Source organism: Rhodanobacter thiooxydans LCS2, from assembly GCF_000264375.1.
GTDB lineage: Bacteria > Pseudomonadota > Gammaproteobacteria > Xanthomonadales > Rhodanobacteraceae > Rhodanobacter > Rhodanobacter thiooxydans.
In genome coordinates, this window is the sequence record NZ_AJXW01000070.1 from 1 (window position 1) to 56,211 (window position 56,211).

Sequence of the window (56,211 nt, forward strand, 5' to 3'; positions counted from 1 at the left end):
CACCTTCGCCGGGTAGTTGCGATGGATCGGCGGCGGTACGTGCGGCGGGCTGGTCAGCACCGCCTTGATCGGCTCGCCCTGCGGCGGACCGAAGTCACCGCGGATGGTGTGCTCGGCCGGGGCGTTGGCGATCGGGGTGGCATCCGTCTTGGCCGCGGCCTGCGGCTTGCCGGAGCAGGCCGCCAGCGTCAGGAACGCGGCGGCAGCGACGACGAGGAGCGGTGAACGTGACATGGGCGGCCTCCGTGGATTCCTGCACATCCTAGCCTAGGCAAGCGCCCGATTGTGCTACTGACCTGAGTCAATCCGGAGTCCGCTGGAACCGCACTGCGTCACCCTGCCGCGGCCCGCACCACGCCCCTCAACCCGGCTTGCCGTCTGCCCGCGGGGTCAGGTAGATCCATGCCGAGCGCAACACCCACGGCAGGAACGCCAGCAGCCAGCCGTAGGCGGCGATCACCAGCCACAGGTAGACGTCGCCGCCCAGCTCGGCACGGATGCGCAGCAGCGCCACCACCTGCAGCAGGGCGAAGCACAGCCAGGCCACGGCGCCCATCTGCAGCGGCCGGCCGGAATGGCCCTGGGTCACCCGGGTCACCATGGCCACCAGCATCGAGCCGAAGAAGCCGATGCCCAGCGCATGCAGCGGCGCGCGGCCGAGGATCAGATGCCCGCTGGTCGCGTACGCCACGTCCTGCACCGCGTAGAGCACGAACGCCACCGGCAGCCATGCGAACGCCAGGTGCAGCACAGCCAGGATGCCCGGGTGCATGGCTTTCCACGGCTGCCAGGTCAGCGAGTGCCACGCAAACACCAGCGCCAGCGGCACATCGACCAGCCACAGCCAACCCAGCGCGCCGCGCCATTCCAGCAGCAGGTGCGCCAGCAGCAGCACCCACACCACCGGCATGCTCCAGTCCGGGCGGATCACCTTGTAGCCCTTCACCATGTTACCGGTGAAGAACGGAAGCATGCGGTGCATCACCGTGAAATAGATTGGCAGCAGCAGGCCGTAAGTGCCCAGCTTGATCGCCAGCAGCGCGCACTCCGCCGGTGCGCCGAACAGGTAGGCCAGGAACACCGCCAGCCCCAGGCAGCCCAGGCTCAACGCCATCAGGCAGGAACGCGCATGGCCCTTGCGCTCGGCCACCGACGCACGCAGCACCCCGCCCAGCGTCCACACGCCAATCAGGTAGCCGGCCAGCATCATGGCGACGCCGAGCTTCAACAGCCACGGCAGGTCGAGCAGGCCGACGTTCGCCAGCACGTAGCCGCCGAACACGCCGCCGGCCACCGGCAGGTAACGCGTCTTCGGCAGGTCCGGCCGCCCCAGCCAGCGCGGGAACGTGGTCATCAGGAAGCCGAACATGAACAGCGGGAACAGGCCGTACTGGATCAGCATGGCGTGCGCCCAACCGGGCGGTATCGACGGCTGCGGCCAGCCGGCCAGGCCGAAGCGCATCCAGGTCAGCTCCACCGCCCACCAGGTCATGCTGAGCAACACCGCGACGGTGCCGGCCAGAAACAGCGGCCGATGCGGCGCGGAAGCCAGCAGCGCCGTCAGCTGCGCCGGTGCGACCGCTTCCGCCGCGGGAGATCGTGATTCAGCCATGCCGATGCCAACTCGAACGAGAATGATTCACCATGGTGGCAGGTTAACACCCGCGCGGACACTGATCTGGGTCAGCCACGCGGAGCGCCTCGCGGCGCTCACTCCGGCAGCAGCGCCTGCCCGATCTCGCGCAGCTTCTTCGGATTCAGCAGCTCCAGCTCGCGCCCCTCGATCTCGATCAACCGCTGGCTGCGGAAGCGGCTGAGCACCCGGCTGACGGTTTCCGCGGCCAGGCGCAGGTAGTTGGCGATGTCGCCGCGCGACATGCTGAGGTGGAAGCGGGTGGCGGAGAAGCCGCGCACGGCATAGCGGCCGGCCAGGTCCATCAGGAACGCGGCAACGCGCTCGTCGGCGCTGTGGTCGCCGGCGAGCAGGCTGGCGGTACCCAGCTCCTTGCTCAGCATGCGGAACAGGTGCTGCTGCACGGCAGGAATGCGCGAGGCCAGCGCGCTCATCGCGGGGAACGAGAAGCGGCAGAAGTAGGCGGTATCCAGTGCCACCGCGTCGCAGGGGAAATGCTCGGGGTAGATCGCGTTGAGGCCGATCACCTCGCCGGGCAGGTAGAAGCCCAGCACCTGCTCGCGGCCTTCCTTGTCGACCATGCGGGTCTTCACCGTACCCGCCCGCACGGCGAAGATCGCGCGGAACGGATCGCCGGTGCGGAAGATGTGCTCGCCGGCGCGGAACGGACCGACGTGCTCGACCAGGCACTGCAGCTCGGCCAGTTCCGGCTTGTCGTAGCCGGCCGCAATGCACGCGCTGGAGAACGCGCAGGTGCCGCAGAAGCGCGTCTCGTCGCCGTCGTCGGCAATCGGGCTGGGCGGCTCGGGCAGACGACCTGCCAGGGACTTGGATTGCATGATGGTGATGGGCTGCCGGGTTGGGGCTGCGTGGATCAGATCACGCGCGAGTAGCGTGGGGCCTGTGCCGCGTCGTCCAGGTAGGCGTCGAAGCACATGGCGATGATACGCAACAGCAGCCGTCCCCGCGAGGTGACCCGGATCTCGCGTGGATTTTCCGTGACCAGCCCGTCCTCGACCAGCGGCACCAGGCGCTGCCGCTCGCGTGCGAAGTATTCGTCGAACAGCAGCCGGTGGCGCGCGCCGAACGCCTGCTTGTCCACGCTACCGTGGCACATCAGTTCGTTGATCAGTTCACGCCGGATCAGGTCGTCCTCGTCCAGCTGCAGCCCGCGCATCAGCGGCAGGCGGCCGGCGTCCAGCGCCGCGTAGTAGCCGATCAGGTCGCGCGCGTTCTGGCTGTAGCTGTCGCCGATGCGGCCGATCGCGCTGACGCCGAGACCCACGATGTCGCAGTCGCCGTGCGTCGAATAGCCCTGGAAGTTGCGTTGCAGCGTGCCGGCACGCTGCGCCAGCACCAGCTCGTCGCTGGCCTTGGCGAAATGGTCCATGCCGATGTAGACGTAGCCGGCCGCCGACAGGTGCTCCAGCGCGCGGCCGAACAGCGCCAGCCGGGTGGCCGCGTCGGGCAGATCGGCGGCGTCGATCTGCCGCTGCGCCTTGAACATCTCCGGCAGGTGCGCATAGCCGTACACCGCCACCCGGTCCGGGTTCAGCGCTACCACCTGGTCCAGCGTGCGGCTGAACCCGTCCACGCTCTGGAACGGCAGGCCGTAGATCAGGTCGACGCTGGCCGAGCGGAAACCCGAGGTCCGCGCCGCCTCGATCACCTCACGGGTCTGCTCGAAGCTCTGGATCCGGTTCACCGCCTTCTGCACCACTGGATCGAAATCCTGGATGCCCACCGAGATGCGATTGAAGCCCAGCTCGCCCATGGCGCGGATGTAGGCGGCGTCGGCGAAGCGTGGGTCGATCTCGATGCCGTACTCGCGATCCGCCGTGTGGCTGAAGCTGAAATGCCGCGCCAGCGACTCCAGCAGCTCACCCATGTGCGCGGTGTCGAGGAAGTTCGGCGTGCCACCGCCGAAATGCAGCTGGCGCACCGGGCGGTCGCGGTCGAACAGCGGCGCGATCAGCTCGATCTCGCGGTACAGCCGTTCCAGGTAACGGTCGGCCTGGGTTACGTCGCGGGTAATCACCCGGTTGCAGCCGCAATAGAAGCACGGGCTCATGCAGAACGGCACGTGCACGTACACCGACAGCGGGCGCGGAATCGGCTCCTCGTTGGAAGCGCGGATCACCGCGCGCAGGGCCGCCTCGTCGAACTCGGCCTTGAACTGCGGCGCGGTCGGGTAGCTGGTATAGCGCGGCCCCGCCACGTCGTAGCGGGCAATCAGCGCCGGATCGAATTCGGGAGGAACGATGGGAATGGCCATGCTGGCGAGTCTGTCGGTGGGCCAGCCAGCATGCCTTGATCCGGGTCAATTCGCACGCCGGTCGCGGCGACCTGCCGCAGCGCCGGCGGCGTGCCTCAGCGCCGGTACGCTTCGATCCGCTGCTCGATGGCACCGAAGACCGAGGCGCCGGCGGCGTCGGTGACGTCGATCTTCAGGCGGTCGCCGAAGTTCAGGAACGGCGTGCTCGGCTGGCCGTCGCGCAGGGTTTCCACCGTGCGCTGCTCGGCCAGGCAGGAAGCGCCCTTGCCGGTGTCCTGGTTGGCGATGGTGCCGGAACCGACGATGGTGCCGGCGGTGAGCGGGCGGGTTTTCGCCACGTGTGCCACCAGTTCGGCGAACGAGAACTGCATGTCCACGCCGCATTCGGCCTCGCCGAACCAGGCGCCGTTCAGCCAGGTGCGCATCGGCAGGTGCAGCTTGTCGCCGGCCCACGCCTCGCCCAGCTCGTCCGGTGTCGCCAGCACCGGCGACAGCGCCGAGCGCGGCTTGCTCTGCAGGAAGCCGAAGCCTTTGGCCAGCTCACCCGGGATCAGCCCGCGCAAGCTGACGTCGTTGACCAGCCCGACCAGCTGGATGTGTTCGGACGCCTGCACCGGCGTGACCGCCATCGGCACGTCGTCGGTGACCACCACCACCTCGGCCTCCAGGTCGATGCCGTAGTCCTCGCTGGGCACCACCACCGGGTCGCGCGGGCCGAGGAAGCCGGCGCTGGTGGCCTGGTACATCAGCGGGTCGGTGTAGAACGAGGCCGGCACCTCGGCGCCGCGCGCCTTGCGCACGCGCTCCACGTGCGGCAGGTAGGCCGAACCGTCGACGAACTCGTAGGCGCGCGGCAGTGGCGCGGCCAGCGCGGCGAGGTCCAGCGCGAACGCGCCAGGCGCGGCGCCGGCGTTCAGAGCGTCGGACAGCGCGTTCAGGCGCGGCGCCGCATTCGACCAGTCTTCCAGTGCCGCCTGCAGCGTCGACGCGATGCCATCCGCCTTCGCCGCGCGGGAAAGGTCGCGGCTGACCACCACCAGCGTGCCGTCGCGGCCGCCTTCCTTGAGAGATCCGAGTTTCATCGTGCTGCCTTGTGTCAGATGCGTGGATGAGTCGCCGTCACGGCGCGAAGTGCTTGCCGATATCCTGCCAGCATCGGTAGTAGTCGCGCTGCAGCTGCGGCGCGTCCAGCGCCTGCCGGGTGGGGCGGATCACCTTGCGCGTCTCGAACATGAAGGCCATGGTGCCGCCGATCACGTCGGGCTTCGAGAGGTCCGCGGCCGAGGCCTTCTCGAAGGTGGCCGCGTCCGGGCCGTGACCGATCATGCAGTTGTGCAGCGAGCCGCCACCCGGCACGAAACCCTCGGCCTTGGCGTCGTACACGCCGGTGATCAGGCCCATGAACTCGCTGGCCACGTTGCGGTGGAACCACGGCGGCCGGAACGTATGCTCCGCCACCAGCCAGCGCGGCGGGAAGATCGCGAAATCCACGTTCGCCGTGCCGGGCGTGTCGCTGGCCGAGGTCAGCACGGTGAAGATCGACGGATCGGGATGGTCGACGCTGATCGAACCGATCGCGTTGAAGCGGCGCAGGTCGTACTTGTACGGCGCGTAGTTGCCGTGCCAGGCCACCACGTCCAGCGGCGAGTGGCCGATCGCGGCCGTCCACAGCGCGCCCTGGAATTTCGCCACCAGCTCGAACGTGCCTTCGACGTCCTCGAACACCGCCACCGGGGTGAGGAAGTCGCGTGCGTTGGCCAGGCAATTCGAGCCGATCGGGCCCAGCTCCGGCAGGCGCAGCAGCGCGCCAAAGTTCTCGCAGACATAGCCGCGCGCCTCGCCGTCGGGCAGCTCCACGCGGAAGCGCACGCCACGCGGAATCACCGCGATCTCCTGCGGCTCCAGCTCGATCACGCCCAGCTCGGTGGCCAAATGCAGCCGGCCCTGCTGCGGCACGATCAGCAGCTCGCCGTCGGCGTCGTAGAAGAAGCGCCGCTGCATCGAGCGGTTGGCCGCATACAAGTGGATGCCGATGCCGGCCTGCTCGGCCGGGCCGCCGTTGCCGGCAATCGTCACCAGGCCGTCGAGGAAGTCGGTGGGCGCCGCGGGCAGCGCCAGCGGATCCCAGCGCAGCGGGTTCGGCGTGGCCGGCGCCTCGTCGAAGCGGTTGTGGAAGCTGGTGTGCGCCAGCGGCGCGAAGGGCTCGTGCACCGCCGCCGGACGGATGCGGTACAGCCAGCTGCGCCGGTTCTGGTGCCGCGGCGCGGTGAACGCAGTGCCGGACAACTGCTCGGCGTACAGGCCGTGCGCCACGCGCTGCGGCGAGTTCTGGCCCTGCGGCAAGGTGCCGGGAATGGCCTCGCTGGCGAATTCGTTGGCGAAACCGGATTGGTAGTGCGGTGACAGATTCACTGCGGATGCTCCGAATTTTCGATACGGTTTGCCCTTCGACTCCGACCCTTCGGGCCTACGCTCAGGGAGATCGGTTCAGGAAACCCATCCCACCACACCGTTCACGCTGAGCGTAGCTTGCGCAGCAAGCGGAGTCGAAGCGCCTCAAGACGAGCGTTGATGCTGATGTCTGCCCTTGGACAAGTCGCCGATCGCCTTCCAATCACCCGCCATGTACGCCAGTTTCTTCGCTCGACTGCAGCCTTTCAGCTTGCGCTCCATGGTCAGGGCTTCGTAACGCGTTTCAAAACCTTCCGTGTGAAGCAATTTCAACGGGCGACGGGTCGAGGTGTAGACGCAGCCCCTGCCTTCGTCATGCTGCGCCAGCCGCTTGCCCAGATCGTCGGTATGGCCGATGTAGAAGCTGCCGTCGGCGCATTCGAGGATGTAGAGGGTGAATTCCATTTTGCCGGCTTCCCTGCCGGAGACTTGATCGACGGCCCTTCGACTTCGGCCCTTCGGGCCTACGCTCAGGGTGAACGGATTTCACCTGAACCGTTCACCCTGAGCGTAGCTGCGGAGTCGAAGGGCGCGCAGATCTTCGGATTTACAGCACCCCGCGCTTGATCTGGTCGCGCTCGATGCTCTCGAACAACGCCTGGAAGTTACCCTCGCCGAAGCCTTCGTTGCCCTTGCGCTGGATGATCTCGAAGAAGATCGGGCCGATCGCGTTCTGGGTGAAGATCTGCAGCAGCAGGCGCTTCTTCGTCTCCTGGTCGGCGTCGATCAGGATCTTGTTCCTGGCCAGACGCGGCACGTCCTCGCCATGGTTCGGGATGCGCAGGTCCACCACCTCGAAATAGGTGTCCGGCGTGTCGAGGAATTCCACGCCGGCCGCGCGCATCGCCTCCACCGTGGCGTAGATGTCGTCGGTGAAGCAGGCGATGTGCTGGATGCCCTCGCCGTGGTAGGCGTCGAGGTACTCGTTGATCTGGCTCTTCGGGTCGTTCGACTCGTTCAGCGGGATGCGCACGATGCCGTCCGGTGCGGTCATCGCCTTGGACACCAGGCCGGTCTTGGCGCCCTTGATGTCGAAGTAGCGGATCTCGCGGAAGTTGAACAGCTTCTCGTAGTAGTCCGACCACTGCTGCATGTTGCCGAAATGCAGGTTGTGGGTGAGGTGGTCGATGAAGGTGAGACCGTAGCCCTTCGGGTTCGGGTCAGCACCGGGGATCGGCGCGTAGTCGGCGGCGTAGGCGTCGCCCGCTCGCGGCACCAGGTACAGCATGCAGTCGCCGATGCCCTTGACCACCGGCACCTCGAGCGCGCGACTGTCCGGCTTGTGCGTGACCGCCTCGCCGCCGTTGGCCAGCACCGCCGCCTCGACGTCGGCCACTGGCCTGCTGAAACGGATCGCGAAGCCGCAGGCGCTGGGGCCGTGTTTCGCGGCGAAATCGGCAGCGAACGAATCGGGATCCTCGTTGACCAGCAGGTTCACTCCGTTCTGCCGGTAGACGGTGATCGCGCGGGTCTTGTGCTTCAGCACGGCACTGAAACCCATCCGCTTGAACAGCGCGTGCAACTCGGGGGCGCGGCCGGCCGGGGCGGCGAACTCGACGAACTCGAAGCCGTCGATACCCATCGGATTCTCGAACGTGGTGACCTGCATGCCGGGGTTGGGCTGGGCGTTCATGGCGCTCTCCTCTGAGTCGGTGCACGATGGCTGCACGCAAGCGTGCCACCCGCAAGATTGGCCTTGCGTTATAGTTTCATTTGAAACCATTTGCAAGGATCACTGCCGCAATGCCCGCCAAGCACAAGCCCGCCCCTGCCACGGCCGAGCATGCCCCGCTGCAACTGGAACACTTCCTGCCGTACCGGCTGTCGATCCTGTCCAACACGGTCAGCCAGGCGATCGCCGACGACTACCAGAGCCGTTTCGACCTCCCGGTGACCGAATGGCGGGTGATGGCGGTGCTGGGGCGCTACGCGGGCCTGTCCGCGCGCGAGGTGGCCGAGCGCACCGCGATGGACAAGGTGGCGGTGAGCCGCGCGCTGGCGCGGCTGGTCGAGGCCGGCCGGGTCGATCGCGCGGTACACGACAACGACAAGCGTCGCTCGGTACTCAGCCTCACCGACGCTGGCTGGGCCGTGCACAACGAAGTGGCGCCGATGGCGCGCGCGCGCGAGCGCGAGGTGCTGGCGAAACTCGACGCGGAGGAGCGGGCCTGGCTGACCCGGATTCTGGACAAGCTGCTGGCCAATGGCGGCTGACAACCGACGCTGGCGTCGCCCGGGGCGCCCTGCAGACAACCCGGTCAGCCGCCGCCCGGCCAGCCTGCCGGGCGAGGGCATGGGCGGCTCACGTCGTGGCGGAAGCCGGCGCGGCATCCAGCAGCTGACGCAGCATGTACGGCAGGATACCGCCGTGACGGTAATAGGCCGCCTCGGCAGGCGTGTCGATGCGCACGATGGTGTCGAACACGTGTTCCTTGCCCTGCGCGTCGGTGGCTTTCACGCGCACACTGTGCGGCAGCGCCTCGCGGCCGGCCAGGCCGGCGATCTCGAAGGTCTCCTCGCCGGACAGGCCCAGCGTGTCCGCATTCTGGCCCTCCTGGAACTGCAGCGGCAGCACGCCCATGCCGATCAGGTTGGAGCGGTGGATACGTTCGTAAGACTGCGCGATCACCGCCCGCACACCGAGCAGCGCGGTGCCTTTCGCCGCCCAGTCGCGCGACGAACCGGAGCCGTATTCCTTGCCGGCCAGGATCACCAGCGGCGTGCCGGCGGCAAGGTAGTTGACCGAGGCGTCGAAGATCGTGCTCACCGGGGCGCCCGGCCGGGTGAAGTCGCGGGTGAAGCCACCTTCGGTGCCCGGCGCCAGCTGATTGCGCAGGCGGATATTGGCGAAGGTGCCGCGGATCATCACCTCGTGGTTGCCGCGGCGCGAGCCGTAGGAATTGAAATACTTGCGCTCCACGCCGTGCTCGGTGAGGTACTTGCCCGCCGGTGAATCGAGTTTGATCGCACCGGCCGGACTGATGTGGTCGGTGGTCACCGAATCACCTAGCCGGGCCAGCACGCGCGCGCCGCGGATGTCGGTCAACGGCGCCGGCTCGCGCCCCACGCCGTCGAAATACGGCGGCTGGCGCACATAGGTGGAATCGGCATCCCACTGGAAGGCGTTCCCCCCGGGCACCTTGAGGCTGCGCCAGTTGTCGTCGCCGGCGAATACGTCGGCATAGCCCTTGGCGAACATGTCGGCCTTCACGCAGGCGTCGATGACATCCTGGATCTCGCGGTTCGAGGGCCAGATGTCGCGCAGGTACACCGGCTTGCCGTCACTGCCGGTGCCCAGCGGGTCCTTGAGCAGGTTGGTGTGCATCGTGCCCACCAGCGCATAGGCCACCACCAGCAGCGGCGAGGCCAGGAAGTTCATCTGCGACTGCGGGTGGATGCGCCCTTCGAAATTGCGGTTGCCCGAGAGTACCGAGCACACGTTGAGGTCGTGCTCGGCCACCGCCGCGGCGACTTCGGGAATCAACGGGCCGGAGTTGCCGATGCAGGTGGTGCAGCCGTAGCCGACCAGGTTGAAGCCAAGCCGGTCCAGGTACGGCGTGAGTCCGGCCCGGTCGTAGTAATCCGTGACCACGCGCGAACCCGGCGCCAGCGAGGTCTTGACCCAGGGTTTGCGGCTCAGGCCCTTCTCGACCGCGCGTTTGGCCAGCAGGCCGGCACCGATCATCACTAGCGGATTGGAGGTGTTGGTGCACGAGGTGATGGCGGCGATGACCACGTGTCCGTTGTCCAGTCGGGCGCTGCCGCCGCTGGCCATGGCGATCTCCACCGGCGCGTGCGGCCAGTCGTGACCGATGTCGCAATGGCCGGGGGCATGCGGCGCATCGCTGGCGCTGCCACGTACGATCGACACCGGGTCGCTGGCGGGAAACGATTCGTCGATGGCCTCGTCCAGACGGCCAAGGATCGCCTTCTCGTAGGGCTGCCCGCCGAGCAGCGCGCCGACGGCACCGGGCGCAATCCGTACCGGGATGCGGTCCTGCGGCCGCTTGGGCCCGGCAATGGAAGGCTCCAGCGTGCCCAGATCCAGCTCAAGGGTCTGCGAGTATTCGGCTTCGTGATCGGGGTCATGCCACAGGCCTTGCGCCTTGGCGTAAGCCTCGACCAGGCGCACCTGATGTTCGGGGCGACCGGTCAGGCGCAGGTAGGCGAGGGTTTCGTCGTCGATCGGGAAGATCGCGCAGGTGGCGCCGTATTCCGGGCTCATGTTGCCCAGCGTGGCGCGGTTGGCCAGCGGGATGCGGGCCACGCCCGGCCCGTAGAAATCGACAAATTTGCCGACCACGCCGGTCTTGCGCAGCAACTCGGCGACGGTCAGCACCAGGTCGGTGGCGGTGGTGCCGGGCGGGAACTCGCCGGTCAGCTTGATGCCGACCACCTGCGGAATCAGCATGCTCATCGGCTGTCCCAGCATGGCCGCCTCGGCCTCGATGCCGCCCACGCCCCAGCCCAGCACGCCCAGTCCGTTGACCATCGGCGTGTGTGAGTCGGTACCGACCAGCGTATCGGGGTAGGCCAGCATGCCGTCCGGTCCCTCGCGGGTGAACACCACGCGCGACAGGTACTCCAGGTTGACCTGGTGGCAGATGCCGGTATCCGGCGGCACCACCTTGAAATTGTCGAACGCGTGCTGCGCCCAGCGCAGCATCTGGTAGCGCTCCACGTTGCGCTCGAACTCAAGCTGCGCATTGATGGAAAAGGCGTCGCTCTGGCCGAACGCATCGACGATGACGGAGTGATCGATCACCAGCTCGCTGGGTACCAGCGGGTTGATCTGCTGCGGATCGCCACCCAGCGCGATGATCGCGTCGCGCATCGCCACCAGGTCCACCACGCACGGCACGCCGGTGAAATCCTGCATCAGCACGCGCGCCGGCGTGTACTGCACTTCCTGCTGCCCGGTGGCCCGGGGCTGCCAGTCCGCCAGCGACTGGATCTGTTCGCGGGTGACCAGGTGGCCATCCTCGTTGCGCAACAGGTTTTCCAGCAGCACCTTGAGGCTGTAGGGCAGCCGGTGCGCGGTCTTGATCCGATCGAGCCGGTAAATCTGATAACGGGTCCCGTCGACCGTCAACGTGTCGCGCGTGCCGAAGCTGTCGCTGCTCATGAAAATCTCCTCGTCGAGTCTGGAACATGCCGCCCGTCCGTTCGCCTGTCCGGCGATCAACGGTGGCGCGGGGGCGGTTATCGAAACGCCAGGTACAAGCTGGTGAACACGCCGATCGCCATCAGCGCCACGCAGACCAGATCGACCGCGGCCAGGGCCGCGAATTTCACGCGGTCGGCGTGCACGTAATCCTCCACGATCACGCGCAGGCCCAGCTTCATGTGCCAGAACAGCGCCACCAGCAGCACGGCCATAGTCACGGCTACCGCAGGCCGGCCCAGCCAGAGCGCCACCGCCTGATGACCACCGCGGGCATGGGCAAGCAACGACACCACCAACCACAACAACAGCGGCACCAGCGCCACCGCGGTCATCCGCTGCAGCCACCAGTGGTGTGCGCCGGACTTGGCCGAACCCAGGCCGATGGCGCGATACAGCGCCGAGGCCCGGGCAGAAGCCGGGTTGCGGTTGAGCGGGTCACGTCGGTGCCATTCGGACATTTGCCTATTCCCCACCCGCCAGACCGAGCGTCCAGGTAAGCAGGGTCAGAATCACGCTGACCGCCACCACCGTCCAGCCGGAGCGATAGATGCTGCCCAGCTCGAAGCCGAAATCCAGGTCCCAGGCCAGGTGCCGGATGCCGTTGCACAGGTGGTAGAACAACGCGAAGATCCAGCCCAGCAGCAACAGCATGCCGACCCACGAATGCAGCCAGCGATCGGCCATGGCATAGGCGTCGCCACCATCCGCCACCGCGACCAGCCACGCCACCAGCAACACGCTGCCCACGCTGAGCAGCACGCCGGTGATGCGGTGCAGGATCGACAGCACCGAGGTCAACTGCGGCCTGTAGATCTGGATGTCCGGGGAGCGCGGACGAAGTCTGGTCGTGGCCATCGCTCAACTGCGCCGCTGCTGGATCATCAGCTTGACCTCGGCAATTTTCTTGCCGGGGTTGAGCCCCTTGGGGCAGGTGCGCGTGCAATTGAGGATGGTGTGGCAGCGGTACAGCTTGAACGGATCTTCCAGCTCGTCCAGCCGTTCGCCGGTGGCTTCGTCTCGGCTGTCCACCAGCCAGCGGTGGGCCTGCAGCAGCACCGCCGGCCCAAGGAAGCGATCGCCGTTCCACCAGTGGCTGGGGCAACCGGAGGTACAGCAGAAACACAGGATGCACTCGTAATCCCCGTCCAGCCGCTTGCGCTCCTCCGGCGACTGCAGACGCTCGCGCGTCGGGGCCGGCGTCTTGCTGCGCAACCACGGCTTGATCGAGGTGTACTGGGCCAGGGCGTGGGTCTGGTCGCCGACCAGGTCCTTGACCACGTCCATGTTGTTGAGCGGGTACACCGTGGCCGGCTCGTTGATTTCGTCGAGCGAGCGGATGCACGCCAGCCAGTTGCTGCCATCGATGTTCATCGCACACGAGCCGCACACGCCCTCGCGACACGAACGGCGAAACGTCAGCGTGGGATCTATCTCGTTCTTGATCTTGATCAGCGCGTCCAGCAGCATCGGCCCGCACTTGTCGCGGTCGATGGCATAGGTATCGATGCGTGGATTGCGCCCCGAATCAGGGTCGTAGCGGTACACCTGCAGGTGCTGCACCCGGGTGGCGCCTTCCGGTTCGGGCCAGGTCACGCCCGCTTCGATGCGCGAGGCGGGGGATGCGCCCGAGTTGCGGGATACCGGGAACCGTTTGGGGTTGCGCCAGCGTGAGACCTGCTTCGAGCTCTTGATCAACACCGGCACCCCCACTGCAATAAAGTGGCCCGGCGGGTTGTGCCAGAAGCGTCTCCCGCGCGGGAATCGACCTGATCAATGACGACTCGCCGCTGACACAAACCAGCCCGGGCGACGATGCCTTCGCGAGGATACTGGTAGAGAAAGTGTGAAACGCTGGTAAAGGTACGCTGCAGCGCGCCCGCCTCCCGGCACGGATGCGATACGGTCGCGGCCCGCGCCGTGATCACGATTCGAACCGTCTCGCACCGGCAGCAGCAGGGCACGACCAGATTCCCTCGCCCAAAGTTTCATGCAACCGAGCCGCACTGGCGGCGGACGGGCTCCGTTCCCGCGCGGCTCAGCGCACCCCGTGCATCAGCCGGTTGATCAGCGGCGAGATCGCCAGCAGCAGTGCGCCTGAGCCGAGCAGCACCCAGAGACAGAAACTGAAGCCGGACAGCGCCGAGGCCACCGTCATGCCGTGCGTGCCGCTGATCGAACGCGCCACCAGGCCGGAGAAGTCGCCGCCCGCGGCCAGCGAGAGGAACCAGCCGCCCATCGCCAGGCCCACGAAGCGCGGCGGCGCCAGCTTGGTCACCATCGACAGCCCGATCGGCGACAGGCACAGCTCGCCCAGCGTCTGCATCACGTAGCACAGCACCAGCGGCCAGAACGGGATCAGTCCGGTCGGGCCGAGCAACTCCTTCAGCGCATACACCAGCACCACGAAACCCAGCCCGTTGAAAATCAGGCCGAAGCCGAACTTGCGCGGGATCGACGGCTCGGCATGGCGTCGCGCGAACATGCCCCACACCAGCGTCAACAGCGGCGCGAACACCAGGATCGCCAGCGGCGTCACCGACTGGAACCAGCCGACCGGGAAGATCCAGCCGCCGAACATCTCGCGATCCACCCAGTTCTCGGCCAGGAAGTTCAGCGAGGTGCCGAACTGGAAATAGAAGGTCCAGAACACCACGCTGAAGCCGAACACGATCAGCATGGCGATCACGCGGTGCAGCTGCACGCGATCGTGGCGCCGCGCCTCGATGATCAGCGCCGCCGCCACACCGATGAACAGCGCGCCGAGCAACCACTGCAGGCCGTCGGCGCCGACATAGGCGAGCAGCGCGTAGATCAGCGGCACCGCCAGCGCCGCGCCAATCAGCACCCACAGCACGCGCAGGCGGTTTTCCATGCCCGGCAGCGGACGGCCCACGCCCTTGAGCCCACGGCGGCCGAACCAGAACCACAGGAAGCTCAGCAGCATGCCCACGCCGGCGGCGGCGAACACCACGCGGTAGTTCTGCTGCATCGGCGTGTCGGTAAAGGTGGCGGCCAGCCAGCCGGTGAGCAGCGGCGCCACAAACGCGCCGGCGTTGATGCCCATGTAGAACAGGGTGAAGCCGCGGTCGCGGCGCGGATCGTCGCGACCGTAGAGCTGGCCGACCATGGTGGAGATGTTCGGCTTGAACAGGCCGTCGCCGGCGATCACCAGCGCCAGCCCCAGCATCATCAGCGGCTTGCTCGGCAGCAGCAGGGTGAACAGGCCGGCCGCCATCACTGCCGCGCCGAGCAGGATCGAGCGCTGGTAGCCGATCACCCGGTCGGCCACGTAGCCGCCGAAGATCGAGGCGGCGTAGATCAGCGCGGTGTAGGCGCCGTAGATGCCGGCCGCCCAGCCCTGCCCGGCCGGATCGCCATGGAAGAACTGCGCCACGATGTACAGCACCAGCGCCCAGCTCACGCTGTAGTAGGCAAAGCGCTCCCAGAACTCCGTCATGAACAGCATCCACAGCGGGCGCGGATGGCCGAGCAGCTGCGGGTAGTCGGGCGTGGTCACGCTATCGCCGGCGGTGCTGGTCTGGCTCATGCAATCCCCTCGTCGGCATGCGTCAGGCAGCCGCAAGCGCCCAGATGTAACCGGGCGCTTGGCATGGCGTCAATGTTTGTGAGGCGGGGAATAGGGAGTAGGGAATCGGGAATAGATAAGAAGCGAAGCGTCGCGCTGCTCTTCCGATTCCCTGTTCCCTACTCCCGGCCCTCAGCGCACCCCATGCATCAGCTTGTTGATCAGCGGCGCAACCAGGAACAGCACGATGCCGCCGCCGAGCAGGATCCAGAAGCCCATGGTGTAGCCGGACAATGCCGAATCCACGGTCATGCCGGTCTCGCCGCTGACGTGGCCGGCGAACAGGCCGGCGAGGTTGTTGCCGATCGCGGTGGACAGGAACCAGCCGCCCATGCCCAGTCCGACCAGCCGCACCGGCGCCAGCTTGGTCACCATCGACAGGCCGATCGGCGACAGGCACAGCTCGCCGGCGGTCTGCAGCACGTAGCACAGCACCAGCGTCCACAGCGGGATCATGCCGTCCTGGCCAACCAGCGCCGACAGCGCATACATCAGCACCGCGAAGCCCAGCGCGTTGCCGATCAGGCCCAGGCCGAACTTGCGCGGGATCGAAGGCTCGGCGCCGCGCTTGTCCAGCCAGCCCCAGGCCAGCGAGATCAGCGGCGCCAGCAGCACGATCGCCACCGGGTTGACCGACTGGAACCAGCCGATCGGGAATTCCCAGCCGCCGAGGTTGCGGTCGACGATATGTTGCGCCAGGAAGTTGAACGAGCTGCCAGCCTGCTCGAAGAACATCCAGAACAGCACGTTGAAGGTGAAGATGATCAGCATCGCGATCACCCGCTGGATCTGCACGCGGCCGGTACGGATCGCCTCGACCACCAGCATCACGCCCACGCCCAGGAACAGCACGCTCAGCAGCCACTGGATCGCCACCGCGCCGGCCTTGTCCATCAGCAGGTAGACCAGCGGGATCGCCGCCAGCACGCCGAGCACCACGTACACCACGCGCATGCGGCTGGCCTGCTCCGGCGCCGGGCGGCCGACCGGGCCGAGCTGGCGGCGGCCGAACCAGAACCACACCAGGCTGATCAGCATGCCCACGCCGGAGGCGGCGAACACCACGTGGTAGTTGTGGTGGCCGGGCGTGCCGAACACCTTGTTGGCGAGGATGCTGGTCAGCACCGGCGCGATCAGCGCGCCGGCGTTGATGCCCATGTAGAACAGGGTGAAGCCGCGGTCGCGGCGCGAGTCGCCCTGCGCGTAAAGCTGGCCCACCATCGAGGAGATGTTCGGCTTGAACAGGCCGTTGCCCACGATGATGGTGGCCAGGCCGAGCATGAACACCGCGTGGTGCGGCACCATCACCATGAACAGGCCGGCCGCCATCACCACCGCGCCGAGCAGGATCGAGCGCTGGTAGCCGAGGATCTTGTCGGCCACGTAGCCGCCGAATACCGCGGTGGCGTAGACCAGCGCCAGGTACGCGCCGTAGGTGCGGCTGGCGTCCGCCTGGCCGGCGTCGTTGCCCTCGTAGAACTGCGCCACGATGTACAGCGTGAGCGCCCAGCGCATGCCGTAGAACGCAAAGCGCTCCCAGAACTCCGACATGAACAGCATCCACAGCGGGCGCGGGTGGCCCAGCAGCTGCGGATAGTCGGGTACCGGCCTGGCGTCGCCGGGAAGTGTGGTGTTGCCCATGCCTGTCCCCTGGGGTCTGTCGATCGAAAAATCTTGCGAACGGGCAGATGTAACCGCAGGCCGCGCATCCGTCAAATGCGCTGCAGCACGCGTCGCTAGCTGCCCAGCACCGTGCGCACCTCGATCAGCTCGGGGAAGAAGGTGAGGTCCAGCGCCTTCTTCAGGAAGCCCACGCCGGAGGAGCCGCCGGTGCCGCGGCGGAAGCCGATGATGCGCTCCACCGCCTTCATGTGGCGGAAGCGCCACAGCTGGAAGCTCTCCTCGATGTCCACCAGCGTCTCGCACAGATGGAACTCGGCCCAGTGCTGCTCCGGCGCCTCGTAGATCGCGCGCAGCACCGGCAGCAGCGCCTCGCTGTGCTGCCACGGCTGGCTGACGTCGCGCGCAAGCAGCTCCTGCGGCACCGCATGGCCGCGCCGCGCCAGCCAGCGCAGCGTCTCGTCGTAGACGCCCGGCGCGTGCAGCGTGTCGCGCAGGCCTTGCTGGATCGCCGGATCGTGCTCGAACACCGTCAGCATGTCGGCGTTCTTGTTGCCCAGCAGGAACTCCACCGTGCGGTATTGCGCGCTCTGGAAACCCGACGACGGTCCCAGCGCATCGCGGAAGGCCAGGTACTCATGCGGCGTCATTGTCTCCAGCACCGCCCACTGCTCGAACAGCTGGCGCTGGATCTGCTTCACCCGCGCCAGCACCTTCAGCGCCTGGTCGGCATGGTCCTCGCGCAGCAGCGCCAGCGCGGCGCGCAATTCGTGGATCAACAGCTTCAGCCACAGCTCGGCCACGTGGTGCTGCACGATGAACAGCATCTCGTCGTGGTAAGGCGGGTCGGATACCGGCCGCTGCGCGGACAGCAGCGTCTCCAGCTGCAGATAGCTCGCATAGGTCATGCGCCCGGAAAGGTCGCGCTCGATGCCTGCCTCGAGCTCGCGCTGGTTGTCCGTCATGGTGCTCCCCGCACGGTGGAAACGTGCATGGTAGCGGCTGCGCACCCAGCGGGTCCTGATCCGGGGCAAGCACCCGCGATCCGGGCCGCCCGCAGGCGTGCGCCGGATTGCTGATCCAGGGCAGGGCCGATGCGTCCGATCGTCGCTACCTTGCCCCGGCCGGAAAGGTCGGCGTGGCGCGGACCGACGGCGCTGCGCCGGCCCGCGACAGCCCGCCCGTACGCCCACGCATGCTGCGCTGTGCCTTGCAGTGCAACATCCCTGCCTGCTATCAAGCGCGGTCTTGTGCGGTCGTTTGTGCCTCGTGCGTCGGAGCCATGCCACCGCCAGCCATCTTCTTCTCCCACCCCCGGAGCGAGTCGTGACCATCGCCGCCAAGTTTGAAATCGAATACCTGCAATACCTCGATGCCGAGGGCAAGCAGGTCCGTGATGATCTGCCCGAGTTCGCGAAAGACCTCGGCCACATGGTCGAGCTGTACAAGCTGATGCTGTCCACCCGCGTGTTCGACGCCAAGTCGATCGCGCTGCAGCGCACCGGCAAGCTGGGCACCTATGCCAGCTGCCTCGGCCACGAGGCCGCGCATGTGGGCATCGGCAGCGCGATGCGGCCGGAAGACGTGTACGCACCGAGCTATCGCGAATACGGCGCCCAGCTCTATCGCGGCGTGCAGCCGCGCGAGGTGTACATGTACTGGGGCGGCGACGAGCGCGGCAACGACTACCAGAAGGAACCGGCACGCCACGACTTCGCCTGGAGCGTGCCGATCGCCACGCAGTGCCTGCACGCGGCCGGCTCGGCGCTGGCGTTCAAGATCCGCGGCGAGAAGCGCGTGGCGGTGGCCACCATCGGCGACGGCGGCTCGTCCAAGGGCGACTTCTACGGCGCCATCAACATGGCCGGCGCGCGCGAGCTGCCGCTGGTGATCGCCATCGTCAACAACCAGTGGGCGATCTCGGTACCGCGCAAGATCCAGTCCGGCGCGCAGACGCTGGCCCAGAAAGGCATCGCGGCGGGCCTCTACTCGATCCAGGTGGACGGCAACGACATCATCGCCGTGCGCAAGGCGATGGAAGACGCGCTGGAGCGCGCGCGCAACGGCCAGGGCGGCAGCGTGCTGGAACTGGTCACCTATCGTCTCGGCGACCACACCACCGCCGACGACGCGCGCCGCTACCGCGGCAAGGACGAAGTCGACGAAGCCTGGGCCAAGGAACCGATGAAGCGCCTGAAGCACTGGCTGGTGGCCAAGGGCGTGTGGGACGACGCCAAGGAAGAAGCCTGGAAGGCCGAGTGCGACGACTGGATGGACAACGAGGTGAACGCCTACCTCGAAACGAAGACTCAGCCGGTCACGGCGATGTTCGACTACATCTTCGCCGAAGTCCCCGCCGATCTCGCGAAACAGCGCGACTACGTCCTCTCGCTTGAAAACAAGGCCCACTGAGTCATGGCACAGATCACTCTCATCGAAGCGGTTACCCAGGCGCTCGCCTACGAAATGGCGCACGACCCGAGCGTCGTGGTGCTGGGCGAGGACGTGGGCGTCAACGGCGGCGTGTTCCGCGCCACGCAAGGTTTGCAGGAAAAATTCGGCGAATGGCGCGTGATCGACACGCCGCTGGACGAAATGACCATCGCCGGCGTCACCGTGGGCATGGCCGTGCAGGGCATGAAGCCGGTGGCCGAGGCGCAGTTCGAAGGCTTCATCTACCCGATGATGGAGCACATCGCCTGCCACGCCGCGCGCATGCGCAACCGCACCCGCGGCCGCCTCACCGTGCCGGCCGTGTGGCGCGCGCCGTGGGGCGGCGGCATCCGCGCGCCGGAACATCATTCGGAAGCGAACGAGCACCTGTTCACCAACATCCCCGGCCTGCGCGTGGTGCTGCCGTCCTCGCCGGCGCGCGCCTACGGCCTGCTGCTGGCCGCGATCCGCGATCCCGACCCGGTGATCTTCTTCGAGCCCAAGCGCATCTACCGACAGTACAAGGAAGAGGTGCCGGACGACGGCGAGGCGCTGCCGCTGGACGTGTGCTTCGTGCTGCGCGACGGCACCGACGTCACCATCGTCAGCTGGGGCGCACAGGTGAAGGAAGCGCTGGAAGCGGCCGATGCGCTGGCCGCCGAAGGCATCAGCGCCGAGGTGATCGACGTGGCCACGCTGACCCCGCTGGACTTCGACACCATCGCCGAGTCGGTACAGAAGACCGGCCGCTGCGTGATCGTGCACGAAGCGCCGAAGACCGCCGGCTTCGGCGCCGAGATCGCCGCGCGCGTCGCCGAGGAATGCCTGTACGACCTGCTCGCCCCGGTCGAGCGTGTCACCGGCTTCGACACGCACATCCCGCTGTTCCGCCTGGAAATGAAGTACCTGCCGAGCGTGGAACGCGTCGTCGACGCGGCCAAGCGCACGCTGGCAGCGTCATAATCGGCGCAGAAACGCCGCGTAGGGCGGGCACTGCCCGCCGCACTACCGCACGTGGCCACGCAAGACCTGAGCAAAAGCCGGCGGGCAGTGCCCGCCCTACCATACGGATCCGACCTCATGGCTGATATCAAGACGTTCTACCTCCCCGACCTCGGCGAAGGCCTGCCCGATGCGACCGTGGTCGAGTGGCACGTGAAGGTGGGCGACAACATCAAGCTCGATGCCCCACTGTGTTCGATGGAAACCGCCAAGGCGGTGGTCGACGTGCCCTCGCCGTACACCGGCAAGGTCATCAAGCTGTACGGCGCGCCCGGCGACATCATCGAGACCGGCGCCGCGCTGGCCGATTTCGAGCCCGATCCGAACGCGAAGCAGCGCGCCGAGGCCGAAGCCACCGGCCACCACCACGGCCCGAAGAAAAGTGTCGGCAGCCCCGCACCGGAGGATGGCCAGAAGGTGGTCGCCTCCGACGAGGGTGGTGAAGTCGAGACCGGCGGCAAGGACCGCGAGGACGAAGGCACCGTGGTCGGCGCCATGGTCAGCGGCAATACCGTGCACGTCGAGCAGGCCGCCAGCATCGGCGGCGTGAAGGCGGTACCGGCGGTGCGCGCGCTGGCGAAGAAGCTCAAGGTCGACCTGGCTCGCGTGCGCCCCAGTGGCGCCGACGGCGTGGTGACGATGAAGGACGTGAAGGACGCCGCCGCGAACGGCTCCGCGGCACTCGGCGCCGCCCCGGCGCGCGCTGTGCCCGCGTCCGCCGGTCGCCACCTGGCGCCCGAGCTGCCGCAGCCAGAGCCGCAGCGCGGCCCGGTCTCGCTCGCCGGCAAGCCGGTGCGCACCGCGTCGCCAGGCGTCAGCGCCAGCGGCCAGCCGGAACAGTTGAAGGGCGTGCGCCGCAATATGGCCCGCGTGATGGCCGACGCCCACGCTCAGGTGGTGCCGACCACGCTGGTGGACGACGCCGACCTGCACGCCTGGATCGGCAAGCAGGACATCACCGCGCGGCTGATCCGCGCCATCGTGTTCGCCTGCAAGACGGTGCCGGCGCTGAACGCCTGGTTCGACGGCAAGAACCTCACCCGCACGCTGCACCCGCAGGTGGACATTGGCATCGCGGTGGACACCGACGACGGCCTGTTCGTGCCGGCGCTGCGCAACGCCGACGTGCTCGACGCTGCCGGTATCCGCGCCGCGATCAAGCGTCTGCGCACGCAGGTGGAGGACCGCACGATTCCCGCCTCGGAACTGTCCGGCTACACCATCAGCCTCAGCAATTTCGGCATGTTCGCCGGCCGCTACGCGACGCCGGTGGTGGTGCCGCCGACCGTCGCCATCGTCGGCGCCGGCAAGCTCAGCCACGACGTGGTGGCGGTGATGGGCGGCATCGAAGTGCACCGGCGCATGCCGATCAGCCTGACCTTCGACCACCGCGCCGCCACCGGCGGTGAAGCCGCCCGCTTCCTGAAGGCGCTGCTGGACGATCTGTCGCTGCCGAACTGATCATCCACGATCCTGCGTTGAGCGAACGGGCGCCCATGCGCCCGTTCGCTTTTTCCAGCTTCGTAGGAGCCCGCTGGCGGGCGATGCTTTGAAAGCCGGGATTCGGGATTCGCAAGAGCAAAAGCATCGCCCGCCAGCGGGCCCCTATCCGACGGGATCAATAGTCACGCACATCCAGCAGCAGGAAACGGCGCGCGACGTAATCGCCGTCGTGCGGCCACGGCACGGCGGTCAGCGCCAGCGTCCCGGCCGTCCACGGTTCGTTGTCGAGCAGCGCTTCGCAGCGTGAATCGCCGTCCGCGGCATGGCGGTACACCAGCCGCAGCCAGTGCAACTCGGGCGTCAACGCCTCGCGCTTCAAGGCGGCCTCGACCGACGCCAGCGCCTCGGCCGGCATGCGCGCCGCCTCCGCGCCGCGTGCGCTGCTCGGGCCGATGAACACGTCCCAGGTGCGCACGCCGATCTCCCACGCGGCGATCCGCATGCGGCGTTCGTCGGTGACGTACCAGCACGCCGCCAGCAGCACGTGGAATACGTCGCGCTCGAACGTGCGCAACGCATCACGGCAACCGGCGTCGCCGCCATCGCCGGCGAAGCTCTCCTCGATGTAGCGCTCCTCGCTCAGCACCACGTCGACGTCGAGCCGGCCAGGCTCGCCGGCCGCGCCCTCGTGCCAGGCGGCGCGGATCGCGGGGAAATCGCCATCGGTGATCAGCCAGCCATCCTCATCCGCTTCCAGTTCGACGTCGTGGCGCTCGAACAACCGCAACAGGTATTTCTGCAACGCCGCGCTGTCCATCGTCATTCCCGCTGGTTCACGTTGATCGTCGGCGGCAATTCGCGCCAGGTCAGGTAGACGCGCAGGTCGAACTCCAGCTGGTGGTAGTCCGGCAACATGTGCGTGCACAGCTGGTAGAACGCCTTGTTGTGGTCCATCTCTTTCAGGTGCGCCAGTTCGTGCACCACGATCATCTGCAGGAACTCCGGCGCGGCGGCCTTGAACAGGCTGGCCACGCGGATCTCCTTTTTTGCCTTGAGCCGGCCGCCCTGCACGCGCGAAACCGCGGTGTGCAGGCCCAGCGCGTTGCGCAGCACGTCGAGCCTGGCGTCGTACAGCACCTTGTCGATGCCTGGCGCATTCCTCAGGTGCTGCTGCTTCAACGCGGCCACGTATGCGTACAGCGCCTTGTCGCTCTGCACGTCATGGCGCGCCGGATAACGCCTGGCCAGGTGCTCGCCCAGGCGCTCCTGCGCGATCAGCGCGCGCACCTTGTCCTGCAGCGTGGCGGGGTAAGCCTGGAGATACTTGAGCGGAACCATGCGGCTATTCTCGCACTGCGTCGCCGCAGGCGTGGCGTCATCCGACGGAGACACTCCCATGCACCACAGCCGACTCAGCACCATCGTCATCGACTGCCAGGTCGACGAGCTCGCACCGGCCGCCGATTTCTGGAGCCAGGCGCTGGGCAAGCCGATCGCCAGCGTCGACCAGGACGGCGACGGCAGGTACGCGGAGCTGCAGACCGCCGCGGACGAACCGATCATCCTGCTGCAGAAGGTGGACCACACCAGCCGCGTGCACCTGGACATCGAGACCGACGACCTCGACGCCGAGGTGGCACGGCTGGAGCAGCTCGGGGCACGCCGCATCGCGTTCGTGCGCGAGCGCTGGTGGGTGCTGGAGGCGCCCAGCGGGCATCGTTTCTGCGTGGTGCAACCGCAGCGCAAGGCCTTCGGGCCACACCTCAACCGCTGGGATTGACGCCTTGCCGCCGCGTGCGCGTGGCCCTCAAGATTCGCGGATAAAATCCACCGCTCCTCAGCCCAGCCACCAGCCCAGCCAAGTGGCTGCCAGCACCAGCGCCAGGCCCAGCAACACCGGTCGCGCGAAGTTGCGGCCGCCGTTCGCGCGGGCTATCACCGCCTTGGACACGCTGTTGCTGCTCAGCGCGATCAGGATCGGCAGCGCCGTGGCTGCTGGCTCGATCCTGCCCGTGGCGGCCAGCGCCGCCACGGATACCGCCGCCGCATGGGTGTCGGCGAAGCCGGCGACAGCCGTGGCGATAGCCAGCCCCCCGTCACCAAGCCAGGCGCGCATAGCGGCGGACACCACCAGTACCACGGCGATCATCAAGCCCAATCCGAGCGACGCCTTGACACTGAACACCACGCTGCCCTGCACCGGGTCCGGCGTGCTCAGGCGCAGGCCCCTCCATGTCCACAACGCACCGTAGAGCGCCGCAGTCACGCCGCCGCAGGCCAGCGGCACGGCGAGCACGCGCAGCGTCGCCAGGTCCGTGGCCGCGAGTACCGCCGCCATCTGCACGAAGGTGGCCACGGTCGACAGCACCGCCGCCGCGATCGCCGAGCGCCGCCGCGCCGGCTGGTCGCGCGCCTGCACCCCCATCACGCCGATGGTGGCCACGCTGGACACGAAGCCGGAGAGCAAGCCGGCCAGCGGCAGGCCGACGCGGCTGCCCACCAGCCGCAGCAGCGCATGGGCGGCGGCACCGATCGACATGATCAGGATCACGATCAGCCACAACGCACGCGGGTTGATCGCGTCGAACGGTCCGAGCGGGCGATCCGGCAGCAGCGGAAGCACCAGCAGCGTGGCGGCTGCCAGCATCAGCAGGTTGTTGAGCTCCTCCGCGGTCAGCACGCCGCGTACGAAGTGATGCATGGGCTCGCGCGCCGCCAGCAGGATGGTCAGCGCCACCGCCAGCCCGGCCGCCAGCGGCGGCTGATGGATGGCCATGGCGCCCAGCAGCAGGCAGAGCAGCAGGCTGACCTCGGTGGTCAGGCCGCGGTCGCCGCCGGCATCGCGCGCATAGGCAATCGCCAGCAGCCCCGCCACCGCCGCCAACGCCAGCAGCAGCGTCGCGGTACCGAAGCTCGCGCCGACCGCGCCCAGCAGCGCCACCACGGCGAAGGTGCGGATACCGGCGACCGCATCGCCATCGCCGCTCTTGCGCCGTTCGCGCTCGGCGCCGATCAACAGGCCGATACCCAACGCTACCGCAAAACCGGTCCAGGAAAAGTCGACACCCATGAAGCCATACCCGTGACGAGCCGCGGCCGCATTCCGGCCTCGACACGATCATGCCGGAGCACCCGCGGAAAGTCGCGCGGGCGCGACAACATGTGCAAGCGCGCCGGCCATCCCGTCGAGAGGCGCGACGGCTTGCGCGGTGACGCCGGCGGCGGCCTGCCGCCGGAACCGGCTAGATGTCGAATCGGTAGCTCAGTTTCACCAGCCACTGCTCGTCGTCGCGCAGCGCGAGGCTGCGGCCGAACAGGTCGCCGGCGTCGCGCGTCTGTTCGTCCATGGCGTAGCCGCCGCGGCCGTAGACCACGTACAGGTACGACAGCGGCGCCAGCTCGTAGCGGTAACGGATCTGCAGGCCGAGGTTGCGCACGGCGAAGTCGTCGACCTGATCGTTGCTGGCGGCGGCGCGGCCGTTGGCCTGCACCCGGTAGCCGCCGCGCACCTGCGCGGCCAGCCCGAGCGCCTGCAGCCGCACGCGCAGTTCCTGGCGGCTGTCGATGCTCCAGTCGAAGCCGGCGTCCAGCTGCAGCGTGTGTTCGTCGTAGCGGCCGACGAGGTTGTCGTGCTGCCACACCAGCCAGTCCGGCGCGTGCTCGTAGTACGGACCGGCGTAGACGCTGAAAGCGTCGTTGACGAAATAGGTCGGGATGAACTTGACGTTGTAGCCGAGCTGCCGGTTGCCGCCGAGCCCGCCGCTGAGGACTTCGGCGTCCAGCTTGAAGGCCCAGTCGCCGTGGCGCGGGCTGATGCGCTCGTAGGCCAGGTCCAGCGACGGCGGCAGGAACAGCGCGCCGTTGCCGCGCGTGAGCAGGTCGTCCCAGCCGGCGCTGTTGATGTTGAGCTGCACCACCTCGGTGGCGCCGTTGCGCAGGTTGCTGTTGCGGCGCAGGCGCAGCTGGCGGCGCAGACGCAGGCCATGGTCGTTGTCGAGCGCGTCGATGCGGAAGCGCCACTCGTGCGAGCTGTAAGCGGAGTCGGCGGGCAGCGCGGTGTTCCGCTTGCGCACTTCCCAGTGGCCGTAGTTGAAGTTGTTGCGCTCCAGGTAGCCGAAGTCGTTGACCTGCAGCTGGTCGCCGAAGTGCATGCCCAGCCACTGCTGGCGCCAGCCATCGCCCATCTCCAGGTCGGCGATCAGCGTGCCGCCGGTATCGCGCGTGTGCGTGCCCGACTGCAGGATGTCGCTGCCGATCACGTTGGTGGCGATGGTCAGCTGCGGCGTCGGCCGCCAGTGGTGGTCCACGCCGAGCACGCTGGCCTCGCGGTCCAGGAACGGTCGGTCCACCCGGGTCAGCAGCATGCCCACGCTCTGCTCGCCGAAGTCGTGGGTCACCCGCGCGGCGCCGAAGAAGCGCCCTGCCTCGCCGCCCTCGTCGGCGGCCAGCACGCCGTAGCTGGTGGTGCCGAAGCTGCCGTTGAGCTTCACCGCCGCGTCGATGCCGGCCGCGCCGCGGCCATCGTCCGACGGGCCGCCGACACGCCGCGTGTAGACCAGCTGGCTGTAATCGTCGAGCAGGCTGAAGTCGAAGATGCCCTGGTTCTCGGTGAAGAACGGTCGCTTGTCGCGCACGTAGGTCTCGGTGGCGCTGAAGTTGACCACCAGGTCGTCGCTCTCGACCTGGCCGAAGTCCGGGTTCAGCGCGGCGGTCAGCTGGAACTGGCCGTTCGGCTTCCACAGCAGGTCGGCGCCTTGCTGGAAGTGGCTGCGGCCGCGCACGTTGTCGTACAGGCCGGACATGTACGGCGTCACCGCCAGCAGCGACTGGCCGTACTGTGGCACTTCGACCCGGCTGAACTCGGACAGGAAGCGCGGCAGCGTGAAGCTGGCCGCCGGCCACGCATCGCGCTCGCCGCTCGAGCCGGTCACGCGGTCGAGATAGACGCCGAGGGTGCGTTTGCCATCGCGCGCCGTGTGCATCGGCGCGATGTACCACGGGATCAGGATCTCCACCGTCCAGCCTTCGGCATCCTCGCTCACCGCGTGGCGCCAGTTGCCGTCCCAGTCCTTGTTGAACTGGTTCTCGTTGGTGAGCACGGCATCGTTGACGCCGCCGGTCGAGCTGACCACGAAGTCGTAGCCGGTGCGCCCGTCGCCGTTGAAATCGACCATCACGTTGACGCGGTCGACCTGGTCCTCGAAGTCGCGCTGCACGCGCTGATGGGTGCGCGGCACGCCGGGCGGCTGCACGCAGCGGAACGCCACCGCCAGGCCCTGCGGCGTGGCCAGGATCCAGGCTTCGGTCGGCAGCGAGCCCGGCTTGCGGGTGAGCGGCTGGGTCTGGCGGAAGTCGCTGACGTGTTGCGCGCCCTTCCACTCATCGGCGCCAAGGTGGCCGTCGATCTCGACGGCCACCACCGGTGCCGACAGCGCGGCCATGGTAACGAACAGCAGGCATGCCAGGCGCATGTTGAAAAATTTCCGCGGGGAGGCGGCGCGGGGTGGCGCCGTGGAGGCGATGGATGGCCACGCCGGGTAACGCACAGCTTGCCGCCTGCGCGCGTCCGCTTCGACCGCCACAAGTCACGCCATGAGCGGTGACCGGCGCTCCGCCCCGAACATGCAGGCCCGCTCAGCTGCGCCGACGGCGTCCCCACAGCACATGGCGCAGCAGCATCGCCAGCACGACGACGGCGGCGAATGCGCCGTAGCCGTACAACGCCGGCAGCACCTGCTGCCAGATCGCGCCGCTGGCGCGACCGAAGCCGTCGACCGCGGGCAGCTCGACGGTGTCAAAGCCGAGCACCGCGCACTGCACCGCCGCGATCAGCGCCAGCAGCAGCGCGGCGGCATCGAAGATGCGCCGGCCGGACGTGCGCGGCAGGCTCTTCGGGTACGCCCAGTAGCCCCAGCACAGGATCAGCAGCAGCGGCGCAAGCAGCAGGATGGCGAGGTAACGCATCGGTCGATCACCCGGAAAGTGTGGCGCCGCGCCTCATGCCTGCGCGGCGAGTTGGTCCAGCGCCACGCGCAGCTGCGCCAGCGCTGCGTCGCGCGCCTGCTCGTCGCGGTAGTCGGGCGTGCTGGCGACCGCCTCGCCGTCCAGCTCCAGGCTCATGCCCTGCGCCTGGAGCTGCAGCACGGCCGCCGCTGCGCCCAGGCTCCTGAGCCGCTTCTGCAGCGCGCCGGCGGCCTTAGGATCGGCGAACGGCTTCGACAGCAGCAGCTCCTCGCCATCGGCGGAGAACAGCCGGAAGCGGAAGCGGCCGTCGTCATCGCGGAAGCTGGCGAAGCGCGGAGCCCGCTCCGCCTTCGCCGCGGCCTGGGCGTGCCCGCCATGCACCGGCGCGGTGGTCATCGCGCGCAGGCCCAGCACTTCGCGCAGCGCGGCCAGCTTCGGCGTGGCGATCGCGCGCGCCTTCTGCGCGCCCTGGTGCAGGGTCGCCTCGATCGCGGCGGGGTCGGCCATCAGCGCCTCGTAGCGCTCGCGCATCGGCGCCACGTCGGCCTCGATGCGCTCGTACAACGCCTGCTTCGCCTCGCCCCAGCCGATGCCGCCCAGCAGCGCCTGGCGAAACGCTGCGGTCTCGGCCTCGCCGGCGAACGCGCGGAAGATGGTGAACAGCGCCGAGCTGTCCGGATCCTTCGGCTCGCCGGGCGCGCGCGAGTCGGTGACGATGCGCATGATCGCCTCGCGCAGCTGCTTCGTGCCGCCGGCGAACAGCGGAATGGTGTTGTCGTAGCTCTTCGACATCTTGCGGCCGTCGAGCCCCGGCAGGGTGGCCACCTGTTCCTCGATCAGCGCCTCCGGCAGCACGAAGAACTCGTGCCCGTGCAGATGGTTGAAGCGCTGGCCGAGGTCGCGCGCCATCTCGATGTGCTGGATCTGGTCGCGCCCCACCGGCACCTGGTTGGCGTCGAATGCCAGGATGTCGGCGGCCATCAGCACCGGGTACATGTACAGCCCGGCGGTGATGCCGGCGTCGGCGTCCTCGCCCGCCGCGGCGTTCTTGTCCACCGCCGCCTTGTACGCGTGCGCGCGGTTGAGCATGCCCTTCGACGCAATGCAGGTGAGGAACCAGGTCAACTCGGGGATTTCCGGGATGTCCGACTGGCGGTAGAACGTGACCCGCTGCGGATCGAGTCCGGCGGCCAGCCACGTCGCGGCGATCTCCAGCCGCGAACGTTCGATGCGTGCGGCGTCGTCGCTCTTGATCAGCGCGTGGTAGTCGGCAAGAAAGAAGAACGCCTCCACGTCATCGCGCCGGCTGGCCTCGACCGCCGGACGGATCGCGCCCACGTAGTTGCCCAGGTGCGGGGTGCCGGTGGTGGTGATGCCGGTGAGGACTCGGGTGTTCATGCTGCGCCGCGCAAGGAAAAGCGCAGTCTACGACATCCCGCCAAACAGCTCGACCGGCCGGGCTGCGGCCCTTGCCAAAAAAATCACATGCGCCAGTACAGATTCCGTCGACCCCAGCCACGGCAAGGAGACCGAAGCTCATGAGCGGCAAATTCACCGTGTTTACCGGCAAGAACGGCGAGACCTATTTCAACCTCAAGGCGGCCAACGGCGAAATCATCCTCAAGAGCGAGGGCTACAGGGACAAGGCCAGCGCGCACAACGGCATCGAGTCGGTACGCAAGAACGCGCCGGACGCGGCTCGCTACGAGAAGAAGACCTCGGTCAACGGCAAGTTCCACTTCAACCTGAAGGCCGCCAACCATCAGGTCATCGGCAGCAGCGAGATGTACGAGAGCGAGCACTCGCGCGACGCCGGCATCGCTTCGGTCAGGGCGAACGCGCCGGACGCAAAGCTCATCGAGGGGTAAGCGAACCCGCCAGCGCGCGCCGAACGGCCGCGCCGGCGTCGCCAGGCCGCCTCAGCGGATCAGCGTGGACTTGCCGAACAGCGATTCGACCAGGTCCACTGCCAGCTTCGCGGTCTGGTTACGCTTGTCGAACGCCGGGTTCAGCTCGACGATGTCGAGCGACGCCATGCGGCCGGTGTCGGCGATCATCTCCATGCACAGCTGCGCCTCGCGGTAATTCGGGCCCCCGCGAACGGTGGTGCCCACGCCCGGCGCGATGCTGGGGTCGAGGAAGTCGACGTCGAAGCTGACATGCAGGTGGGTGTTCTCGTCGACGCCCGCCAGCGCCTCTTCCATCACGCGCTTCATGCCGATCTCGTCGATGTGGCGCATGTCGTGCACGCGCATGTTCGCCTCGCGCACGAGCTGCTTCTCGCCCTCATCCACCGAGCGGATGCCGATGTAGCGGAACACCTCCGGCGAGGTCGCCGGCACGTTGCCGCCCAGATCGATGAGCCCGGCCGGGCCGATCCCGCACAGGCAGGCCACCGGCATGCCGTGGATGTTGCCGGAAGGGGTGGCCTGCGCGGTGTTGAAATCGGTATGCGCATCCAGCCACAGCACACGCAGGCGCTTGCCCTCGTCGTGGCAGTGGCGCGCCACCGCCGAGATCGAGCCGATCGCCAGGCAGTGGTCGCCGCCGAGCATGATCGGCAGGCGACCGGCCTGCAGCTCCTGGTGAATGGCCGTATAGACGGCCGTATTCCAGGCCACCACCTCGTCCAGATGACGATAGCCGTACTCGGGCGGCAGCCACGGATTGAGCGGCCCCTGCAGGTTGCCGCGGTCCATCACCTTCAGCCCGCGCCGCCCCAGCTTCTCTGCCAGGTTGGCCACCCGCAGCGCCTCCGGCCCCATCGCCGCGCCGCGATGGCCGGCGCCGATGTCGGTCGGCACGCCGATCAATGAAACGGTCTGTTTGCCCATGATGCGTGGTTACCCGCCATGTGTCGCGGCGGCCGCACGGCCTGGGCCATCGCTCGCCGCCGAGGTCGGGACGGCCGCCGGCGAAGGGGACCATCTGCCACTGTCCCGAACGAGTCACCGCCGTCCCTGTGAGAAGATGCCCGCGGCATGAAGCGCCGCGAACGAGCCGAAGTTTACCGGAACGCAAGCAGCGACGTTGGCGGATCGCCGCGCACGATCACGGCGGCCGCATTCACGACCAGTGCGTCAGCTCCTGCGAAACGGCGCGCCAGTCCGGCCGGCGCAGCCCGTCAGTTGCATTCCGTCTGGCGACTTCGCGCCAGTTCGTCCTCGCGACGCGAATGCGCCCCCGGATTCCATGACACCAGTTCCCTTGCACTCCGGGACGGTGAAATGGCAGGCCTGGTAGCCCGGACGACTTTCCCCAACAGCGTCCCTGCAAACAACAACACTCCACGCCAGAAGGCGGAATGCGTAATAAGCGTTTGCATGTCAATCACCCTGGACTGCCCCTGCGCAGCCACGGCGTCGATCCTAGCAAGCTTTTACGCCACGCGCATGTTCACACGCAGCAACCGCCAGTCACCGCCGGCAGCACATCGCGAGCAGAAGCGACGCCTCGCGCGCTGGCGATATCCTGCAACAGCCCCATCCGCCACGCCGTTGGCGGTACACGGCGCGACGGTAGCCGGTATGGCAACGCAACGGATCGGCGCCGTCAGGCCGCGGCGCGGCGCGGGCTGACACCGCCCGCATAGTGCGCCAGGGCGATGGTGAATTCCGAACAGGCCAGTTCGACACTGGCCACGCAGCCGGAGCTGGCGTGTTCCTCGCGAGCCAGCCCGCGCGCCAGCCGGATCGCGCGTGCGAAGGGCAGCTTGTCATACAGCACTGCCTCCCCGCTGCAGATGCACCACATGCCGTGGCGGCTTTCCTTGATCGTCAGAACCATGCGCATCGCCGCACTCCCAGGGCCAGCGGTGCCGGAGTCCCACCCGTGCGCCCCCTGGCCGATGGATGATCGGTGACTCCGGTATTTGCCCAGTCTGCATGGGGCGGCACGCCGTGTATGTCGGCGCACACCTACGACCGATGTACGCACCCGGCCCCGCGAGGGGAAACTCGGCCGACGGCTGTTGCCGTTTGGTTGTGCCTTGGCTCAGCCCGCCTGGCAAAGGCTCTGTTGCTCGGGATGCGGCACCCAGCCATAACGGGCGAGAATGACTGGCTCCGAATACTCGCCGCGGTCAACGTCCGCCGCCTGCGCATAAACCAGCACGCCGTCAAGTTGCCCGGCCAACATCTTGCCGCGCTTGCGCGCCAGCTGTTCCATGCCGTGAAGGATGGGTTTGTCCGCGACGATATCGCCGTCCACCTCGTGAAAGCCCTGCACCACGTAAAGCGTACCCATGATGTGCCCTCGCGCGTATCCCCCCGGCGATGCCGAGCGTGGACAGGCAAAAGTAGACAGACCGCGACGATCTCGTTAAGGCCGGCGTGAAGCGTTCAGCCTGGAGCACGCGGTGACGCGATCACCACGAGGCTGCCGGCACGGCAAAGGCCCACTCAAGTGGCATGCGGATGCTTGCGAAGTGGTGCCGGCAGCAGGAATCGAACCCGCGACCTACTGATTACAAATCAGTTGCTCTACCAACTGAGCTATGCCGGCGAGGCCGGGGGATTCTAGCAGGCCGCATCGCGGGGCGGTTCAGAAGCAGCCGGTGCCGTGCGCATCGACGCCGGTGGTACGCACGCGGCTACGCCAGTCGAGGTTGCCGCCGTCGGCGACCACCAGGTCCAGCCAGTACTCGGGCACGCTCTCGCTGCGCTCGCTCATGCGCGCGGGGAAGCCGGCCGCGGTGACCTCGTCGCGGCGTTTGCGCGCATTGGCCGGGTCCTTGAACAGGCCCAGCGAGATGGTGTTGGGCTGGTCGCCGGCGCTGACCACGAAGTAGTCGTCGATGTTGCGTGCCGCCAGCTGGCGCGCCACCGCCAGCGCCTGCGCGCGGCTGCCGGCGGACGGCAGGTAGACCCACCAGCCACTGGTCTGGCTGGCCTGTTCCTGGCGTGAGCGCATGCGCACGGTCTGCGCGGACAGCGCCTGGCGCGCGCTGCGCAGATCCTGCGGAGTGGCGAACGGGCCGAGCGCAAGGCAGCTGTAGCTGAGATTGCGCGGCGGGGTCGCCGCGGCCGGGACGGCTGCCGTTGCCGCCGCCGGGATCGCCGCCGTTGCCGCGGCTGCCGGACCGGGAACCGGCAGTTCCGACAGCAGGCGCAGTTCCGTCACGCCAGGATCGCTGGGCATGCCGCCGCGGGCATACGGTTGCCCCAGCAGCAGCCAGGCGCCCACCGCGATATTCAGTGCAGTCAACAACACGAACAGCAGGCGCAGGAACATCGAACCCCCATCAAGCGGCAGCGGCCATCATTCTAGACGGACGGCGTCATGGCGCATCGGCCCACACGGCAAGGCCGCGCAGCACGCCGTCCGGACCCAGCCGTGCCGGCAGCGACAGCAGCGGCAGCAGCGACGCGGCATCGCCGCCGCCGAGGATCAGCGTCGGCGTGTCGCCCAGCCGCGCCGCCGCATGCGTGGCGAAGCGCTCGACCAGCGCGGCCGTCGCGTGCCAGCAGCCCGAGGCCACCGCATCGGCGGTATTGTCGGCCAGATCCACGATCGCGCCCGGCCGCTCCGGTCGCACCTGTGCCGTGGCGCCCAGCAGCGACTGCTGCATCAGCAGCGGCCCCGGCGCGATCAGGCCACCCAGATGCTGGCCATCCGCCGCCAGCGCGTCCAGCGTGAGCGCGGTACCGACGCCGGCCAGCACGCACGGTGCGTGGCCGTCGGCATGTGCCGCCACCATCGCCAGGAACCGATCCACGCCGAGCCGCTGCGGCTCGGCGTAGGCGTTGCGCACACCGCAGGCCTGCGCCGGAGTGCGCAGCCAGGTCGGCGCGCAGACGAACAGCTGCTGCGTCACCGCGGCCACCCGGGTTTCGCGCGCGGCATCGACCACCGATGCCGCAAGCACCCGCGTCGGCCGCGGCAGACCGGCCCAGGCCGATGCCAGCGCGGCCATCGGGTCGGCTTCCAGCCAATCCACCGCGCCACGCGCCAGCCAGCCCTCCGGCGGCGCCTGCAGCGCCCACTTCAGCCGCGTGTTCCCGAGGTCGAGCAGCAGCCTCATGCGCGGCGTACCGTGACGTCCGCGCTGTCGATCCGGCGCACGCTGCCGTCGGCCATGCGCACCTGCAGCGCGCCGCGCCCGTCCACGCCGGCGCCCACGCCGTCGATCGCGCCCAGCGCGCCGCTCAGCTGCAGCGGCTGGCCGCGCAGCAGGTCGCGGCGCGCGTAGTCGGCGCTGAACGTGGCGAAGCCGTCGCGCTCGAACTGCCGCAAGCCCTCGACCAGGGCGGCGATCAACGCCGCCGCCGCATGATTGCGATCCGGCGGCGTGCCGCCGGCGAGAGTCGCCAGGTCGCAGGCCGGCTGGCCCGCCTGTTCGCGCAGCGCCGGGGTCAGCCGCAGGTTGAGGCCGATGCCGATGACCGCCGCGCAGGGGCCCTGGTATTCGCCGCTCAGCTCGACCAGGATGCCGCCCAGCTTGCCGCCGGCGTGGCGCTCGCCTGCGACCAGCACGTCGTTCGGCCATTTCAGCCCGGCCCCGGCGATGCCCAGATGCTCCAGCGCACGCAGCACGATCACGCCGACCGCCAGCGACAACCCCGTCAACGCGGCAAAACCGGATTCGAAACGCTTGAGGCAGGACAGGTAGAGATTCAGCCCGGGCGGCGACAGCCAGCTGCGCCCGCGCCGGCCGCGACCGGCCTGCTGGGTCTCGGCCAGCACGATGCTGAAGTCCTTCGCCGCGTGGCCGCGACGCTGCAGTTCGCTGGAGGTGGAATCGAGCTCCCAATGCACCTCCAGCGCTCCCAGCGAACGCGCCAGCGGTGCCGGCAGGGCGGCACGGATCTGCCCCGCATCCAGCATCTGCAGCGGCCACGGCAGCCGATAGCCGGCCGTGCCGCGTGCCTCGACCGGCACGCCGCGGGCGCGCAGGGCCTCGACCTGCTTCCAGATCGCCGCGCGGGTCACCCCGGCCTGTGCGGCAAGGCCGGCGCCGGACAACGGCTCGCCTTCGGCCAGCAGGGCCAGCAATTGCGCCGGCTGCATCAGTCGGCCCCGCCAGCGGCAGCGGGCGAGGGACAACGTGGCGGATGGTGGGGCAGCTCGGACATCGGCGGATTCTAGCCCGCCGACCGGCCCTGCGGCACCCGCGGGCAGCTCGGCAGCACTGGTACGGCCTCGGTGTTTCTGCGACGATCGGGATCTTCGCTTGAGGGTCAGGGAGTTCGATCGCCATGCGTGCCACCCATTGGCTTATCGGTTGCGCCTTGTGCGTTGCGGGGCTGGGTGGTGCCGCGGCCACCAGCCTGGACGCCAGCCAGGACCTGGACAGCTCCTCGCACGCCACGCTCGACAACGCCAGCTCGCATGACGCCAGCAGCAGCAACAGCGGCGGCGACGTGCTGGGGCTCAACCGCGACTGCCCGCCGGCCGGCAGCAACGACAGTACCGGCAGCAGCTCCGGCAACGGCAGCACCCGTTCCGGCGGCGGCTCCTCCACGCCAACGCCGGCGCGCCGGCCGCACCTGGGCTGGCAATCGCTGCTGCCAGGCTCGATCCAGTAACGCTCGGCGTCATGCCGGGTCCATGGTGGCAATCGCTGCGGGCGCGTTTTGAGCCGGCGCCGATCGCCGATCCACTGTGGCGGCGCGCGCTGGCCGGCTGCCCGCTGGCGCGCCGGCTCGACCCCGAACGGCAGCTGCAGCTGCGTCAGCTGTCCGCCCTGTTCCTGGCGCGCAAGCACTTCCATGCCCTGGCCGGCGCCGTGCTGGATGACTACTGGCGCCTGCTGATCGCCATGCAGGCCTGTCTGCCGGCCTTGCGGCAAGGTGGCGCCAGCCTGCGCGGCTGGCGCGAGGTGCTGATCTACCCCGGCGAGTTCAAGGTGCGCCGCAGCCACCACGACGACCGCACCGGAGTGGTCACCGAGGGCGACGAAATCCGCGTCGGCGAGGCGTGGGAACGTGGCCCGCTGGTGCTGTCGCTGGCCGACGTGCAGCTGGACCTGGAGCAGCCGTGGGACGGCTACAACGTGGTCGTGCACGAGATGGCGCACAAGCTGGACATGCTCGACGGCCCGCCCGATGGCGTGCCGCCGCTGGTGGACATCCCGCGGCGGCGCTGGATCGGGCAATTCCAGCAGGCCTACGACCGCCTGGCCGCCATGCCGGCGGAGCACTGCAACAGCCCGATCGACCACTACGCCACCGAAAGCGCCGCCGAGTACTTCGCCGTGGTCAGCGAGATGCATTACTCGCAGCCGGAGCTGCTGCGCGAGGCCGAACCGGCGGTGGCCGAATTGCTGGAAATATTCTATGGCCGCTCGCCGGCCGAGGGCTGCGAGCCGGCTGGCTACTGCCGCGCGCGTTGAACGCCGCGACGGAGCATCCGCAACCGTTCCGCTGTCGCCTCAGCTCGCCGCCAGCTTCACGCTGAAGCGCGCGCCGCCGAGTTCCGGCGAACGGTCGACCACCAGCTCGCCCTGGTAGGCATGCACGATGTCCTGCACGATCGACAGGCCGATGCCGTGGCCCTGCACCCGCTCGTCGCCGCGCACGCCGCGCTGCAGCACCTTCTCGATCTGGTCCTCGGCGATGCCCGGGCCATCGTCCTCCACGCCCAGCCATAGGCCGGGCCGCTGGCGCCCGGGCTGCGGCAGCATCTTCACCACCAGCAGCACGCGGTGGCCGGCCCACTTGAACGCGTTCTCCAGCAGGTTGCCCATCAGCTCCAGCAGGTCGCCCTGCTCGCCGTAGAACACCGCGCCGTCCTCGATGTCGAATTCGCAGAGAACATTTTTGGCCGCGTAGACCTTCTCCAGGCCCTGCACCAGATCCTCGGCATGGCCGGCGATCGGCACCGCGCTGGCGAAGGTCTGCCGCCCGGAGGTGGCCGCGCGCGACAGCTGGTAGGCGACCAGCTCGTTCATCCGCCGCACCTGGTCGAGCACGCTGGCGCGGCGCGCCGCCTCGTCGCCCGCCGCTGGCGATTCCAGCTGCGAGCGGATCACCGCCAGCGGCGTCTTCAGGCTGTGCGCGAGGTCGGCCAGGGTGTGCCGGTAGCGCGTGCGCTGCTCGCGTTCGTTGGTGATGAAGGCGTTGATGCGCTCGGTCAGGCCGGTCAGCTCCAGCGGGTACTGGCTGTCCAGCTGCTCGCTGTCACCGCGCTCGACCCGGCTCATGTCGCTGGCCACCTTGCGCAGCGGAGTAAGGCTCCAGCGCAGCAGCAGCAACTGCAGCGCGATCAGCATCACGCCGAGGATCGACAGCCAGATCACCAGGGTATGGCGGAACACCGCGTTCTCTCCCTCGAGCTGGTCCTCGGTCTGCGCCACCATCACGGTGAGCCGCACCGATTTTTTTTCCACGGTGTCCAGCGCCACGCCGTAGCTGTAGTAGTAGAGCCGGCCCATGCGGGTGTCGACCGGCCCCACGAACTGGCTCTGGCCCGGTTCCAGCGGTTTCAGGAAGGTGAAGTCGCGGCCGATCGCCGAGGACGATTCCCAGTGGAAGCCATGGTCGCCCAGCGCCACCGCATACAGGCCCGAGCCCGGCCGCGAGAAGTTGGGGTTCGGCGAGGTTTCCGGCGGCAGCAGCCGGCCGTACCGGTTCACGTCGGTGCCGGTGATGTACGCGATGGTGAAATTCTCGAGCCGGTCGTGCAGCGTGCGCAGCGCGCGCGCCTTGTTGGTCTGAGTCAGGGTCAGCCCGACCAGACCGAGGAACCCGGCCAGCACGAAGGTAGTGGCGATCGCCGCGCGTGCCGCCAGCGACAGCGGGCGGCGCGGCGATCCACGCTCATTCGTCGTCGCCGTCGGTGCGCGGGATGGCAAAGCGGTATCCGCGTCCACGTACCGTCTCGATGGGTTTGAGGGTGCCGTCCGGGTCCAGCTTGCGCCGCAGGCGGCCGATGAAGACTTCCAGCACGTTGGAGTCGCGGTCGAAATCCTGCTGATAGATGTGCTCGGTGAGGTCGGCCTTGGACACCAGTTCGCCGGCATGCAGCATCAGGTATTCGAGCACCTTGTACTCGTAGCTGGTCAGGTCGACCGGCTTGCCTTCCACCGTCACCGTCTGCGCGGTGGTGTCCAGCTTGATCATGCCGCAGGCCAGGATCGGCTTCGACCAGCCGCTGGCGCGGCGCACCAGCGCGTTGATGCGCGCCAGCAGTTCCTCGACGTGGAACGGCTTCACCAGGTAGTCGTCGGCGCCGTACTTCAGCCCCTCGACCTTGTCCTGCCAGCTGCCGCGCGCGGTCAGGATCAGGATCGGGTAGCGCTGGCCGTGCTCGCGCAGCGCCCTGACCAGCTCCATGCCGGACATCTTGGGCAGGCCCAGGTCGATGATCGCCAGATCGAACGGCACCTCGCGGCCGAGGTAGATGCCCTCCTCGCCATCCTGCGCCGCGTCGACGGCGAAGCCGTCGCGTTTCAGGCGCGCCGCCAGCGTCTCGCGCAACGGCGCCTCGTCCTCCACCAACAGGATGCGCATCAGCGTTTCTCCTTGCGGCCCGCGCTCTTGGCGGGCGGGTTCTTGGTTGACTGGGCGGATGACGGATTCTTGCCCGATTCGGAGGAGACCACCATCACCCTGACGTGGCCGTCGGCGGTGAGCACCTTGATGCGGTACTCCTGCCGGCGCCCGACCCCCCGCTGCTCGGCCGACAATACCTTGCCGCCGGTCTCCTGCTGCACCTGGAGCACCGCCTGGTCCAGCGTCACCGTCGACTCGGCCGACTGCGCCACGGCCAGTCCGGCAGCGCCGGCAAACAGCGATATCAGCAGAGCATGGATGAAGTTTTTGTGCGTCGTCATGGGTAAAGTCACCGCCCCGGCAACTGCCGGTGCGGCCAGCCTAGACAATCAGGCCTGAATACTGACCGGACGGGCGGCGGCTGTCACGCCGCCGCCGCGCACGGCGCCATCGCCTGCTCCAGCAGCGCCCAGCCGGCGCCAGGCAGGTGCGCGCCCTCGCTGAGCGTGCGGCGGAACGCCCGCGCGCCCGGCTCGCCCTGGTACAGGCCCAGCAGGTGCCGGCTGATGTGCTTCAGCGCGGTGCCACGCGCCAGCTCGGCCTCCACGTACGGCCGCAGGCGCTGCAGCACGCTGTCGCGATCAGGCAGCGGCTCGCCATGCAGCGCATGCTCGAGCTGGGCCAGCAGGTACGGGTCGTGGTACGCCGCGCGGCCCAGCATCACCCCGTCCAGCCGCGTCAGGTGCGCACGCACCTGCGCCACCGTGGTGATGCCGCCGTTGATCACCACCACCAGCTGCGGAAACTCGCGCTTGAGCCGGTACACCCGCTCGTAGTCCAGCGGCGGCACCTCGCGGTTCTCCTTCGGGCTGAGGCCCTTCAGCCACGCTTTGCGCGCGTGCACCACCAGCACCCCGACACCGGCTTCCAGCATCAGCCCGGTGAATTGCTGCAGATCGGCGTAGGCGTCCTGGTCGTCCACGCCGATGCGGCACTTCACCGTCACCGGCACGCTGACCGCGTCGCGCATCGCCTTCACGCAATCGGCCACCAGCGCCGGCTCGCGCATCAGGCAGGCGCCGAAGCGGCCCGACTGCACGCGGTCGGACGGGCAGCCCACGTTGAGGTTGATCTCGTCGTAGCCGGCCTCGGCGCCGAAGCGCGCCGCCTGCGCCAGCTCGTGCGGCTCGCTGCCGCCCAGCTGCAGCGCCAGCGGGTGTTCCTGCTGGCTGTGCTCGAGCAGGCGCAGCTGTTTTCCGCGCACCAGCGCCGCACTGGTCACCATCTCGGTGTACAGCCGCGCGCGCGGCGACAGCAACCGGTGGAAGTAGCGGCAGTGGCGGTCGGTCCAGTCCATCATCGGGGCGACGCTGAGGTTCCACGGCGAGGCGGCGGCGAGATCGTTCATGCGCGTAGTGTAAGGGCAGCTTCCGCCGCGTCGACACGGACCGCCCGTCCGGCCCCGCCGATCAGCCGCCGGCCGAGCTGGCCTGCCCGGCCAGCTCGGCCGCCACCGCCAGGCGCGTCACCGCCAGGCGCAGCTGGCCCTTGAAGCCCTTCGGCGAGGACAGCGGGATCAGGTAATCGTCACCATCGCGCGCGGCCAGCGTACCGAGCGACTCGCTGGAGCGCTCGTCGGCGAATACGTAGCGCAGGTTCCAGTCATCGGCGCTCTGCGTGGCGCGGATCACCACGGTGTCGCGGAACAGGTACTCGCCTTCGACGTGCTGGTCGAGCCACAGCTTGTTGTCGATGGTGTAGCCGGTGGTCGACACCGCCAGGTCCACGCTGAAGACCATGGTGCGGCCCACGGTGATCTTGCTGGTGTCGAGGAAGGCCGAGAACAGCACCGGCGAGCGCGGCGCGGCGCGGCCGATGTTGTCCGGTCGCAGCAGCTCGTCGAAGCTGCGCAGCACCGCGCTGCAGGTGTCGCGGCGCCGTTCGGTGAGCTTGTAGTTGGCCGCGCCACGCGGCGCCACGGTGGCCTCGAAATAGTACGAGGCGCGCACCTGCTTGCCGCTGTCCTTGGCCTTCTGGATCGAGGCCGGCAACGGCAGCGCGTCGACGTCCAGCGCACCGTCCGCGCGCACGTCGCCGAACAGGAAGCGCACCAGGTTCTGGTAGCCGTCCTCGGAATTGACCACGCCGTAGGTGCCGCTGTGGCTGCGATAGGAGAACGCACGCGGCGCCTCCTGCACGGTGGCGTTTTCGATTCGCACCAGGCCGTCGCTCATCTCGCCGGCGAGCTTGCGGGTGAGGCCAAGCGCCACCTCGTAGTCGCGCTGGTTGGTGCCGACGAAACAGAAGAAGCGCCGCGGGTCGAACTTGCCGTCCAGCGTGTCCACGCGCTCCGGCGCGCCCTTCAGGCCGAGGTAACCGGCCATGGTCCTGCGGTTGAAGTTGTTCATGTCCCACAGGCCCAGCGCCGCGGGCACGTTGATGCCGGCCACCTCGATGCCGTTGTGCGGCGTGGCGTAGGTGAACACCTTGTCGACCATGGCGCGATCCTCGGGCGTACTGATCGCATCGTTCTGCAGGAAGCTGCGGCATACCAGGCCGCCCATCGAATGCGCCACCAGGTGCACGCGGAAGGCCTGCCGGCGCGCGGCGTCGTCGCCGCAGATCTGGTCGCGCACCTGGTGCAGCAGTTCCTTCAACCCCTGCGCCGCCTCGACGATGGACAACGCCTTGCCGTTGCCCAGGTCGCTGTCGGCCGGGTCGTAGTAGCGGTAGATCACCACGCTGCGCGCCTGGATCTCGCCGCTGATCTCGATGCCGTTGGTGTAGGTGTCGCGGTAGCCGTAATCCTTCATCAGCCGCACCAGCGGCGACTCGAACACGTGCCGCAGCACGGTGCCGTCCCAGGCCTGGCGCACCTTGGTGGCGCCGAGGTTGAAGCCCATGTAGGGCGTGGCGACAGTGGCCGCGATCTCGCTCGGCGTCATCGCGTAGCCGCGGACGTAGATGATCGGGAAGTACGGGGCGGTCAGCGGATCCATGGGGCCGTTTCCTCGGCAATGGGTTCATCTCGGCGGCGATGATGCTCAGGCCGGACCCGCGGGTTTCCCCGGCTTGCGGGTCTGCTTGCGCCTGGCGCTGCCCGCCGCCGTCGACTTGACCGCGTTGGCCGCAGGCGCGGCGAACAGCTTGTGGTTGGGCGTGCCCGGTACGGTCGTGGACGCGGCCCGCAGCAACTCGCACAGGCTGTCGAAGCGGCAGCAGCATTCGTCGTAGTTGCCGTCGCCGCTGGCGCCGAGCACCGCGTAGTGGTGCAGGCCGCGCGGCGGCAGTGCAGCGGGCGCGCCGTTGAGCGACGGCCAGTCGAGCTGGCCGTCGCCGGCCACGCGCGCGGGGATCAGCCAGTAGTCGCCGGTGGCGTAGACACCGCCGGGCTCGAAGGTGATCTGGATGCCGCTCTCCAGCGCGATCGCGGCGCCTTCGGCGACGACCAGCACGCCCTGCGCGTTCACCGCTTCGCGCTGGTCCCACCGGCGCAACAACGGGTGCTCGTGCGGGTCGTCGGACAGCGGCCACGGCGTGGTGTTCTTCGGCACGTTCAAGGTGACGCTGGCGTTTGCCGGGTCGATCGCGATTACCTGCAGCAGCGGGTACGCGCGCTGCCCCAGCGTGTAGCGGTCATCGACCAGTTCGACCCAGTCGTTCGCCGCCAGGCTGAGGCGGGCGTCGCGGCCGAACCGGGCCAGGGTCACCGTCAGCGTTGCGCTACCGTCGTCCGCCGTGGCGCCGGGATCGTGGCCGGTGACCGGGAACACCACCGAGCCGTTCTCGCGCGACCACCTGAAGCTCGCCGCGCCGACCGGCCCGCCCTGGTGGATCTCGACCCGGTACAGCTGGTTCTCCATGCCGCGGTAGCGCGCATCGGCAGCAATCACGCAGGGATCGTTGTCGGATTCCTGCGGCCCCAGTTCCGCGCGCAGCCGCGGCAAGGCGTACGCCGCGCGCGCGCCGAGCAGCTGGCGGAGCATCACGCAGGGCGAGGCGTTGGCCTGGCCGCCGGCGACATCCTGGCGCAACTGCGCCACCTCGGCGAGTTGCTGCTTGATCGCCGCGACGTCGGCCGGGTTGCCGGCAGTACCCTGGCGCGTCGTCAGCGCCGTGGTGATGTCGTCGAGCTGCTGCTGCGCCCGCGGCTGGTCGAGCAGGCGCAGCTGCCATACCACTTGCGCGCGCGTGGCAGTGTCGATGCCGTCCAGCGCCACGTCGGCGATGCCCGGCGCCTCCACCGCGCACAGGTGGCGCTCCCACACGTCCAGCCATAGCACGACACCGGCCGGCGGGTTCTCGAAGCCGCTCTTGCCGTCGGCTACGCCGTAGTCCGGCGTAGGCGCATTCGGTTGCTGCGCCAGCGTGCATACGGCTTCGTTCACGCACAGGATGCCGTCGACGTAGAAGTGCCCCGGCGCCAGCTGCCAGTCGGTCAACGGCAGCGGCTTGCTGCTGCCGTCCGCGTTGGTGGTGCGGGCGGTGATGGCGAAGCCCGTGCCGGCCGCCCAGCACGGGCCGACCAGGTCGCGCACCAGGGTGCGCAGCAGGTGCAGCTGGATCTGCGCCTGTTCGTTCCAGTCGGCCTCCAGCAACACGCGGCCCTGCTGTTGCAAAACCTGGCTGTAATGCAGCGCCGGGTCGAAGCTGACGCGTGCGAAGTCGCCTTTCATGGTCGATCTCCTAACTCGCTAAGAGGATGCCGGCGTCCGTGCCCGCCGGAACGTATTCGGCCAGCCGCGCCGCGAGGTTCGCCTCGCGCTGCGGCTCGTACAGGTCGTGCCAGACGCCCATCGCCGAACGGTCGGACGCGCCGCGGCGAATCTCGTCGCAACAATCGTCGGTCAGGCGCAGGTAGTGCGGCGAGCCGTAGCGCCGGCTGCGGAACTGCGGCACCACGCGCAGCGATTCATGCGCGCGTTGCGTCGCATCGACCGCGGCCAGCGCGAGATCCGGTTGGCAATGGAAGCGCCGCGGCGTGCGCGAACCCTCGGCCACGTAGCAGAAGCGCACGCAGCCCTGCTGCCGGCGCAGCACGCGCAGGGGGCTGGCGAAGATCGAGTCCTCGGCCAGCGCGATGCCGTGCGCCTGCACTTCGCCGATCACCGTGCAGCGGCGGAAACTGGCCTCGACGTAGGCCACCGCCTCGTCCGGCGCGCCCAGCGCCACACGTTCGGCGCCGGTGGCGTCGAGGATGCTGTCGCACAATTCCAGCGTCGGCGGCTCGCCGCGCCGTTCGGGGCTGATCACGGCGATCGCGCCGAGGATGCTGTGCTCGATGCGCAGCGCGGCGCGGGTGCCATCGAGGGTGACGCTGGGCTCGCCCGGGCGCTTCGGATCGCAGTCGCATTGCAATGCCCAGCCCGGCACCAGAGTGCAGTGGCGGATCAGCAGCTCGCACAGGTCGCCGTCCGCGGCGGTCTCGTCGTCCGGCCCGTGCACCTCGATGCCGCGCCCCACCACCAGCAGGCCGTCCAGCAGCACGCGGCTGCCGGCACGGCCGCCGATGCCGAGCGCGTCCGGCTGGCTGGCGCGCACGTCGAGCAGGCGCAGCACCGGCCGGGTGCGTTCGGCCGCGCGCAGCTGGATCGCCTCGCCCGCGTCGAGCTGCAGCTCGATGCTGCCCTCGTACACGCCGCTCTCGGCCAGCTCGATCACCAGCGCGCGCAATGTCGGCGTGGCCACCTTGGCTTCGACCCACGCCGCCAGCGCGTCGGCGATGCTGCCGAAGTGGCCGGCCGGCCAGGTGGCGTTCGCCGCGCGATCCGGCAGCGCGGCGTGCACCACGTAGCGCGTAGCGCCTTCCAGCTCCGGCGTGACCCGCGCGTATTCGCCGCCGCCGAGGTCGGCAGCGAAGCCGTACCGGTAGCTCACCCACACGCCGCGCTTCGGCCGCTGGTTGGCCGGGAACAGCAGGCGGCCTCGTTCGGGATCGACCGCCACGCGCCCGCGCTTCGCCTGGCCGCGCCAGCCGGCCAGGTCAGCGGGGATCAGCGCCTCGCGCGGTACCGGCACGCCCTGACCTTTCGCCGGCCAGTCCGGCGCCCACACCTGCACGCTGCGGCCGTCGCCGTAGAGTTCGGCCGACACGCTGGCGTAGTCGGCCAGCGGGCCGCGCTCGGCGAAACGCCAGCGGCGCAGCGGCAGTGGCAGGTTGCGCTCGTCGGCAATGTGGGTGGGCTCGGTTTCCGCGACCGGGCGCTGGAACAGCGGCGTGTCGTTGCCCAGCACGCTGAAGCTGAAGCACTGCGGGCCGCGCTCCTCGATGCAATACGCCGGCGTGCAGCTCACCGGGTAGCTGCGCAGGCGGCAGGCGAACACGCCCACCGCGGGGATGTTGTGGCGGCCGCGCGAATACCGGCTGCCCATGCGCCGCAGGTCGACACTGTGCTCGAACGGATCGAACACGCCGTTGGCCCAGCGGATGCGTTGCAGCCGCCCCGGATCGCGCAGGTCGGCGGTGCCGCCGCGATGCGGATGCTGGTGATCGAGATGCTGCATCCAGCCGAGCCGGCGGTAGAACTCCACCGCGCGCGCCGGCCAGCCGGCCGCGTCGCGGGAAAGATCCTCCAGCAGCGACAGCGTGCCCTTGCGCCGGCGCGCGTCGATCGTGTTGGCCACGTCGGCGCGTGGCGCCAGCACGCGGCCGAGGCCGGCGCCGCAGCGGCCGCCGTCATCCAGTGTGGCGGCCTCCGGCAGCAACGTGTAACCGAGCAGGTCGCCGATGTACGGCACCACCCAGTCGTCGCAGGTCTCGATGAACCAGTTGTCGTACAGCTGCGCAATGTTCTGCTCCAGCACGTCGGCCTGGCTCGAAAGCACGCGCAGGAAATCGCGCAGCGCATAGCCCTGCTCCGCATCGCGCATGCGGTAGACCACCGGCAGCAGGTCGTACAGACGATCCGGTTGCGCGCTCATGGCGTGGCCTCCTGCAGCAGCAACGTGTCGGGGACGTTCGGCGGCAGGTAGGCGAGCTGCGCGGGGCGTAGCGTGCCGTCGTCGTAGCGGGCGGGCAGCACTGGCACGCGTGGCGACACCGTCGCAACGTTCGTGGCGGTGGCGCGGCTCATCAACGAAGCGCCTTCATTCTGCTGGTCGCCGCCCACGCCGAAACCGGCCAGCAGGGTCGCCTCGTCGAGGCTGCCGAACGCGTCCACGTCGACCCAGGCCACGCCGCGCACTGCCTGCATGCAGGCGACCAGTTCGCTGAGGTAGACACTCTGCGCCAGCGCGCGCTGCTCGAAGCCGAACGCATCCAGCAGCGCCGCGCGCACCGTCGGCTCGACCGACTCCCACGCGAAATCCGGCAGCAGACCCACCTTCGCACTCACGGTCAGCGCCAGCAGCTCGCGCACGTCCAGTCGCACCGGCAGCGACGGATCGCCGTAGCGCCGCAGCGCCTGCAGCAGGTTGCGGTAGAGGTCGGACGACGGGTCGATCGGCGCATCGGCCGCGCCGGCGATGGTCACCTGCACCAGGCTGCCCAGCTTGATCGCCGCCGCCTTGCCGACGCCGCCGAATGTGCACGCAAAGTCAGCGTAGTCCGGCACCGATACCAGCCGGTCCAGCGCCAGCACCGCCAGCGGCACGTTGCGGCGCGCCTGGTCGCGCGTCTCCGCGTCGGCGCCGCCGGAAGCACGCAGCGGGTTGATCACCTCCTTGATGCCGAGCGGCCGGGTCGCCAGCAGGCTGACCTGCTGCGCACGCACGTTGCCCGGCGTGCCGATGCCGTTGCGATACGTCGCCACCACGTTCTCCACACCGGTAGGCGGGCGCGCACCGTGCACACCGTCGCCGAATCTCACGGTGGTCTTGCCGTCGTCGTCGGTGGCGGTGACGTAGTTGCGGTCGTTCGCGCCGACGAAGGCGAGGTTGCGCGTCTCGTGCCACTGCAGCTCGTTGACGCGCACGCTGAGCGTGCTTTGCACGCCGTCCACCGTGGACGCGGACACGTACGTCAGCGGCGGTTGCTTCAGCACGAACGCCTGCATCGGCAGGGCGCCGTTGCCGCTGCCCAGCACCTCGCGGCGGCTCTCGCCGTGGGTGGCGCGCACCACGTTGGCGCGGACCGCCACCGTGTCGCGCTGGTAGCGATAGGCAAGGCCCGCGTTGGCGAACACCAGGGTGCTGTGCACGGTGTCGCCGGGCAGCTTCACATCGGCACCCTGCTCCACCGCGGACAGCATCACCAGCTCGGCAGCGGTCACCGCGTCGGTGCCCGGCACGTCGCTGCGCTGCCCTTCCACGATCACCCAGCGCCCGGCCTTGAGGCCGTCGACGGCGGTGTCGAGGGTGAGACGGGTGGCGCTGTCGCCGGTGCTGCGCGGCAACGAGGCGTCCGTCGCCCCGACGGGGTCAGCGATCGCCAGGTCGGCCAGCGTCAGCCGTTCGCTCTGCGCGTAGACCTGAGTCGTGCGCAGTTTGCCGATATTCGAATCCCCCTTGATGCTCCAGATCGGCGTTGCGGGATCAGGATTGACCAAGGCGACCTCGGTCGTCTTGCCGCTGATGCCGTAATCGGTGCGCGGATGAATCCGTACGGCGCGTGCCTTCACCACCGTGACCGGCTCGGAAAGGTCGTCCGGCTTGACGAGTAGCAGGTAACCACCGGCCGATACGCCATCGTACGCACTGTCGAGCGACAACACGTCGTTCGTCTCGTGCTGCGGTGCCTGCTCCTCGGCGACGGAAGTCGTCGTGACATTCCCGTTGTCGCCCGGCTTCGTCTGCACCAGGCTGATCGTTTTCGGCGCGTTGTAGCCGAACAGCGACGCTGCCACGCGCAACGCGTACACGCCCTTCAGCATCGACGACGGCTTACCCTGTGGAACGCTGCTCCAGGCGCGATAGAAGGTGTCGGTCAGGCGTGGTGCAAATTTCAGCAATAGTTGCGGGCGCGTATCGCTGGCCGTATTCAACGCTGTAGCAACGCTGCGCGACAGACGGAGGCTGTTGGCCGGCTGCAGAGTCGGCGCGGCCCGCAGAGCGTCGAAGAGCGCGACAAAACCGAAACTGCTCTCGCCCGACGAAGGCGTTGTACCGAACGCCTTATCCACAGCGCTCTTGAACGCCTCGGCGGCTGGCGGCCCGTCAGGAAGCCTGTCACGCAAGCGGTACGGCTTCATGAGACCGTCGAAACTGCCACCATTGTCGGCACCCAGCAGCAGGTTCTTTCGCACCATTTTTATCAGCATCAGCCATTCGTCGGAGTTCGTTCCTGCACCGGATGAACTCCAGTTGGCGATCGCCACGTTCGCCGCCACCACGATCTGCACCGTCGCCGCATCCATCGGCTGCAGTACGACCTTGCTGTGCTGCACGGGCTGCTGCAACTCGACCGACTGCACCAGACGAACCACCTGTGTCCCGCTGGTCAGGTCGTCGCCAAACAGGAACAGCAGGCGATCGTTCGGCTTCAGGTTGTTCGCCGTGCCGGCGATCCACAGCTCGCTCAGTGCCGCGACGTTGTCCGGCGTGATGTCCGGCGGTCGCGTCAGCCGCGGCTTGAGCGCGTTCCACTCGAAGCGCGCATCCAGCGGCTCAGCGGTCTCGAAGCCCTGCATCTGCTCGCCCGGCGCGGGCACGGACTGCGCGCGCGCGCCGGCGGGAATCGTTACCGGCGGCGAATCCTTCTCCACCGTGTAGGCGAGGTAGACGCTGGCAGCCACGCCAGGGCGCAGGCGGTAGTCGACCAGCCGCGCCAGTTCCAGCACCGAGCGGCGCTCGGTGGCGGCGCGCAGGTAGCCTTCGTTGGCGATGCGCTCGGTGTAGAAGCTCAGCACGTCGGCGCCGACCGCCCAGGCGTCGATCAGCGCCATCGCCGGATCGTCGGCCTCGCGCGTGCGCAGCCCGGCCAGCGCCGGCAGCGCGGCGTCGCTCAAATCGGCCTGCATGGTGGCGTGGAAGTCGGCGTACGTACCGACGCGATAACTTAGACTGTCCAGTCCTGGCCGGTTGTACAGCGGCAACGGCGTGCCGGCGATCGCGCCGCAACCGCAGGCGCAGGCATGTTTGCCACAGGCGCTGCAGCAGCTCATCGGCCACCTCCCAGCGTGAACGCGATGCTTCCGTGGTCGGGATGGTCCGGATCGTTGTCGACCTGCGCGATCTCGCGCGCGGCCAGGTGCAGCACGCCATTCTCGGGCACGCTGGCTGTCTTGTCTTCGGCGCGAACCAGACACAACACCTCGACGTGGCCCACGCCGACAATCGACTGTGCCTCGGCCAGCAGCGCGCTGGCGTAGACCGGCGCCCCCAGCTTCAGCCGATCCGGATGAAAGAAGCCGGGCGTGCCGTCGTGGCGCAGGCCGGTACCGAAGCGGTCGCGCAGCGCGGCCTCGACGTGGGCGACGAGAAAGTCCGGCCGCACGCAGACAAACAGCGCGATCCTGAGCGGCACGTAGCAGGCGGCATGCACCTCGACGTCGTGGCCGATGCGACGGTAATGCTCCAGTTGCGCCCTGATCCGCCGCGCCAGCCCTGCCGGCAACGACTCGCGGCCCAACGGGTCGACCACCACGTCGGCCGCGTACCAGCTACCACTCCACTCCAGCGCGGCGGCGGCACCCTGCAGCTCCGGCGCGCGTGCGGCGAACATCGCGTAGTCGTCGGCAACGATCGCGCGCAGCGGGTTCGCGCGGAACGCGCCCGGCGCGTACAGCTTCACCTCGGCCAGGCTCTCCGGCACCGTGCCGCCGCTGGCCGGCAGCGGATTGCGCGGCACCAGGTCAGCCGACAACGCGCCCGACTTCAGCGCCAGCCACACGATGCTGTCGCGCCCCACGTTGCCGGCCGGGCCGTTGCCGATGCGCGGGGCGGCGCAGAAGAAATCGCCGGCCTGCGGCTGCGCGCCAAGCACGCCGTCGCCGAAGCGCAGGTGCGCGGCACCGTCGTCGTCGATCTCGACCACGACGTGGCGGTCGTCCGGGCCGCTTTCCAGCAGGTCATACTGCGGCAACCACCGCCAGCGCGGATCGGGCGTGCCGGCAACCAGCACGTCGGCCAGCGCGCCGCCGTAGACGGCGAGCTGCGGCAGCGCGCGCCGTGGATCGCGCGCCTGCAGCTGGCACACCGGCGCGTGCGGCGGCAGCGGTTCGGCCCAGGTCAACGGCGTATCCGGCAGCATGTGGCCGGTATCGGACGGCGGACGGCGCACGTCCGCCACCGCGTCGTCGCAGTGGCAGCAGCCATAGTGCGTGCTGCCCGGCACCAGCCAGCAGTCCTCGGCCAGCGTGGCGCAGCGCGTGCAGGCATCCGGCATCGCGACGAGTGCGGCGGCGAGGCCGGGGTAGTCGCCGTCGCTGCCGGTCGGCTTGCAGACGGCGGTGGACGCGCACTGGCCGCGCACCTGTTCGCCGTGGTCGACCAAGAGCACGTTGCCGCGCGCGAGGCTGACGTCGTGCAGCCACGCGCAGTCCGGCGACGGCGTGCGCACCGACAGGCACAGGTCGAACGGCAACGCATCGCAGGAATCCCATGCCACTTCCAGCAGCAGGGTGTCGTCCAGCGGATCGACGGACGTCTGGACGGCCGTGAGGCGCACCGCATGTCGGTGCGCGGGATCAGCATCGGCGGGGTTGCCGGTCTGCACGCCCAGCACTTCCTCGAAGACCAGCAGGTCGCCGGCGGCCAGCTTCAGCGCGCGCGTCGGCACGCGCGCGGCATCCATTGTCGCCAGCAACACGACGGGCGGCGTGTCCAGCGCGGGCGGCGGTGTGTCGACCAGGGTGGCGCGGGTGCTGCCGCGCGGCAGACAGCACAGCTCGTCGCCCCACGTGTGCAGACGGATTGCGCTGTGCGCGGCGACCACGTCGAACGTGGTCATGCCATCCAGCGGCATCGGCTCGTAGATCAGGGCGCCCTGCACTCGCGCCGCCGCGAGTTGGCCCGCGTCGATGATACCCGGCGGTGGATTCGCCGGCCCCGGTGGCGGCACCAGCAGCAGCAGGTTGCCCAGCTCCAGACTCAGATTGTTGCTGGAGGCCAGCGTGACGAAGGCGCGCGCGTTGCAGCCCTCGTGCATGCGGTAATCCACCAGTCGCGCATGCCGGCGCACCGAGATGCGCTTGCGCGCTGTGCCCAGATAGGCCTCGGTGGCGACGGCGTCCTGGTAGTAGCTGAGGTGGTCGGCGGTATACGCCAGCGTCTCCACCAGCGCGATGCCGAGGTCCGGCACGTGGCGTTCCTGCCATGCCGGCATGTCCAGCGCGAGGCGGTCGAGGAACAGCTGGCGGAAGCTGGCGTAATCCTTCGCCAGGTAGTTGATCTCCGGCGCAGGCGACGGCGCTTGCACGCATGGCACCTCATCGGCGCAATCCAGCGTCTTCGCACAGTCCAGCCGGAAATGCAGCGTGGCGCAGGCGTAGCGCGGATCGAAGCCGGGGTACGCCTGCCAGCTTGCCGGGTCGTTGCCGGAGGCCGCGTCCACCAGGCACAGGCAGTACGCGGTGTGGTCGCCTTCGCGGTCGAGCACCACGCGCAGGCAGGCGTCGTCGTGCAGCTCCGGTTCCAGCTCGGGATGCACGCTCAGCGCGTGCAGGCCGGTAATGCGGTCGCCGCCGCTGATGCGCACGTTCGCCACACTCAATCCCTGCGGGATGTCGCCGAACAGGTGCACGCACAGGCTGGTGCCGTCGTCGCCCACCTCGACGTAGTCGATGCCGTTGAGCGTGCCGGTCTGGCGCAGCTTGTCGCGCCGTGCCGGCATGCTGCAGGCCGGCAGCGGCGCGCAGCCGATCGTGCCGAGGCTCGCGGTTTCATGTGCGGCATTCATGGCAGGCTCCTTACGAAGCTGTCGCTGCGCATGTCGCCGCTGGCACGCACGGTGTAGCTGAGCTCGACGCGCAAGGTGGCATCCTCGCTGCTCACCGCCAGCGCGCCGACGTCGATCACGTCGCCCAGCCAGCGCTGCAGCGCCGCCTGCAACGTGAACTGCAGCGCGGCGGCCAGCTCCGGGCTGTTCGGCGCGAACACCAGCTGCAGCAGGCCGCTGCCGAAGTCGGGCCGGTTCACCCGTTCGCCCGGGCTGGTGAACAGCAGCTGCTCGATCATGCCGCGCACGTGCTCGTCGTCGCCGGTTTCCGCGACGCGGCCGCGCGGGTCGAAACGAAATGGATAGTCGATGTTCATTGGCGTCCTCACATCGCGGTGACGCGCGTCTGGCTGGCGACGATCAGCAGCGGCGTACCGGTCGGCGCGCAGATCGCCTGGCTGTCGAAGAGCAGCAGCGGCTGGCCGTTGGAAGTCACCCGGGTCGCGGCGGTGACGAACTGCGCGCTGACGCACGGCCCGTTCGCGCCCGGAGGCGGCGGCAGCACGCAGCCGGCGACCAGCCATGGCGCCGGCATCGTCACGCTGGGCTGGCCGCTCACCGCGACGCGCGGATTCGGTGCGGTGGCCTGCGCCTGGCCGCCGTGCGAGCAGAGCACGCTGGCGCCGACATGGATGACGAATCCCGGCATCGTGTTTCTCCTAGGTCACCACCAGTGCACCGTTGTTGATCGTCACCGTCGGCCCGGCGAGCACGACGGTGGCGCCCTGGCCGTTGGAAAGGGTGATGCCGATCTCGTTGATCATGATCACCGCGCCGCTGATGCTCTTCAGCAGGATTCCGCCGGTGGGCCCCGGCAGGTCGCTGATCGAGATGGCGTTCTGCAGGCCCGACTGCAGCACCACGCTGGGGCTCGCCGGATTGCCGGCCAGCGCCAGCGTCGGCACCTCCGCCACGCTGCCCCAGAAGCCGCCGACCCAGATCGGATAATCCGGATCGCCCTGCTCGAACTCGATCCACACGCCGGCACCGATCTGCGGCACCACGTAGACGCCGCTCTGCTTGCCGGCGATCGGCACGCACGGCATCGCCCAGCTCGACGGGATCAGCCCGGACACATCGGGCACCATCACCTGGATGCGGCCGCGCTGTTCCGGGTCCACGTTCTGGACCACGGTGCCGCGGTATTTGCCGAAGAACTTGTTCACGGCAGCACCAGCGGCACGGTGGAAACCAGCCCCTTGCGCGACAGCTGGAAGCTCTGCTTGTACTCGCCGCGCCTGATCGTGTGACGCACCTGGCTGACGTAGTGCAGACCGTCGAACGCAGGGCCGACGCCGCGTACGCCGACCAGCTGGCGCGGTTTCAGCACACGGCCATAGCGCACCACGTCGAGGCTGCCGCGGCCGGTGACGGTATCGGCCGATTTCGCCGCCTCGGCCATGCCCAGCAGCAGCGCGCGCTGCGGCGAATACTTTGCGGTCTCGGGCAAGGGACGGAATTGTTGCGGCGGCGGATCGATCAGGCCCAGCGGTGGATTCAGCGGGCCGACGTCCGGGATCGGCAGCGGCAGCGGCACCTTGGTCTGTTCGTTCTGGATGTAGACGACCGGCAACTGGCGCGCGTTGCCGTCGTAGCTGAAGCTGAGTTCGTCGACGTTGCTGGCCGCATCCATGTCCGCGTTCAGGGCCGGCTGCGGCACGCCCACCTTCACCTTCGGCCCCCAGTAGGCGACGCTCATGCCCGGCGCCGGGCCGGGATCGAGATAGAACACGTAGCCGACGCGCTCGGCCAGCAGGCAGATGTATTCCAGGTCGCTGCCCTGCTGGGTCGGAATGCGGTTGGTCGGGATCGGCACGTCGATCGCGATGCTGGGGATCACCAGCGGCACGATGCCGAGGAACGCGTACTTCGCCAGCAGCAGCGCCACGATCGCCTCGGCTGGCATCGCCGGATACGGCAGCCCGGGCAGGCCGGAGAACTCCAGCTTGGTCATCACCGTGCTGAGGTCGTCGCCGGTGACCTGCAGTGTTGTGTGGCGCTGGTCCGCGCCCGGCAGCACTTCGGTTTTCGTGACCACGCCGTCGATCAGCACCTGCGGCATGCCGCTCACGGTGACCACCACGATCACCCGCAAGAGCGGCACCACGCCGCCGCCCGAGAGCAGGAACAGCGTGTGCAGCGGCGACTGCACGCTCAGCGTGAACTGCAGCGTGAACGCACCCGCACCTTCGTCGGGTGCGTTCACCTCGACCCGTGTCAGCGCGTCCAGCACGAGCTGCGGCACCGGCACCGGTACCACTGGTCCCACCAGCAGCGTCAGGTGCACGCCCTCAAGCATGCGGCACCCCCGGGATGCCCTCAGGCAAGGTGATACGAAGTTTCCTGCCGATGGTGTCGGTCAGTTCCTCGGGATGCAGCGCGCGGTTCGCGTCGCACAAGCGCCAGAACTGCTCGGGATCGCCCAGGTACTGCGCCGCGATGTTGTCCAGCCGCTCGCCCTGCAGCACGCGGTGCCACTGCAGCAGCGCGAAGTTCTCCGGTGGCGGCACGAAGCGGCGTTTCAGATACGTCACCGGTGTGCCGTCGGCGCGTGTGAGGGTCGCGGCGGGGGTGAGCGCGTAGCGGCTGGTGGAGGGGAAGTTTATCGTCATCGGGACATCTCCCTGACCGGATCACGGCACGGCTAATCAATGAGCTGAACGCCCGCCATGTGGGTCGCGGCCGTATGGCCCACCTGCTTGGCGGCAGCAAAGTCATCCGACATCGCCATGACTACGGCGATCGCTGGCAGGCTGCCGCGCCCGACGCAGGTGATCGAGACGTACACGCCCTGCGTATTGCCCGCTGCCTCGGACTGGCTCGTGTGAATTCCGGTGTAACCGCCGGGGTGAATTACCTGCCTGGCAAAACTGAGGCAGGTTCTTTCGCTCGTTGTCTTGACAGCCACCTTTTCGAAATAGAGCGACGAAGCCTTCGCCGGCATTACGCCGAAAGCGCCGGCGAATGCGATGCCAGCACCGACCGCAAAAACCACGAATCTGAACATAGACCCTCCTGGTTACCGAGTTGGTTGCACAACAACGCCCTTCCATTGCGGATATCGAACGATGTGCGGGATCGCTCCTCTCAAGGCACTCCCGCGATGCCAAGCGCGGACAGTGGCTGGGCGGCCGCCACTCCAGCCAGGCGCTCCTTCTGCTGCAGGTAGCTCATGAACAGGCTGGCAGCCTTGTGCCCGCCAGGAACGTCGTTCACCGACAGCACACGCAAGCCCAGGCTGACCTTGGCGCGGATCGGGTTCAGCGCCGCGTCGAACGCCTCCTCGGTGATGCTGAATTCGGTGACGCGCACCGGCAGGATGCGCGAGCGGCTCCACACGAACAGCGCCAGCGGCGTCTCCATCGGCACGATTTCCAGCGTGCCGATCTGTGCCAGCAAATCGTTCGCGCGCAGCTGGCCGCTGCTCGGGTAAACCATCGTCTCCAGCGCGGCGAGCTGCGCGAAGATGCCGGACTGGGCGACGCCATCGTTCCGCTCCGGAAACTCCAGCTGGTCGGTAGCGTCGATCTCCGCCTCCAGCTTCAGCGTCTCCACCGGCGGCCCCTTCAGGCGCAACACCTCCGAGCGGTCGCCGCCATCCGCACTGACTGCCTGCACCTGCAGCGAGCGGGTCAGCGAGTCGGGGTTGTACTGCAGCGCGATCACCCGCAGCACCGCCGAGCTGGCCGCATCGATCAGCACGATGCCGCCCTTGAGGATGCGCGGGGAGCCGGGGAACGCGCTCATGACACGTGCCCGTAGCCGAGCAGCTTGTCCATCCGGCTCAGCACATAGGAGAAACCCTGCACGCGCGGGCTGCGGTTGCCTTCGATGGTGTACAGCATGCCGTCCTGCACCGAATGCACCAGGCCGGTGTGGCCGAGCCAGCCGGCCAGGCTCACCCGCCACCACACCACCACATCGCCGGGCTGTGGCAGGTAGTCGCTGCCCGGCGCCGAGGCCCAGCCCTGCTGCTTGAATTCGGACAACAGGCCGCGCGCGCCGGGTGCGTATGCGAACGGCATCGCCGCCTCGTCGCCACCGGCCGCCTGCAGGAAACACCAGCTGACGAAACTGGCGCACCACGGATTGCCTTCGGCGATGCCGGCCGGCGCCAGGTATTTGCGCACGAACGGGCCGGCGTTGTTGCCGCCGATCTCGCGCGCGTCCGCCTCCAGTTCGCCGATCGCGGCCGCCAGTGCGGCGCGGCCGCGCGTGCTGCCGCCGCTCGCCGGCAGCGCGGTGTAGTCGACCGCCGCGGGCGTGCGGATGAACGGCTTCGGGTTCTGCAGGCTCCACCAGCTCAGCGGGCCGGCCACCCCGTCGACCATCAGCGGCTGACCATGCTGGTCGAGGTTCTGCGCCTGGAACGCGCGTACCGCCTGCCAGGTTTTCGCGTCGAACGTGCCGCTGGCATCGACCGCGTAGCCGCGCTGCGCCAGCAACTGTTGCAACTGCCGCACCTGTGGCCCCTGGTCGTTCCTGCGCAAGGTATCCATCGTCATCGCTCCGTCACTCACGGGTTGCCGCCCAGCTTGGTTGCGTGCAGCACGGCGGGGTTGATCTTGATGCTCGGGTCGATCCGGCGTGCCGCCTCCACGTTGGCCCGCGCCTGCTGCGGCTCGCCCAGCACCACGTAGGCCTTGGCCAGGGCCGCGTGCGACGCAGCGGGCAGCGCCACGTTGGTCGACTGCAGCTGCTTGGCGATCTCGGCGATCTGATACTGGCGCGCGCTGTCCACCGGCGTGGACGCCGGTGCGGCGGGTACCGACGAAGCGGGCGCGGGAGCCCGCGCGGGGGACGGTGCGGCGGCGACACTGGCGGTGCCGGCCCGAGCCGCTGTAGCTACCGCGGCGCCCGCCGCCGCGGACGGCGCACTGGCAGCAGCGGCGGAAGGCGGCGCGGTCAGCGTGCCCGCCTGCACCTGGTTCAACTTCGCGGTGAGCACCGGTACCAGGGTGGCCTGCACTTGCGTCGACGGCTTCTCCTGCAATATCCCCTGCGCCAGCTGGTAGGCCTTGTCCACCTCGCCGATCGCGCGATAGCCGTCCGAAATCTTCGCCTGCAGTTGCGGGTTGCCGGCGGCACGCTCCTCGAGATTGGCAAGTACCTTCTGCGCCTGCTCCTTCTGTGCCGGGTCGATGGGCGCGTGCGGTTGCGCACGAATCGTGTCCAGCTCCCCCAACCCATCGCCGAACTTGACCGCCTGGATGCCGGGAAAGCCCATCAGCACGATCGCGAACACGATCAGCCCCATCGCCGCCTTGAAATCGCGCCGCTGCACGATCATCACCGTGATCGCCGCCAGCGCGAACACGAACAGGATGAGGCCGCAGAGCAGCATCAGTTTTTCGTAGCCGTACAGGCCATCGAAGATGTTCATGGCACGC

At 68.6% G+C, this 56,211-nt stretch carries 53 protein-coding genes, 1 tRNA gene and 1 pseudogene (1 of these 55 only partly in view); 8 read left to right on the plus strand and 47 right to left on the minus strand.

Annotated features, from left to right (window positions below):
• The 8 genes and pseudogenes from UUA_RS13710 to hppD form a co-directional block, all read right to left on the minus strand.
• Window positions 1–234 (minus strand): annotated as a pseudogene (locus UUA_RS13710) (copper-containing nitrite reductase); the annotation flags it as partial.
• 127 nt (window positions 235–361) lie between these two features.
• Entirely contained in the window at window positions 362–1,612 is a 1,251-nt protein-coding gene (locus UUA_RS13715; RefSeq protein WP_008437884.1) for an NnrS family protein, read from the minus strand.
• A 98-nt stretch (window positions 1,613–1,710) separates the two neighbouring features.
• Window positions 1,711–2,472, minus strand: coding sequence for a helix-turn-helix domain-containing protein (locus UUA_RS13720; protein ID WP_008437885.1), 762 nt, complete (start codon window positions 2,470–2,472; stop codon window positions 1,711–1,713).
• A 35-nt stretch (window positions 2,473–2,507) separates the two neighbouring features.
• Window positions 2,508–3,908 (minus strand): oxygen-independent coproporphyrinogen III oxidase, encoded by a 1,401-nt coding sequence (gene hemN, locus UUA_RS13725; protein WP_008437886.1) that lies wholly within the window; start codon window positions 3,906–3,908, stop codon window positions 2,508–2,510.
• Window positions 3,909–4,003: 95 nt separating this feature from the next.
• Entirely contained in the window at window positions 4,004–4,990 is a 987-nt protein-coding gene (locus UUA_RS13730) for a fumarylacetoacetate hydrolase family protein (protein WP_008437887.1), read from the minus strand.
• A gap of 37 nt (window positions 4,991–5,027) precedes the next feature.
• The gene (hmgA, locus tag UUA_RS13735; protein WP_008437888.1) at window positions 5,028–6,320 is read right to left on the minus strand and encodes a homogentisate 1,2-dioxygenase; all 1,293 of its coding nucleotides are present in this window, start codon (window positions 6,318–6,320) and stop codon (window positions 5,028–5,030) included.
• A gap of 144 nt (window positions 6,321–6,464) precedes the next feature.
• Window positions 6,465–6,764 (minus strand): GIY-YIG nuclease family protein, encoded by a 300-nt coding sequence (locus UUA_RS13740; protein WP_008437889.1) that lies wholly within the window; start codon window positions 6,762–6,764, stop codon window positions 6,465–6,467.
• A 142-nt stretch (window positions 6,765–6,906) separates the two neighbouring features.
• Complete coding sequence (gene hppD / locus UUA_RS13745) at window positions 6,907–7,968, minus strand: 4-hydroxyphenylpyruvate dioxygenase (protein WP_008437890.1); 1,062 nt, start codon at window positions 7,966–7,968, stop codon at window positions 6,907–6,909.
• 134 nt (window positions 7,969–8,102) lie between these two features.
• Between hppD and UUA_RS13750 the strand changes: the two genes are divergently transcribed.
• A complete protein-coding gene (locus UUA_RS13750) occupies window positions 8,103–8,573 on the plus strand; it encodes a MarR family winged helix-turn-helix transcriptional regulator (RefSeq protein ID WP_008437891.1) in 471 nt (156 codons plus the stop codon).
• Between the two features lie 88 nt (window positions 8,574–8,661).
• Here UUA_RS13750 and acnA read toward each other — a convergent pair whose 3' ends face one another.
• The 7 genes from acnA to UUA_RS13785 form a co-directional block, all read right to left on the minus strand.
• Window positions 8,662–11,484 carry an aconitate hydratase gene (gene acnA, locus UUA_RS13755; protein WP_008437892.1) on the minus strand — a complete coding sequence of 941 codons (2,823 nt, stop codon included), beginning with the start codon at window positions 11,482–11,484 and terminating at the stop codon, window positions 8,662–8,664.
• A gap of 77 nt (window positions 11,485–11,561) precedes the next feature.
• Complete coding sequence (gene sdhD / locus UUA_RS13760; RefSeq protein WP_008437893.1) at window positions 11,562–11,984, minus strand: succinate dehydrogenase, hydrophobic membrane anchor protein; 423 nt, start codon at window positions 11,982–11,984, stop codon at window positions 11,562–11,564.
• Window positions 11,985–11,988: 4 nt separating this feature from the next.
• Window positions 11,989–12,381 carry a succinate dehydrogenase, cytochrome b556 subunit gene (gene sdhC, locus UUA_RS13765; protein ID WP_008437894.1) on the minus strand — a complete coding sequence of 131 codons (393 nt, stop codon included), beginning with the start codon at window positions 12,379–12,381 and terminating at the stop codon, window positions 11,989–11,991.
• Window positions 12,382–12,384: 3 nt separating this feature from the next.
• Window positions 12,385–13,119: a succinate dehydrogenase iron-sulfur subunit gene (locus tag UUA_RS13770; RefSeq protein WP_268793795.1), complete on the minus strand. Its 735-nt coding sequence runs from the start codon at window positions 13,117–13,119 to the stop codon at window positions 12,385–12,387.
• A 442-nt stretch (window positions 13,120–13,561) separates the two neighbouring features.
• On the minus strand, window positions 13,562–15,073 hold the full coding sequence (locus tag UUA_RS13775; protein ID WP_008437896.1) for a peptide MFS transporter: 1,512 nt from the start codon (window positions 15,071–15,073) through the stop codon (window positions 13,562–13,564).
• Between the two features lie 171 nt (window positions 15,074–15,244).
• On the minus strand, window positions 15,245–16,753 hold the full coding sequence (locus UUA_RS13780; protein WP_008437897.1) for a peptide MFS transporter: 1,509 nt from the start codon (window positions 16,751–16,753) through the stop codon (window positions 15,245–15,247).
• Window positions 16,754–16,848: 95 nt separating this feature from the next.
• Complete coding sequence (locus UUA_RS13785; protein WP_008437898.1) at window positions 16,849–17,697, minus strand: tryptophan 2,3-dioxygenase; 849 nt, start codon at window positions 17,695–17,697, stop codon at window positions 16,849–16,851.
• Window positions 17,698–18,058: 361 nt separating this feature from the next.
• On the opposite strand from UUA_RS13785, the gene pdhA reads away from it, so the two are divergent.
• The 3 genes from pdhA (at window position 18,059) to UUA_RS13800 (ending at window position 21,628) form a co-directional block, all read left to right on the plus strand.
• Window positions 18,059–19,144 carry a pyruvate dehydrogenase (acetyl-transferring) E1 component subunit alpha gene (gene pdhA, locus UUA_RS13790; protein ID WP_008437899.1) on the plus strand — a complete coding sequence of 362 codons (1,086 nt, stop codon included), beginning with the start codon at window positions 18,059–18,061 and terminating at the stop codon, window positions 19,142–19,144.
• 3 nt (window positions 19,145–19,147) lie between these two features.
• Entirely contained in the window at window positions 19,148–20,128 is a 981-nt protein-coding gene (locus UUA_RS13795) for an alpha-ketoacid dehydrogenase subunit beta (RefSeq protein ID WP_008437900.1), read from the plus strand.
• A gap of 117 nt (window positions 20,129–20,245) precedes the next feature.
• Window positions 20,246–21,628, plus strand: coding sequence for a dihydrolipoamide acetyltransferase family protein (locus tag UUA_RS13800; protein ID WP_008437914.1), 1,383 nt, complete (start codon window positions 20,246–20,248; stop codon window positions 21,626–21,628).
• Between the two features lie 157 nt (window positions 21,629–21,785).
• Here UUA_RS13800 and UUA_RS13805 read toward each other — a convergent pair whose 3' ends face one another.
• A complete protein-coding gene (locus tag UUA_RS13805; protein ID WP_039954101.1) occupies window positions 21,786–22,427 on the minus strand; it encodes a DUF6348 family protein in 642 nt (213 codons plus the stop codon).
• Between the two features lie 2 nt (window positions 22,428–22,429).
• Window positions 22,430–22,948 (minus strand): M48 metallopeptidase family protein, encoded by a 519-nt coding sequence (locus UUA_RS13810; RefSeq protein ID WP_008437926.1) that lies wholly within the window; start codon window positions 22,946–22,948, stop codon window positions 22,430–22,432.
• Window positions 22,949–23,006: 58 nt separating this feature from the next.
• Here UUA_RS13810 and UUA_RS13815 point away from each other — a divergent pair, with 58 nt between their 5' ends.
• Window positions 23,007–23,390: a VOC family protein gene (locus tag UUA_RS13815; protein WP_008437927.1), complete on the plus strand. Its 384-nt coding sequence runs from the start codon at window positions 23,007–23,009 to the stop codon at window positions 23,388–23,390.
• Window positions 23,391–23,447: 57 nt separating this feature from the next.
• Here the strand turns inward: UUA_RS13815 and UUA_RS13820 are convergent, their stop codons facing one another.
• From UUA_RS13820 to UUA_RS13835, 4 genes are all read right to left on the minus strand, one after another.
• Window positions 23,448–24,680 (minus strand): MgtC/SapB family protein, encoded by a 1,233-nt coding sequence (locus UUA_RS13820; RefSeq protein WP_008437928.1) that lies wholly within the window; start codon window positions 24,678–24,680, stop codon window positions 23,448–23,450.
• Between the two features lie 172 nt (window positions 24,681–24,852).
• Window positions 24,853–27,081 carry a DUF5916 domain-containing protein gene (locus UUA_RS13825; RefSeq protein WP_008437931.1) on the minus strand — a complete coding sequence of 743 codons (2,229 nt, stop codon included), beginning with the start codon at window positions 27,079–27,081 and terminating at the stop codon, window positions 24,853–24,855.
• 163 nt (window positions 27,082–27,244) lie between these two features.
• The gene (locus UUA_RS13830) at window positions 27,245–27,574 is read right to left on the minus strand and encodes a hypothetical protein (RefSeq protein ID WP_008437933.1); all 330 of its coding nucleotides are present in this window, start codon (window positions 27,572–27,574) and stop codon (window positions 27,245–27,247) included.
• Between the two features lie 33 nt (window positions 27,575–27,607).
• Window positions 27,608–28,972 carry a tryptophan--tRNA ligase gene (locus UUA_RS13835; protein WP_008437934.1) on the minus strand — a complete coding sequence of 455 codons (1,365 nt, stop codon included), beginning with the start codon at window positions 28,970–28,972 and terminating at the stop codon, window positions 27,608–27,610.
• A 140-nt stretch (window positions 28,973–29,112) separates the two neighbouring features.
• Here UUA_RS13835 and UUA_RS13840 point away from each other — a divergent pair, with 140 nt between their 5' ends.
• Window positions 29,113–29,442: a YegP family protein gene (locus UUA_RS13840; protein ID WP_008437935.1), complete on the plus strand. Its 330-nt coding sequence runs from the start codon at window positions 29,113–29,115 to the stop codon at window positions 29,440–29,442.
• A 51-nt stretch (window positions 29,443–29,493) separates the two neighbouring features.
• Here the strand turns inward: UUA_RS13840 and rocF are convergent, their stop codons facing one another.
• The 7 genes from rocF to UUA_RS13875 form a co-directional block, all read right to left on the minus strand.
• The gene (rocF, locus tag UUA_RS13845) at window positions 29,494–30,408 is read right to left on the minus strand and encodes an arginase (protein ID WP_008437936.1); all 915 of its coding nucleotides are present in this window, start codon (window positions 30,406–30,408) and stop codon (window positions 29,494–29,496) included.
• A 718-nt stretch (window positions 30,409–31,126) separates the two neighbouring features.
• Window positions 31,127–31,366 (minus strand): hypothetical protein, encoded by a 240-nt coding sequence (locus UUA_RS13850; RefSeq protein ID WP_008437937.1) that lies wholly within the window; start codon window positions 31,364–31,366, stop codon window positions 31,127–31,129.
• Between the two features lie 201 nt (window positions 31,367–31,567).
• Window positions 31,568–31,819 (minus strand): hypothetical protein, encoded by a 252-nt coding sequence (locus UUA_RS13855; protein ID WP_008437938.1) that lies wholly within the window; start codon window positions 31,817–31,819, stop codon window positions 31,568–31,570.
• Window positions 31,820–32,001: 182 nt separating this feature from the next.
• Window positions 32,002–32,077: transfer RNA gene (locus UUA_RS13860), tRNA-Thr, on the minus strand.
• A 39-nt stretch (window positions 32,078–32,116) separates the two neighbouring features.
• Complete coding sequence (locus UUA_RS13865; protein ID WP_008437940.1) at window positions 32,117–32,806, minus strand: SPOR domain-containing protein; 690 nt, start codon at window positions 32,804–32,806, stop codon at window positions 32,117–32,119.
• 46 nt (window positions 32,807–32,852) lie between these two features.
• Complete coding sequence (locus UUA_RS13870; RefSeq protein ID WP_008437942.1) at window positions 32,853–33,596, minus strand: type III pantothenate kinase; 744 nt, start codon at window positions 33,594–33,596, stop codon at window positions 32,853–32,855.
• A complete protein-coding gene (locus UUA_RS13875) occupies window positions 33,593–34,582 on the minus strand; it encodes a biotin--[acetyl-CoA-carboxylase] ligase (protein WP_008437946.1) in 990 nt (329 codons plus the stop codon). Before UUA_RS13875 ends, UUA_RS13870 begins: the two co-directional genes overlap by 4 nt.
• 188 nt (window positions 34,583–34,770) lie before the next feature.
• On the opposite strand from UUA_RS13875, the gene UUA_RS13880 reads away from it, so the two are divergent.
• Complete coding sequence (locus tag UUA_RS13880) at window positions 34,771–35,100, plus strand: hypothetical protein (RefSeq protein ID WP_008437947.1); 330 nt, start codon at window positions 34,771–34,773, stop codon at window positions 35,098–35,100.
• A gap of 11 nt (window positions 35,101–35,111) precedes the next feature.
• Window positions 35,112–35,906 carry a M90 family metallopeptidase gene (locus UUA_RS13885; protein ID WP_008437948.1) on the plus strand — a complete coding sequence of 265 codons (795 nt, stop codon included), beginning with the start codon at window positions 35,112–35,114 and terminating at the stop codon, window positions 35,904–35,906.
• Window positions 35,907–35,945: 39 nt separating this feature from the next.
• On the opposite strand, the gene UUA_RS13890 is transcribed toward UUA_RS13885, so the two are convergent.
• From UUA_RS13890 to UUA_RS19415, 19 genes are all read right to left on the minus strand, one after another.
• Window positions 35,946–37,367: an ATP-binding protein gene (locus UUA_RS13890; protein WP_008437949.1), complete on the minus strand. Its 1,422-nt coding sequence runs from the start codon at window positions 37,365–37,367 to the stop codon at window positions 35,946–35,948.
• Complete coding sequence (locus tag UUA_RS13895; RefSeq protein ID WP_008437950.1) at window positions 37,333–38,025, minus strand: response regulator transcription factor; 693 nt, start codon at window positions 38,023–38,025, stop codon at window positions 37,333–37,335. The genes UUA_RS13890 and UUA_RS13895 overlap by 35 nt, the downstream gene beginning before the upstream one ends.
• Window positions 38,025–38,348, minus strand: a complete 324-nt coding sequence (locus UUA_RS13900; RefSeq protein WP_008437951.1) for a PepSY domain-containing protein — start codon at window positions 38,346–38,348, stop codon at window positions 38,025–38,027. Before UUA_RS13900 ends, UUA_RS13895 begins: the two co-directional genes overlap by 1 nt.
• 83 nt (window positions 38,349–38,431) lie before the next feature.
• Window positions 38,432–39,415, minus strand: coding sequence for a tRNA dihydrouridine(20/20a) synthase DusA (gene dusA / locus UUA_RS13905; protein WP_008437953.1), 984 nt, complete (start codon window positions 39,413–39,415; stop codon window positions 38,432–38,434).
• A gap of 61 nt (window positions 39,416–39,476) precedes the next feature.
• Complete coding sequence (locus UUA_RS13910; protein ID WP_008437954.1) at window positions 39,477–41,006, minus strand: esterase/lipase family protein; 1,530 nt, start codon at window positions 41,004–41,006, stop codon at window positions 39,477–39,479.
• Window positions 41,007–41,051: 45 nt separating this feature from the next.
• Window positions 41,052–42,683: a DUF6519 domain-containing protein gene (locus UUA_RS13915; RefSeq protein ID WP_008437955.1), complete on the minus strand. Its 1,632-nt coding sequence runs from the start codon at window positions 42,681–42,683 to the stop codon at window positions 41,052–41,054.
• Between the two features lie 10 nt (window positions 42,684–42,693).
• Window positions 42,694–44,928 (minus strand): hypothetical protein, encoded by a 2,235-nt coding sequence (locus tag UUA_RS13920; RefSeq protein ID WP_008437956.1) that lies wholly within the window; start codon window positions 44,926–44,928, stop codon window positions 42,694–42,696.
• A complete protein-coding gene (locus tag UUA_RS13925) occupies window positions 44,925–48,047 on the minus strand; it encodes a putative baseplate assembly protein (protein WP_008437957.1) in 3,123 nt (1,040 codons plus the stop codon). Before UUA_RS13925 ends, UUA_RS13920 begins: the two co-directional genes overlap by 4 nt.
• Window positions 48,044–50,782 carry a putative baseplate assembly protein gene (locus tag UUA_RS13930; RefSeq protein ID WP_008437958.1) on the minus strand — a complete coding sequence of 913 codons (2,739 nt, stop codon included), beginning with the start codon at window positions 50,780–50,782 and terminating at the stop codon, window positions 48,044–48,046. Before UUA_RS13930 ends, UUA_RS13925 begins: the two co-directional genes overlap by 4 nt.
• Window positions 50,779–51,138 carry a GPW/gp25 family protein gene (locus UUA_RS13935; protein WP_008437959.1) on the minus strand — a complete coding sequence of 120 codons (360 nt, stop codon included), beginning with the start codon at window positions 51,136–51,138 and terminating at the stop codon, window positions 50,779–50,781. Before UUA_RS13935 ends, UUA_RS13930 begins: the two co-directional genes overlap by 4 nt.
• 8 nt (window positions 51,139–51,146) lie before the next feature.
• Window positions 51,147–51,470: a hypothetical protein gene (locus UUA_RS13940; RefSeq protein WP_008437960.1), complete on the minus strand. Its 324-nt coding sequence runs from the start codon at window positions 51,468–51,470 to the stop codon at window positions 51,147–51,149.
• Between the two features lie 10 nt (window positions 51,471–51,480).
• Complete coding sequence (locus tag UUA_RS13945) at window positions 51,481–51,987, minus strand: phage baseplate assembly protein V (protein WP_008437963.1); 507 nt, start codon at window positions 51,985–51,987, stop codon at window positions 51,481–51,483.
• On the minus strand, window positions 51,984–53,120 hold the full coding sequence (locus UUA_RS13950) for a hypothetical protein (RefSeq protein ID WP_008437964.1): 1,137 nt from the start codon (window positions 53,118–53,120) through the stop codon (window positions 51,984–51,986). Before UUA_RS13950 ends, UUA_RS13945 begins: the two co-directional genes overlap by 4 nt.
• A complete protein-coding gene (locus UUA_RS13955; protein ID WP_008437965.1) occupies window positions 53,113–53,433 on the minus strand; it encodes a LysM peptidoglycan-binding domain-containing protein in 321 nt (106 codons plus the stop codon). Before UUA_RS13955 ends, UUA_RS13950 begins: the two co-directional genes overlap by 8 nt.
• A gap of 32 nt (window positions 53,434–53,465) precedes the next feature.
• Entirely contained in the window at window positions 53,466–53,828 is a 363-nt protein-coding gene (locus UUA_RS13960; protein ID WP_008437966.1) for a hypothetical protein, read from the minus strand.
• 80 nt (window positions 53,829–53,908) lie between these two features.
• Window positions 53,909–54,568 (minus strand): hypothetical protein, encoded by a 660-nt coding sequence (locus tag UUA_RS13965; protein ID WP_008437967.1) that lies wholly within the window; start codon window positions 54,566–54,568, stop codon window positions 53,909–53,911.
• Window positions 54,565–55,320 carry a CHAP domain-containing protein gene (locus UUA_RS13970; protein WP_008437968.1) on the minus strand — a complete coding sequence of 252 codons (756 nt, stop codon included), beginning with the start codon at window positions 55,318–55,320 and terminating at the stop codon, window positions 54,565–54,567. Before UUA_RS13970 ends, UUA_RS13965 begins: the two co-directional genes overlap by 4 nt.
• A 17-nt stretch (window positions 55,321–55,337) precedes the next feature.
• Window positions 55,338–56,204: a hypothetical protein gene (locus tag UUA_RS13975; RefSeq protein ID WP_008437969.1), complete on the minus strand. Its 867-nt coding sequence runs from the start codon at window positions 56,202–56,204 to the stop codon at window positions 55,338–55,340.
• Window positions 56,201–56,211 carry the 3' end of a hypothetical protein gene (locus UUA_RS19415; RefSeq protein WP_008437970.1) on the minus strand. The gene runs 253 nt beyond the window's last position, so 11 of the gene's 264 nt are visible here — the last part of the coding sequence; the start codon falls outside the window, past its right edge; it ends in the stop codon at window positions 56,201–56,203. Before UUA_RS19415 ends, UUA_RS13975 begins: the two co-directional genes overlap by 4 nt.

Coding starts and splice junctions, on each gene's coding strand:
- UUA_RS13775 (WP_008437896.1), bottom strand. CDS start 15,073: ATGAGCCAGACCAGCACCGCCGGCGATAGCGTGACCACGCCCGACTAC.
- dusA (WP_008437953.1), bottom strand. CDS start 39,415: ATGAACGATCTCGCCGCCGCCTCGCCGTGGAACCTCAGCGTCGCCCCG.
- hemN (WP_008437886.1), bottom strand. CDS start 3,908: ATGGCCATTCCCATCGTTCCTCCCGAATTCGATCCGGCGCTGATTGCC.
- UUA_RS13910 (WP_008437954.1), bottom strand. CDS start 41,006: ATGGATCCGCTGACCGCCCCGTACTTCCCGATCATCTACGTCCGCGGC.
- hppD (WP_008437890.1), bottom strand. CDS start 7,968: ATGCAGGTCACCACGTTCGAGAATCCGATGGGTATCGACGGCTTCGAG.
- UUA_RS13850 (WP_008437937.1), bottom strand. CDS start 31,366: ATGCGCATGGTTCTGACGATCAAGGAAAGCCGCCACGGCATGTGGTGC.
- UUA_RS13780 (WP_008437897.1), bottom strand. CDS start 16,753: ATGGGCAACACCACACTTCCCGGCGACGCCAGGCCGGTACCCGACTAT.
- UUA_RS13915 (WP_008437955.1), bottom strand. CDS start 42,683: ATGAAAGGCGACTTCGCACGCGTCAGCTTCGACCCGGCGCTGCATTAC.
- UUA_RS13935 (WP_008437959.1), bottom strand. CDS start 51,138: ATGAACATCGACTATCCATTTCGTTTCGACCCGCGCGGCCGCGTCGCG.
- UUA_RS13740 (WP_008437889.1), bottom strand. CDS start 6,764: ATGGAATTCACCCTCTACATCCTCGAATGCGCCGACGGCAGCTTCTAC.
- UUA_RS13870 (WP_008437942.1), bottom strand. CDS start 33,596: ATGAGGCTGCTGCTCGACCTCGGGAACACGCGGCTGAAGTGGGCGCTG.
- UUA_RS13970 (WP_008437968.1), bottom strand. CDS start 55,320: ATGGATACCTTGCGCAGGAACGACCAGGGGCCACAGGTGCGGCAGTTG.
- UUA_RS13800 (WP_008437914.1), top strand. CDS start 20,246: ATGGCTGATATCAAGACGTTCTACCTCCCCGACCTCGGCGAAGGCCTG.
- acnA (WP_008437892.1), bottom strand. CDS start 11,484: ATGAGCAGCGACAGCTTCGGCACGCGCGACACGTTGACGGTCGACGGG.
- UUA_RS13855 (WP_008437938.1), bottom strand. CDS start 31,819: ATGGGTACGCTTTACGTGGTGCAGGGCTTTCACGAGGTGGACGGCGAT.
- UUA_RS13865 (WP_008437940.1), bottom strand. CDS start 32,806: ATGTTCCTGCGCCTGCTGTTCGTGTTGTTGACTGCACTGAATATCGCG.
- UUA_RS13805 (WP_039954101.1), bottom strand. CDS start 22,427: ATGGACAGCGCGGCGTTGCAGAAATACCTGTTGCGGTTGTTCGAGCGC.
- UUA_RS13900 (WP_008437951.1), bottom strand. CDS start 38,348: ATGACGACGCACAAAAACTTCATCCATGCTCTGCTGATATCGCTGTTT.
- UUA_RS13975 (WP_008437969.1), bottom strand. CDS start 56,204: ATGAACATCTTCGATGGCCTGTACGGCTACGAAAAACTGATGCTGCTC.
- UUA_RS13950 (WP_008437964.1), bottom strand. CDS start 53,120: ATGCTTGAGGGCGTGCACCTGACGCTGCTGGTGGGACCAGTGGTACCG.
- UUA_RS13830 (WP_008437933.1), bottom strand. CDS start 27,574: ATGCGTTACCTCGCCATCCTGCTGCTTGCGCCGCTGCTGCTGATCCTG.
- UUA_RS13960 (WP_008437966.1), bottom strand. CDS start 53,828: ATGTTCAGATTCGTGGTTTTTGCGGTCGGTGCTGGCATCGCATTCGCC.
- UUA_RS13785 (WP_008437898.1), bottom strand. CDS start 17,697: ATGACGGACAACCAGCGCGAGCTCGAGGCAGGCATCGAGCGCGACCTT.
- UUA_RS13720 (WP_008437885.1), bottom strand. CDS start 2,472: ATGCAATCCAAGTCCCTGGCAGGTCGTCTGCCCGAGCCGCCCAGCCCG.
- UUA_RS13750 (WP_008437891.1), top strand. CDS start 8,103: ATGCCCGCCAAGCACAAGCCCGCCCCTGCCACGGCCGAGCATGCCCCG.
- UUA_RS13840 (WP_008437935.1), top strand. CDS start 29,113: ATGAGCGGCAAATTCACCGTGTTTACCGGCAAGAACGGCGAGACCTAT.
- UUA_RS13885 (WP_008437948.1), top strand. CDS start 35,112: ATGCCGGGTCCATGGTGGCAATCGCTGCGGGCGCGTTTTGAGCCGGCG.
- UUA_RS13955 (WP_008437965.1), bottom strand. CDS start 53,433: ATGACGATAAACTTCCCCTCCACCAGCCGCTACGCGCTCACCCCCGCC.
- UUA_RS13810 (WP_008437926.1), bottom strand. CDS start 22,948: ATGGTTCCGCTCAAGTATCTCCAGGCTTACCCCGCCACGCTGCAGGAC.
- UUA_RS13880 (WP_008437947.1), top strand. CDS start 34,771: ATGCGTGCCACCCATTGGCTTATCGGTTGCGCCTTGTGCGTTGCGGGG.
- UUA_RS13815 (WP_008437927.1), top strand. CDS start 23,007: ATGCACCACAGCCGACTCAGCACCATCGTCATCGACTGCCAGGTCGAC.
- UUA_RS13825 (WP_008437931.1), bottom strand. CDS start 27,081: ATGCGCCTGGCATGCCTGCTGTTCGTTACCATGGCCGCGCTGTCGGCA.
- UUA_RS13820 (WP_008437928.1), bottom strand. CDS start 24,680: ATGGGTGTCGACTTTTCCTGGACCGGTTTTGCGGTAGCGTTGGGTATC.
- UUA_RS13875 (WP_008437946.1), bottom strand. CDS start 34,582: ATGCAGCCGGCGCAATTGCTGGCCCTGCTGGCCGAAGGCGAGCCGTTG.
- sdhC (WP_008437894.1), bottom strand. CDS start 12,381: ATGGCCACGACCAGACTTCGTCCGCGCTCCCCGGACATCCAGATCTAC.
- UUA_RS13895 (WP_008437950.1), bottom strand. CDS start 38,025: ATGCGCATCCTGTTGGTGGAGGACGAGGCGCCGTTGCGCGAGACGCTG.
- rocF (WP_008437936.1), bottom strand. CDS start 30,408: ATGGGCAAACAGACCGTTTCATTGATCGGCGTGCCGACCGACATCGGC.
- UUA_RS13965 (WP_008437967.1), bottom strand. CDS start 54,568: ATGAGCGCGTTCCCCGGCTCCCCGCGCATCCTCAAGGGCGGCATCGTG.
- UUA_RS13925 (WP_008437957.1), bottom strand. CDS start 48,047: ATGAGCTGCTGCAGCGCCTGTGGCAAACATGCCTGCGCCTGCGGTTGC.
- UUA_RS13930 (WP_008437958.1), bottom strand. CDS start 50,782: ATGAATGCCGCACATGAAACCGCGAGCCTCGGCACGATCGGCTGCGCG.
- UUA_RS13920 (WP_008437956.1), bottom strand. CDS start 44,928: ATGAGCGCGCAACCGGATCGTCTGTACGACCTGCTGCCGGTGGTCTAC.
- UUA_RS13795 (WP_008437900.1), top strand. CDS start 19,148: ATGGCACAGATCACTCTCATCGAAGCGGTTACCCAGGCGCTCGCCTAC.
- UUA_RS13730 (WP_008437887.1), bottom strand. CDS start 4,990: ATGAAACTCGGATCTCTCAAGGAAGGCGGCCGCGACGGCACGCTGGTG.
- UUA_RS13835 (WP_008437934.1), bottom strand. CDS start 28,972: ATGAACACCCGAGTCCTCACCGGCATCACCACCACCGGCACCCCGCAC.
- sdhD (WP_008437893.1), bottom strand. CDS start 11,984: ATGTCCGAATGGCACCGACGTGACCCGCTCAACCGCAACCCGGCTTCT.
- UUA_RS13940 (WP_008437960.1), bottom strand. CDS start 51,470: ATGCCGGGATTCGTCATCCATGTCGGCGCCAGCGTGCTCTGCTCGCAC.
- UUA_RS13715 (WP_008437884.1), bottom strand. CDS start 1,612: ATGGCTGAATCACGATCTCCCGCGGCGGAAGCGGTCGCACCGGCGCAG.